40 protein-coding genes and 1 pseudogene (1 of these 41 running past the window's edge) are annotated in these 57671 nt (G+C 60.9%); 8 read left to right on the plus strand and 33 right to left on the minus strand.

Annotated elements, in window-relative coordinates; all coding sequences use genetic code 11:
- A partial coding sequence (locus tag AC1DFR_RS18185) for a hypothetical protein (protein ID WP_476874095.1) occupies positions 1-324 on the plus strand: 324 nt, incomplete at its 5' end.
- 270 nt (positions 325-594) lie between these two features.
- Here the strand turns inward: AC1DFR_RS18185 and AC1DFR_RS18190 are convergent.
- Positions 595-1032, minus strand: coding sequence for a hypothetical protein (locus AC1DFR_RS18190; RefSeq protein WP_476856236.1), 438 nt, complete (start codon positions 1030-1032; stop codon positions 595-597).
- Between the two features lie 861 nt (positions 1033-1893).
- Here AC1DFR_RS18190 and AC1DFR_RS18195 point away from each other — a divergent pair.
- The 3 genes from AC1DFR_RS18195 (at position 1894) to AC1DFR_RS18205 (ending at position 5856) form a co-directional block, all read left to right on the plus strand.
- Positions 1894-3054 (plus strand): TauD/TfdA family dioxygenase, encoded by a 1161-nt coding sequence (locus AC1DFR_RS18195; protein ID WP_476856237.1) that lies wholly within the window; start codon positions 1894-1896, stop codon positions 3052-3054.
- 43 nt (positions 3055-3097) lie between these two features.
- A complete protein-coding gene (locus tag AC1DFR_RS18200; RefSeq protein ID WP_476856391.1) occupies positions 3098-3841 on the plus strand; it encodes a TauD/TfdA family dioxygenase in 744 nt (247 codons plus the stop codon).
- Between the two features lie 782 nt (positions 3842-4623).
- On the plus strand, positions 4624-5856 hold the full coding sequence (locus AC1DFR_RS18205) for an SIR2 family protein (RefSeq protein ID WP_476874096.1): 1233 nt from the start codon (positions 4624-4626) through the stop codon (positions 5854-5856).
- A gap of 1567 nt (positions 5857-7423) precedes the next feature.
- On the opposite strand, the gene AC1DFR_RS18210 is transcribed toward AC1DFR_RS18205, so the two are convergent.
- The 14 genes from AC1DFR_RS18210 to AC1DFR_RS18275 all read right to left on the minus strand — a co-directional run bounded on the left by AC1DFR_RS18210 (position 7424) and on the right by AC1DFR_RS18275 (position 26628).
- Positions 7424-8635: a D-arabinono-1,4-lactone oxidase gene (locus AC1DFR_RS18210; RefSeq protein ID WP_476874097.1), complete on the minus strand. Its 1212-nt coding sequence runs from the start codon at positions 8633-8635 to the stop codon at positions 7424-7426.
- A 596-nt stretch (positions 8636-9231) separates the two neighbouring features.
- Positions 9232-9975 (minus strand): SDR family oxidoreductase, encoded by a 744-nt coding sequence (locus AC1DFR_RS18215; RefSeq protein WP_476874098.1) that lies wholly within the window; start codon positions 9973-9975, stop codon positions 9232-9234.
- Positions 9976-10003: 28 nt separating this feature from the next.
- On the minus strand, positions 10004-10774 hold the full coding sequence (locus AC1DFR_RS18220) for an SDR family NAD(P)-dependent oxidoreductase (protein ID WP_476874099.1): 771 nt from the start codon (positions 10772-10774) through the stop codon (positions 10004-10006).
- 20 nt (positions 10775-10794) lie between these two features.
- Positions 10795-12279: an APC family permease gene (locus AC1DFR_RS18225; protein WP_476874100.1), complete on the minus strand. Its 1485-nt coding sequence runs from the start codon at positions 12277-12279 to the stop codon at positions 10795-10797.
- Positions 12280-12490: 211 nt separating this feature from the next.
- Positions 12491-13156: a TetR/AcrR family transcriptional regulator gene (locus AC1DFR_RS18230; RefSeq protein WP_476874101.1), complete on the minus strand. Its 666-nt coding sequence runs from the start codon at positions 13154-13156 to the stop codon at positions 12491-12493.
- 545 nt (positions 13157-13701) lie between these two features.
- A complete protein-coding gene (locus tag AC1DFR_RS18235) occupies positions 13702-16641 on the minus strand; it encodes an FAD-binding and (Fe-S)-binding domain-containing protein (RefSeq protein WP_476874102.1) in 2940 nt (979 codons plus the stop codon).
- A 125-nt stretch (positions 16642-16766) separates the two neighbouring features.
- A complete protein-coding gene (locus AC1DFR_RS18240; RefSeq protein WP_476874103.1) occupies positions 16767-17735 on the minus strand; it encodes a sugar ABC transporter substrate-binding protein in 969 nt (322 codons plus the stop codon).
- Positions 17736-17808: 73 nt separating this feature from the next.
- Positions 17809-18807 (minus strand): ABC transporter permease, encoded by a 999-nt coding sequence (locus AC1DFR_RS18245; RefSeq protein WP_476874104.1) that lies wholly within the window; start codon positions 18805-18807, stop codon positions 17809-17811.
- Positions 18804-19688, minus strand: a complete 885-nt coding sequence (locus AC1DFR_RS18250; protein ID WP_441410120.1) for an ATP-binding cassette domain-containing protein — start codon at positions 19686-19688, stop codon at positions 18804-18806. The genes AC1DFR_RS18245 and AC1DFR_RS18250 overlap by 4 nt, the downstream gene beginning before the upstream one ends.
- A gap of 633 nt (positions 19689-20321) precedes the next feature.
- Complete coding sequence (iolG, locus tag AC1DFR_RS18255) at positions 20322-21329, minus strand: inositol 2-dehydrogenase (RefSeq protein ID WP_476874105.1); 1008 nt, start codon at positions 21327-21329, stop codon at positions 20322-20324.
- Between the two features lie 48 nt (positions 21330-21377).
- Positions 21378-22841, minus strand: a complete 1464-nt coding sequence (locus tag AC1DFR_RS18260) for an APC family permease (protein ID WP_476874106.1) — start codon at positions 22839-22841, stop codon at positions 21378-21380.
- 148 nt (positions 22842-22989) lie between these two features.
- On the minus strand, positions 22990-23973 hold the full coding sequence (locus AC1DFR_RS18265) for a D-2-hydroxyacid dehydrogenase (protein WP_476874107.1): 984 nt from the start codon (positions 23971-23973) through the stop codon (positions 22990-22992).
- Positions 23974-24044: 71 nt separating this feature from the next.
- Entirely contained in the window at positions 24045-25805 is a 1761-nt protein-coding gene (locus tag AC1DFR_RS18270) for an IlvD/Edd family dehydratase (protein ID WP_476874108.1), read from the minus strand.
- A gap of 52 nt (positions 25806-25857) precedes the next feature.
- Positions 25858-26628, minus strand: coding sequence for an SDR family NAD(P)-dependent oxidoreductase (locus AC1DFR_RS18275; protein WP_476874109.1), 771 nt, complete (start codon positions 26626-26628; stop codon positions 25858-25860).
- Between the two features lie 183 nt (positions 26629-26811).
- Between AC1DFR_RS18275 and AC1DFR_RS18280 the strand changes: the two genes are divergently transcribed.
- Positions 26812-27996, plus strand: a complete 1185-nt coding sequence (locus tag AC1DFR_RS18280) for a Gfo/Idh/MocA family protein (RefSeq protein WP_476874110.1) — start codon at positions 26812-26814, stop codon at positions 27994-27996.
- Positions 27997-28063: 67 nt separating this feature from the next.
- Here AC1DFR_RS18280 and AC1DFR_RS18285 read toward each other — a convergent pair whose 3' ends face one another.
- From AC1DFR_RS18285 to AC1DFR_RS18300, 4 genes are all read right to left on the minus strand, one after another.
- Entirely contained in the window at positions 28064-29536 is a 1473-nt protein-coding gene (locus AC1DFR_RS18285) for an APC family permease (protein WP_476874111.1), read from the minus strand.
- 198 nt (positions 29537-29734) lie between these two features.
- Complete coding sequence (locus AC1DFR_RS18290) at positions 29735-31567, minus strand: sigma-54-dependent Fis family transcriptional regulator (RefSeq protein ID WP_476874112.1); 1833 nt, start codon at positions 31565-31567, stop codon at positions 29735-29737.
- A 32-nt stretch (positions 31568-31599) separates the two neighbouring features.
- Positions 31600-33129, minus strand: a complete 1530-nt coding sequence (locus AC1DFR_RS18295; RefSeq protein ID WP_476874113.1) for an aldehyde dehydrogenase family protein — start codon at positions 33127-33129, stop codon at positions 31600-31602.
- A 104-nt stretch (positions 33130-33233) separates the two neighbouring features.
- Positions 33234-33974: an SDR family NAD(P)-dependent oxidoreductase gene (locus tag AC1DFR_RS18300; protein WP_476874114.1), complete on the minus strand. Its 741-nt coding sequence runs from the start codon at positions 33972-33974 to the stop codon at positions 33234-33236.
- Between the two features lie 173 nt (positions 33975-34147).
- Between AC1DFR_RS18300 and AC1DFR_RS18305 the strand changes: the two genes are divergently transcribed.
- A complete protein-coding gene (locus tag AC1DFR_RS18305; protein WP_476874115.1) occupies positions 34148-34897 on the plus strand; it encodes an SDR family NAD(P)-dependent oxidoreductase in 750 nt (249 codons plus the stop codon).
- 42 nt (positions 34898-34939) lie between these two features.
- The gene (locus AC1DFR_RS18310) at positions 34940-36766 is read left to right on the plus strand and encodes a flavin-containing monooxygenase (protein WP_476874116.1); all 1827 of its coding nucleotides are present in this window, start codon (positions 34940-34942) and stop codon (positions 36764-36766) included.
- 74 nt (positions 36767-36840) lie between these two features.
- Here the strand turns inward: AC1DFR_RS18310 and AC1DFR_RS18315 are convergent, their stop codons facing one another.
- The 10 genes from AC1DFR_RS18315 to AC1DFR_RS18360 all read right to left on the minus strand — a co-directional run bounded on the left by AC1DFR_RS18315 (position 36841) and on the right by AC1DFR_RS18360 (position 50963).
- Positions 36841-38196, minus strand: a complete 1356-nt coding sequence (locus AC1DFR_RS18315) for an aldehyde dehydrogenase family protein (protein ID WP_476874117.1) — start codon at positions 38194-38196, stop codon at positions 36841-36843.
- A gap of 89 nt (positions 38197-38285) precedes the next feature.
- On the minus strand, positions 38286-40235 hold the full coding sequence (gene iolD / locus AC1DFR_RS18320) for a 3D-(3,5/4)-trihydroxycyclohexane-1,2-dione acylhydrolase (decyclizing) (RefSeq protein WP_476874118.1): 1950 nt from the start codon (positions 40233-40235) through the stop codon (positions 38286-38288).
- Between the two features lie 184 nt (positions 40236-40419).
- Positions 40420-41553 (minus strand): Gfo/Idh/MocA family protein, encoded by a 1134-nt coding sequence (locus AC1DFR_RS18325; protein ID WP_476874119.1) that lies wholly within the window; start codon positions 41551-41553, stop codon positions 40420-40422.
- An 84-nt stretch (positions 41554-41637) separates the two neighbouring features.
- Complete coding sequence (locus tag AC1DFR_RS18330) at positions 41638-43398, minus strand: hydantoinase B/oxoprolinase family protein (RefSeq protein WP_476874120.1); 1761 nt, start codon at positions 43396-43398, stop codon at positions 41638-41640.
- A gap of 2 nt (positions 43399-43400) precedes the next feature.
- The gene (locus AC1DFR_RS18335) at positions 43401-45491 is read right to left on the minus strand and encodes a hydantoinase/oxoprolinase family protein (RefSeq protein WP_476874121.1); all 2091 of its coding nucleotides are present in this window, start codon (positions 45489-45491) and stop codon (positions 43401-43403) included.
- A gap of 34 nt (positions 45492-45525) precedes the next feature.
- The gene (locus AC1DFR_RS18340) at positions 45526-46425 is read right to left on the minus strand and encodes a fumarylacetoacetate hydrolase family protein (RefSeq protein WP_476874122.1); all 900 of its coding nucleotides are present in this window, start codon (positions 46423-46425) and stop codon (positions 45526-45528) included.
- A gap of 2 nt (positions 46426-46427) precedes the next feature.
- Complete coding sequence (locus AC1DFR_RS18345; protein WP_476874123.1) at positions 46428-47717, minus strand: aspartate aminotransferase family protein; 1290 nt, start codon at positions 47715-47717, stop codon at positions 46428-46430.
- Between the two features lie 18 nt (positions 47718-47735).
- Positions 47736-48683 carry a C-terminal binding protein gene (locus tag AC1DFR_RS18350; RefSeq protein ID WP_476874124.1) on the minus strand — a complete coding sequence of 316 codons (948 nt, stop codon included), beginning with the start codon at positions 48681-48683 and terminating at the stop codon, positions 47736-47738.
- Between the two features lie 224 nt (positions 48684-48907).
- Entirely contained in the window at positions 48908-50707 is a 1800-nt protein-coding gene (locus AC1DFR_RS18355; protein WP_476874125.1) for a sigma-54-dependent Fis family transcriptional regulator, read from the minus strand.
- A 34-nt stretch (positions 50708-50741) separates the two neighbouring features.
- Entirely contained in the window at positions 50742-50963 is a 222-nt protein-coding gene (locus AC1DFR_RS18360; protein WP_476874126.1) for a hypothetical protein, read from the minus strand.
- A 137-nt stretch (positions 50964-51100) separates the two neighbouring features.
- Here AC1DFR_RS18360 and AC1DFR_RS18365 point away from each other — a divergent pair, with 137 nt between their 5' ends.
- Entirely contained in the window at positions 51101-51790 is a 690-nt protein-coding gene (locus AC1DFR_RS18365) for a TetR/AcrR family transcriptional regulator (RefSeq protein WP_476874127.1), read from the plus strand.
- Between the two features lie 1012 nt (positions 51791-52802).
- Here AC1DFR_RS18365 and AC1DFR_RS18370 read toward each other — a convergent pair.
- The 4 genes and pseudogenes from AC1DFR_RS18370 to AC1DFR_RS18385 all read right to left on the minus strand — a co-directional run.
- Positions 52803-52961 (minus strand): annotated as a pseudogene (locus tag AC1DFR_RS18370) (tryptophan synthase subunit beta); the annotation flags it as partial.
- Between the two features lie 1091 nt (positions 52962-54052).
- Positions 54053-54469: a DUF4913 domain-containing protein gene (locus AC1DFR_RS18375; protein ID WP_476874128.1), complete on the minus strand. Its 417-nt coding sequence runs from the start codon at positions 54467-54469 to the stop codon at positions 54053-54055.
- Between the two features lie 11 nt (positions 54470-54480).
- Positions 54481-56250 carry a type IV secretory system conjugative DNA transfer family protein gene (locus AC1DFR_RS18380; RefSeq protein ID WP_476874129.1) on the minus strand — a complete coding sequence of 590 codons (1770 nt, stop codon included), beginning with the start codon at positions 56248-56250 and terminating at the stop codon, positions 54481-54483.
- A protein-coding gene (locus tag AC1DFR_RS18385; RefSeq protein ID WP_476874130.1) for a helicase HerA domain-containing protein crosses the window boundary here: on the minus strand, positions 56247-57671 show its 3' portion. 177 nt of this gene lie beyond the right edge of the window; the window shows 1425 of its 1602 coding nt (coding positions 178-1602); the start codon falls outside the window, past its right edge; the stop codon is at positions 56247-56249. Before AC1DFR_RS18385 ends, AC1DFR_RS18380 begins: the two co-directional genes overlap by 4 nt.

The following is a 57671-nucleotide window of genomic DNA, read 5'->3' on the forward strand; positions in this document are numbered from 1 at the left end:
CGTGATGGGCGCTTCGCCCTTGCGGGCAACCGCGACGACATCGCGGCGGAACTCTTCGGGAAAGGCTTTGGGCATGATGAACATCCTTCCACCCGCAAGGATCAAATCCTCACAGGCAAAGTGTCAATCAAACCTTCAGCAGTCCCGTCCGTTGCTGGATATAAGTTTTCAGACCCCAGGCTCAAGAACCAAAACATAACTCGGATCGAGCAATCGCTCAAGACTCAGAAGCTCCAACAGCTCAAGATCAATTCGGCGCGAGCAGGGAACGTGGATTCCGCGGACGCTTCACCTTCGGGAACGCCCTTGGAGTTAGAGAGCTGAGCAGATATATAGTCCTCGAACTGCGCAGCGGGCCGGCTCGGCGGATGCGTAGTCTGGAGCGGCCGGAGGAGAGCAGTTGCGTGATTCACCAAATGGGTACGCAGAGTACTACCGGCGCCTCTGCGTATTGAATCCGGGCGGATTCGCTCAAGGGCGACGCAAGTTCCGGGATTCCCGACCTAACTCGCGGCAGGACTACGTCGGGTCAAGGGCTATGGTCGTTCGCAGTGCGGGAGTATGCGCCTCGTCCTTGCACGGGTGAGTAATTTTTCACCCTAAGGGGTTTGGCTCTGCTGAAAAATTATGCTTTTCATTTACCGCACGCTCGGGATGCCGGTTGTCCCATCCTTGCCTTATGTCGAGGACATTTTCATCACCGAGGTCTTCCCCGGCGCCAAACAACGTGAATACGTGTCGATTCACTCGTACGTTACACGTGCGGCTGACCCCATCGATGTCACGGGCTTTCCCCGTGGCGAGCGTGACGCCGTCCTTTGGTAGACAGATAGAGATCGTCTTTCCCCAAGGACCCCACTCCAAGTCGACCTCGACGGTCGTGTCTACTTCGGTTGGTTTGGGTTTGATCTTGATCCAAACCATTCCGGCGTAGTCGGCCGGCCAGCGACCAAAGTGATTTTTTCCCGCCCATTCTTCCGAGTCTCCGCTCCACGGATCCCAACGACTGCGCCATAGTGACTTGATCGACATAGCTATCCATCCTCCCCCTTCATACAGCCTGTCTAAGTGATCGGCATGTTTCAAGGGCGGGAGGTTGGCGTGCTCGTACCTTGATAGCTGTGAGCGGGAGATGACAGGGGAGGCTGAGCCAGCCTGACGGGCCGCCCGCGCCCATTGTTCCTGAGTTTCCTCGTAAGTCCTTAGACCCACTCGTCCGCGGAATTTCCTCAGTGCGAATGCGAGCTCATGCGCGTCCACTGCGACAGGGCCAGGGCGTTTCCCATGCATGCTTTCCCTCTTCCGTCCCAGGTGTCTCAAAAACGTCCCTCAGCCTCTAACTTGCCGAGTCGCCGGTGACGATATTCCTATCACCGATTAGGCGGATCGGGATAAGAGAGAGGGCAGATTCGATGATTAGGACGAAGATACGTAACACTGCAGCCGCGCTGGCGCTGGCCGCAGCCGTTTCTACAGGAGGAGCAATTCTTGCTCCTCATCCCGCGGATGCGGCCGTAGGGTACTGCGGTGGCGGACGCTGCACGATTTACCTCAGCAAGGCAGAAACCCGCGAGTTTGGCAACGGTCGCATTCCGGCGCCTCCGGCATCGGCGCCGGTTCAGATCCGAACCGCCTACTACGCGCTGGCTTACGGACATCGCTGGTTCGCGCAGCAGTATGCGAACAGGGGTTGGTGCTCCGGGTTCCGGCTGTCCATTTATCCCTGGGAATCGCAGGGGTACTTCGGTTACGCCTGCTAAATGAAAAAGGTGCGGGCCGCATATTCGGCCCGCACCTTTCTCACAGCGGTGAGAACACCCCCGTATCTTGGCCGCACAACGGCTTCATATTTTCAGCTACTCATCCGGAACCGAAATTAAGGCGGCTACAAAGATGACTACCAACCTCAGTCAGGAATGGGAGACCATCATACTGAACGACGACGAGTCGGCAAGGCTCGCCGATGCAGCACAGCAGGTCACCAGCTGTCCACGTGTGGACCCTGCCAGCTTCCGGGAGGAGGCCAAAGACGGTTGGGCTGCACTTAGTTATTGCACCAGGACCAAGATCGAGCGGTTCGCCCGAGGAATGTCTCCTCGTCCTGAGGTTTATATCACCAATCTTCCTGTCGATCCTGATCTGCCTCCCACGCCGCTCGGCGGCCAAACGACGGATGTGGTGACTAACCCTTTGGGTGAGTTCCTCATGGTGACGTTCTCACTCGCTCTTGGGTTTCCCATCTCCTTTCGAGACCAGCGGTCCGGGAGCCTTATGCACGACGTGTATCCGACCAGGAAGAACGCGAAACAGGTATCAAGCCAAAGCTCCTCAGTGTCCCTCGGGTTCCACACCGAGATGTTTTTCCATCCCACACCGCCCGACTTTTTGATCCTGCATTGTCTACGTGCAGATCCTGCCGGCAAGGCGGCGACCAGTATTGCATCCTTGGATGACATCAAGAGTCGACTCACAACGTGGGAAATCGACGCTCTGACGGCTCCGATGTTTGCCATGGATCTAGCCCGACTGCATGGCACCTACAAACATGAAGGCCGGCCTATTCGGCACGATGATCCGCGACCGGTCATCCCAGTGATCGATGAACACGGTGTCGGCGTCCAGCTCCGATTTGAACCGGAACTCACCACCGCCCTAGGACAGGAGGCCCTGCAGGCTATGGAAGCTGCGGACAAGGCGGCGGAGGCTGTTGCGGTTTCAGGCAAGCTTGAAGCGGGTGGGATGCTGCTTATCGACAACCGAAAGGCGGTTCACTCTCGCTCGCCATTTATGGCGAACTTTGATGGTCGTGATCGTTGGTTACGCCGCATGATGGTCGGCGCTCATTCGCCTGGCTTTTCATTGGGCACGGTTTCTGCAAAGGGATTTCATGATCGCCCTGACCTTGAACTGGCCAGGGCATGGGGACGCGCGGGGGCGTCAATGCAAATCGTCCCCTATCAGTCAGTGGATCGTATAGCTCAGCCCGCTGTCCATATGGATACAGAACTCAACCAGACGGGGGAGGGGACCGATGAGCCCGGCATGGCTGACTAATGTTGAATTCGACTCAACCTCCCTAGAGCTTCTAACAAGGGACATGGATGTCGTGCTAGGAAAGTGCGGCATCGTCAGGGTCACCAACTTTCCGGCTTCGGCCGTCCAACTCATCCACCTTTTGAAGAACTTGGGTACGCCGCTGAGCTACTACGGAGGGGACACTGGCACGCACCCGGATCATGACGCGATCTGGCGGGTCAGTTACGATCGCGCGGGAGCGGGGCGTGGAGAAGCGCACGCTATCGATGGGCCGCTGGCCTTGCATTCCTCGCAGTCACTTCTGGAGCCTAGACCGCGGTACTTTTGCATGCTGATGGCTAATCCAGGTTGGCAGGACCAGCAAGGAGGAATGAACGGAAGGTCACTGCTCGTGCCTTGGGCGGATGCCTTACGGAGCCTATCTGAGGCTCATCCCACAGACTTCGCAGGGATGCTTAAAGCGCTCCTATCGGGTATCTCATACCCTGACGGCATCACGCGCTCAGTTGTATACCCGATAGAACGCAAACAACACGAGTACGACTACGGCGTCCGGCTCAAAAGCGACTTGCTGAAGCACCTGGAGGAAAATTCGCCAGATGAGCAGATAACGAAAGTGGTTGCGGCCTTGGCCGAGGCTGCTCAGCGGACTGCCCGCGGCGTCCAACTCGGGGCGGGGGACCTTGTCGTCGTCGACAACAACCGCTGGGGTCACGGCCGTGAAAGTGTTATCGGTCAACTGCCCATTGAAGGTGGTGGCTGGAATATTAACCCTCGCGAACTCTGGAGCCTCACGCTCGCCTAGATCGAAAAGCCTTCCCTGAGTCGTCTTCGGACGTCGGCACATCGAGTCGAAACTTCGGTCGAAGGCATTGTTGACCGAAGCTTCGCCCTGCGAAAGTGAGGGCGGCGCCAGCAGTAGGACGACGGGGAATCTTGATCACGCGACTCAGCCATGGCCCCATGCGTTTACCCTTGCGAGGGCAAGTGCCGTGGAATGACCGCGAAGGTCACAGCAGCAAAAGAACGGTGCCCCCCCGTTGGCTACTGCGGACTTCATATTCGGCCAGCCGGGAAAGGCGGCTCAGTGGCGCGAGGGCAGCCACAGTGGCTATCATTGAGTAGGTGAGTATTTGTCCTTACATACTGACAACCTTACATAACGTCGATTATCGGCTCTTGAAAATGGGCGGGGGAGTGCCGTCAAAAGAGGCTGCTCCTTCGGGATCGCGAATTGCACGCAGCGTTCTACGGGTGCGCTCTTCAACAGCATCAACTCTGTGTTGTCGGAGGACATCGCAAAAACTCCATCAGCGACGAAGGCTTGCGATTTGGCTAGGCGAGTCCGATGCTCGACTTCTAACAATGGAAACGGTGCGCCGTGGTCAAATGTCCATGATGGCAATCACCGCGTGAGATGATCGGCTAGTGAGCGCCGCCGATCTAACTGCAGAAACAATGAAGTCGTTTCGTCGATCGGGCTTAGAGACTCATACAACCTTCTTGCTCGGTGCCGGCGCATCAGTGACATCAGGACTACCTGGCTGGGATGAGTTCGCCACGAGGCTACTTGTCCAAAGTGGATCCGTGGACTCTGCCGAAACAGCAGAAATACTTCTGGAGCGGCAGGATCCACTAATCGTGGTTGAAGCTGCACGTGTGGCCTTTGGAAACAAGTGGCAGCAAAAGCTGCGAAGCGCCCTGTATCAAGGAGTGGCCTCTTACGATCCATCCCCGCTCCACCTCGCGGCGGTGGGTCATCTCCTTGATGGTGAAACCGGGGACACGAGTCTTTCGACCCTCAATTTCGACACGCTGATAGAAAAAGCTTTAGAAATTGAGACAGGGGAAGAAGCGGATTCGCTTGTTGGACAAGCCTCGGACGAAACACGACTGGGTGTGTACCACCTTCATGGCGTCATCCCTCCGCAACGGGCCGACTCAGTCATCCTGACGCTGACTGATTTCAACGACCTCATCGCGGATGCTCAATCTTGGCAGCTCGAATACTTGAAGACAGCCCTGGATAAGGGTGTTCTCATCATCGCGGGCACCTCTTACCGCGACCCGGATGTTCGCCAGTGGCTACATGCGGCATTGAGAGAGAAGCCTCTCAAACATGCTGCTTTGGTACTTCTAACGCGGCAAAGCTTTGCGGTCTCAAAGGATCAATTCACCGCGATTAAATCTGTTTTGAGTGATCAATGGCGGGCTGTTGGACTTGAGCCCGTGTTGCTTGAGGATCACTCAGATGCTGCACAGATCATTCGTGAACTCCGCCATGTCGCCGTTGCTACCTACTTGGCTCCGCAGCAACGATCACAGATGCTTTGGGAAAGACATGCAGCAAATTTCCAGGAGCTGCAGGGCGAGTATGTGGACCAGTTGCGTCGGGATGCGTCCACGATGAAGGAAACGCTCGATGTTGAACGGCTGAACATGACGCTTTGGCTGGCCAATGGTGAGGGTGAGCTTGTGAAATGGGCCGTACAAGACAGAGTGTACCGAGACTTGGATTCCCTGCGGACGGTGAGCACCGGCCATGACAGCGACTGGATCGCAGGAAAGGCGCTGGGCGTGGATGAGGTCCTATTTCAGGACCTTCCTGAGGCTCCGACCCGCCGTTGGCGATCCGTACTGGCCGCTCCGATTCCTGTCCCTCACCCTGATCTTCCAGCTCATTCGGCAGCTGTTCTCACCCTGGGATTGCCCGAGGATGCCTCTCGGTACGAACCATCTGCCATCATGTGGGCCGAAAGTCTGGCCGACATTGCAAACGAATGGGGACTTCGGCTCGCGGAAGTAGCATTCAACAACTAAGTCCGTAGACTAAGAGCACAAGGAAGTCGGAGGGACGACTGTGGCCAAGCCAGCCAACACAAGCTCATTTCAAAGTCTGGGAAAAGGCGTCTACCGCGTCGGGGCCGTGCAACGCAGCGCTGTCACTGGGCGTTACGTAACGAAGGCTTCTGCTGCCGCGGCACCCCGCACGACGGTCAAGGACAGCAAGAGCTCGGGCGGCTCCAAGAAGGTTAGGTAGATCCAGGGCTTAACCGCCGTCACTTGGCCGCTCACAGGCACGTTCTCGAGTCGTTCCGCTACCGCCGGCAGCTGCCGTGGCCTCGGGGGGCGATGCGATTTCGTGAATTGCTGATCGGCGATAGTGGGAACAAGTCACCCTCAGTTGCCAGACCTTCACGATGCGGCAGCCGCGCGTGCGCTCCTGAAGCAGTCAAGGAAGACTAGCCGGGGTCCTGTGCCTAGGTTGCCTGCAGATGGAGAGGGACTAATCGGGCCACTCCCCCTGGTTGACGAAAGGTCCATTATCGGCGTCCGGGAATCCGCCCGTATGAGCCCTTGAAAGCGCCAAAAAAACCGCGCTCAAGCCACGGTGACGGCCTCGACGCAAGGGCCTCCGGGACGCGTCCGGGCCGGACTTCGGCAGCAAATGACGGCCCTCCTGTGCGCCAGTTTGCTGTTGTGCAGCTCTGTGACTTCCAGACTCTGTCACTCTGTAGGAGCGGCGCCGCCGATAGCGGAGATTATGTCGTGTTGTCAGTATGACAGAACAAAGTATGCCTACATTAAGAGTGTCCGGTCTCAGTCTTGTTGGCAAGAATCTCAATGGACATGGCAATCTACGGATCGACGGGCCCCGTCTCACCGCATATGGCAACGCGCCTGGCGGACTCGCCTCGCGCTACCTGACCAGGCGCACCTAGCGGCCGCCGAGATGAATACGGAATTGCCAACTCAGATGAGACGCAGTCGGCATGACCTGGCGTTGACGCACCCGCGTCAGGGGCAGGAACCTGCGTCAAGTTAGATGGAAACGGACATCTCATTCCAGATGTCAGTTTCCGCATTGAACGTGTCAGTGTACGGATTTAGAGACTGCTGGGTGTCCGGGGCGAGCAGACGAAGAACTGCGGCTGCTCCACCTGCGCGTATGGCACAACGAGCCAGCAACCCCCGTAGAACTCTACGTACGAGTCCGGGCTGCAAACTGCGAATGCTTCTTCCCGTGTCATTTCTCTGCCCTTCCCTGCCGAGGGTTGCCTTACTAACGTTAGTTAGGCTAACACCTGTTAGTATAGGCGCGGCTGTAGATGAGGTCAAGAGTGCGCGGGCTGTATTCGAGTCAGTCCTCGGAGGCAGTAGGCCAGCAGGTTAGAACGCCGGCCACGACCAGTGTCCGTTTCCATCTAACTTGACGCAGGTTCCTGCCCCTGACGCGGGTGCGTCAACTTTACTGAGACCGGACATTTCAGCCCGCCAGTCATCCTCCGTGCCCGAGTTCCCGTGAAGGAAACCGGCCATTCCGGCTCTGTTCATGGGTCGCCGGACATCACGTCCAGCAACAGCCCAGCGTTTCCTGCCCCTGCGCCTAACCGAACAAGGCCCGCAAGGGAGCGTTCAGGAAGGTGCCGGTGGGATCGAGAGCCCTCCGCACATCATTGAAGTCGTCCCATTTGAGATAGCGGGACCGCAGGAGGTCGGGGGCAAGAAAATACGGTTGTTTGCCCCAATGGGGCCTGGCATCGAATTCGGACATTGCACGGTCAATCGCATGGAAAAAGGGCAGATTATCGGCACCGAACGTCCTGCAGAAGCCCAGGGCCACAGAATCCCTGCCAAACATCGGGGATAGCCATGATTCATCTCCCGCGACCGTCCGCACCTCCAACGGAAAATTATCCGGGAAACGATCCAAGATGGGCAGGCAGGCAATTATCGCATCCTGCGCCTTGTCGTAAGGGAGGAAATACTCCACTTCATCCCATGGCGTCGAATACACGTCGGGGTAAATGCGGTACGGGCGGTTGACGCGCGCGCCTGGTGTGGAATCGTCTTCAGCATCTACTGGGACTGTGTCGTAGGTACGTACCAGCGTTGGATCATCCAGATCACGGGGCATCGGGGGCAGCTCAGCGGACATGTCGTACATGGGGCCGCGCACGAAACTGAAGTGTCGGTGCGTCCGGTTCCTCTCATCCCAATTCCTGAGGACCTCCGCAAAGGGCCGGAAAGCCAATGATTCCTTCAACTTGAATGCGGGCTCAAGCTGCAGATCTACGCTCACAAGAATGCCAAGCATGCCCATGGACGCCCGGAGAGCAGGCAGACGTGGATCGTCCTGTCCGATTCGTTCAAGGTTGCCGGCAGCAGTTATCAACTCTGCTCCGATAACCGATCCAGACAGGGCCGTAAGCTCCAGTCCTGACCCGTGGGTGGATGTGCTAATGGCACCGGCGATCGTTTGGAGGTCAATTGCCCCTTGGTTCTTCAAGGACAGGCCGGCGTCCCATAAGGGTTCCCCCATCGCCCAGATGGGGGTGCCTGCCTTGACCCGCACCTGTGCCGCTTCCCTGTCGATGTCTACGATTCCGGAGATGGCCGAGATGTCGAGCACGATTCCGTCGGTTGGTACCAAGGGAGCAAAGGAATGGCCGGTCCCCACCGGGCGAACTGAAATCCCCCGTTTTGTGGCGTCTTTGACTATCTCGCTCACGTGCTCAACAGATGCTGCCTTCACGACCGACTCGGGATGGCATGTTTGTGTTCCCGCCCAATTGCTCCATGTGGTCTGAATGCTCACTTTTCCACGTCTCCGTTTCTTATGTCACCTAATGCGTCTCCGCCGACTGTCCGACTATCTCTGGTCCCAATGTGTCTGCCGATTTCAAGTGATCGATTGCCGACAGCAAAAATTCACGCTATCGGCGAAGCCCAGCGGGGCGGTGTGCCACGTTGGGACACCGCCCCGCTGTACCGTCGATGCCAGCAGGACTGCTGCGCCAAGGGTGGCGGTGCAAAACTCTCACTGCCTGGTCGGGTCGCGGAGGACACCGGAGCTGTAAAGGCTTACAAATCCGGCGATGTTGCTCACAGGCTGATATCGCGATCCCACTGGCTGCCGCCGCGCGAGTGAGGTAATGCGTTGGTAGGAACGATCGCGGCGACCAGCTTCGGATGCACCTCCAAGTTGCCGGGCTTCCTGTTAACGGATTCGGTCGCGGCAGGGCATCCTTACCCCGGATACACAACCACTGTGATCGAGCCTGTGCCAGGAAGGCTTCCTCGCTGGGACCAACGGCCTACTGGCTCGTCCACCGCGATGACTGATGAATAAATCCGGAAAATCGGTGAAACGGTCATTGCCTGTGCAGCACTCCCCCGCCCAGAGCGCACGTTCTAGCCCGCGGTATAGGCTCCATCTACGACAACTTCGCTGCCGCTCATGTACGACGACTCGTCTGAGGCGAGGAACAGCACGGCAGAGGCAATCTCGTCAGGCCGGGCCCACCGGCCGAAGGGAAAGCACTCCGGCGGCAAGGAGGTGCCGGGTTCCGTGCTGTTCAGCAGCATGGGTGTTTCCGTCTCTCCGGGACAGACGGCATTCACGCGAATGCCGTCTGCGGCCAGCTCAAGTGCCGCGGCTTTTGTCATCCCCCGGACTGCCCACTTGGAAGCCACGTAGGCAAAGTTGTCTTCGAAGGCCACCAGGCCGGCGGTGGAACAAAGGTTCACGATTGACCCACCACCGGCGTATCGCATCGCCGAGATAACACTTTGCATGCCCAGGAACGAGCCGACTTGGTTCACATCGATAACGGACCGGTATGTTTGCTCCGTGACGCTTTCAGCACGCGTCGATCGGAAAATTCCGGCGTTGTTGACCAAGACTGTCGGCGCTCCGAAATTGACCTCGCAGTGCCGGACAACCTCTGCCCAATCGGACGCAGAGGTGACGCTGCGGTTTGGCAGGAAGCGGAAATTGTCAGAGCCCAGCTCGTCGACGAGCACAGGCCCCTCCCCCTCAACCAAGTCAAAGCCCACCACCTTTGCTCCCTCCCGCACTAGGGCGCGGACGTGCTCCACGCCCATGCCGCTGGCAGCTCCGCTGACGATCGCGATCTTGCCCTTGACTCTATGCAATGTTCATCTCCTTTCTGTTTGCTGGGCGCTATTGTGCGGTGAAGGCGCCGTCGACGACGAGTTCGCTTCCGCTCATGTACGACGATTCGTCCGAGGCGAGGAAGGCGACGGCGGCGCTGATCTCCTCAGGTTGTGCCCACCTTTTGAACGGCAGGTCAGCAGCTGGCGGAAGCGCCCCCGAGGGCGTGTCGGCTATGGCGCGAATCATCGGGGTATCGGTGTCTCCCGGACAGACAGCGTTAACCCTGATGCCGTCCCTCGCCAGTTCCAGCGCGGCCGCTTTTGTCATTCCGCGCACCGCCCACTTTGATGCGACGTAGGGGAAAAGATCGGCGAATGCGACGAGCGCTGCAGTGGATGCGATGTTGATGATGGATCCGCCGCCTTCCCGCAACGATGGAATCAAGGCCTGCATTCCCAGGAAGGTTCCAACCTGGTTGATATCGATCACGCGGCGGTAGTCTTCCTCGGACACTTTTTCCAGTGTTTGAAGTGGAGAGATACCTGCATTGTTGACCAGTACATTCGGAGTGCCAAAATGCTGCCGCCCTGCCGATACCACCCTGGCCCAGTCCTCGGCGTTCCTCACGTCTCCATGGAGGAAGAGCAGGTTGTCCTCGCCAAATTCATCAACGAGTCGGGGTCCGGCGCCCTCATTCAGGTCGAAGGAGATGACCCTCGCCCCCTCCTGGATCATCCTGCGGGTATGGCTGAGGCCCATGCCGCTGCCTCCTCCGCTGATGACGGCGATCTTGCCGGTGAGACGTTGTGTCATGGTGGTGTCCTTGCTGGTAGTCATGTCAGTGAACTTGGGACCGCCTACTGGCGGCCAATTTTTTGGTAAACAGCAGGCTTGGCCTTCTTCAACCAGCGGGAGTACACAATGCCGCTCACCCACACCAAAGGGATGAAGAGGGTAAAGGCCAAGGAGGCTAGGGGCCCCGCCCCAATCAGCGCGTCAACGTTGAGGAAGCTGAGCACCAGCACGATTGCAAGGCTGCTCAAGGCTAAGACCGGGGCAACCGTCGTCTTCCATACCCCGCGACCCGGCACCTTGTGGTGCTGGAAGTAGATAAGGACTGCAACCGAGACCAGGACTAGAAGCGCCACGACGACGATCGCACCCAGGCCGTTCATGCGGATGTAGACCGTAAAGGCCTCGGTGCCCGCGGGGTCGAAGGCGGTGCCTGCGGCGATGGCTACAATTGCCGCGATTTCGAGGGCGGTGACAATAAGGGAGGCTGCAAAAGGGGAATGATGCCGGGGGTGTGCCACGCCCAGAGTCCGCGGCAGAACGCCGTCTTTGCCCAGCGAGTAGGCGTACCGGGCTACAGCGTTGTGCTGGGCAAGAAGGCAGGCAAACGTCGAGGAAATCACGAGGACGTTGATGATGCCAGGAACCACACTGCCAACGTAAGAAGCGGCGAGATCGCCAAACATGGAGGCAACTGCGCCGCCGGCCCGGGCATCAGCCACTCCTTGCGGCCCCAGGGCAGTCAGCATTGCCCAAGCCGCGACGAGGTAGAACAGCCCGATTAGGACCACGGCAAGATAGGTCGCCTTGGGAATTGTCTTGTTGGGGTCTCTGGCTTCCTCACGGTAGATTGCTGAGGACTCGAATCCACCAAAGCACAGCATCGCGAACAAAAGCACAAGTCCAAAGTTGCCACTGCTGGCGCCATCCCATGTCAGGGCAGCCTGCGGCGGACCAGCAGGGCCTCCGTCGAAAAATACCCTGAGATTGAAAACCAGGACGATGACGACTTCCAGGATCAGGGCCACGCCAAGGGTCTTGGCTGAGAACTCGATTTTGCGGTATGCGGCTGCTCCAGCGAGGAGGGCGCCGAGCAACCCGTAGAGATACCACGGCAAATCGGGACCATGGAATGTATCCACGACGAGCGCGCGTCCATAAACCCCAAACGCGGCCCACGTGGAGAGAAGGAGGACCAAGTAGCCCGACATGGCGAGGAAGGCGCCACCAAGCCCGATCTCTTTGCCCAACCCGGCAGTGATGTAGGCGTAGAAAGCTCCTGGGCGTTCCACATATCTGGTGACAGCTGTATATCCCACAGAGAACAAGAGCAGGATGACTGTGGAGACGGCGAGTGCGGCGATAATCCCGTTGCCGCCGAAGGCAATCATGGAGGGCATCAGTCCCACAACCACAAGTAGCGGCGCAGCCCACGCGACGACGGAGAACAGAATGCTTCCAACGCCAAGTTGGCCGCGAAGCTCGCTTGAAGGTTCAGTAATTAGGCGGACGGCCGACTCATCGCGTTCGGCACTGGTGGAATGGCTCATTGTGGATCCCTTTGTCGAATTACGTCAGGTAATCGTGAGGTCGAGACTCCTGCAGGTACATCTCTTCGGACCTTGCGACGACTGTAGGCTAACTAGTGTTAGTTAGGCAACAGTTTCCGACAATATTTAGGGCAGCTATTGCAGTACCTCGGGATTCCGGCACGCCTAAAGCGGCGCGCCTGTTCGAAGCAACGGACTTGCGGGCTTGAAGTTAAGCCAGTGCTTTGGTCCCGCTGCCGACTTCCAGCATGGCGCGGCTCAGTGTCACCGCGTGGCGCAGGAGAATTTCGAGTTCTGCGTCGCTGCCGTTCCAGGCAGCCCAGCGTCCGGCACCGTCGAGGAGTGTAAGAATGACCCGGATGGTCTGGCTGGAGAGCGGGAAACCCATGTCTTCGGCGGCTGCCGCATACATGTCCTCGTGCAGCTTCATCCATGACGCCACTTCCTCGCACACCTCGTCGCTGAGGAACCGGGCCACCCGGTCGGTTGCGACCAGCAGGTCCCAGAGATCCGCCTCGGGCCATTGCAACTGCTGGGCAAGGTGGAAGCGGACGAGCGCCGCCCAATACTCCTCCGGCGTGGTGGTCGCTTCGACTGCCTTAAGGAGATCGCGGGCGAATCGATGGGTAAACCAGCTCAGCGACTCGGCAACAATTTCGTCCTTGCCGCGCGGAAAGCTCGAGTACAGGCTGGGTGCCTTCATATCGAGTTCCCGGCCCAGGGTCCTCATGGTCACTGAATTGAAGCCACTGGCAGTAGCAAGGCGCAGGAACGCCACAAGGATCCGTTGCCGGGCGGGCGTCTGCGCAGACCAATCGCGGCTGGACAGGAAATCTCTGACAGCCGCATTGGCCTGCTCGCGCGGCGAATGGTTCACTTTATCCTCACAGGGGCTGGGCGGGTATAACTATCATAACGAACGATAGTTAGGTACGTCGCCACTTCCCGACCGCACCTATATCGGATCCGCAATTGCACCGCAGCAGGTTGTTAAGAAGGAGCACCGGCCCGCGGCCCAAGGAACCTCGATCAGGGCGGATCCCCTGTCGGGATCGACTCTCATATATCGGCGCTATTGGGTCTTCGAGCATCCGCCTGTGACACTGAGCAAACCGTTTCAACTTCGGCACGGCCACGGCCACCACCACGGCCATGCGCCACGAGGACGACGGGCGCACCCCAATAGAGTCGGGCCGCTTGCCCGCGCCGCCGATAGGCGGGGGCTCACCGTGAGCTAATGCTCGAGACAAAGATAAAGAACCCGGCTGCGGCGACTAAAAAGGCCGCTGGGCCTGATGGTACAAAAAGGATGCCCCGCACGTTGGCCATGTTTCGCAGTTGACGGGCAGGCTTGCCCAGATGCGGGCCGACCAAGCCCAACCCCGCCGCCACCAAAATGAGGAAAATTCCCAAGTATTCCACCTACCGTCCCCCGCTGGCATTGTCAGGGTCCATCGCCACGGCTAGATGCTTGCTCGAACGCCCGGGGTCTATCTGCGAGACCTGCATGGCACAACTGAAACCGTCGGTGAGAACAAGGGTGTCCTTTCCGGCCTTGGCAAGGGCGGGAATGACGGAATGCTCGGCAACTTTCATAGACATATCGAAGTGCTCGGCCTCAAAACCGAAGTTGCCGGCGACACCGCAGCAAGAGGATGATTCCACAAGGTTCGGAACACCCCAAGCTTCCAGGACGCGTTTCTGGGCACCTGAACCGAATACGGCGTGCTCGTGGCAGTGGGTTTGCAGCACGGCTGTTTCGGGCGCCAGCGCCGTGGGCTTCCACCCGCGTCTGATGGCGTCATCGACCGCCACGGAGAACGACCGGATCCTTGCCGCGACTCTGGCAGCGGCCGCGCCGCCTACCAGCTTTGGGCCTTCGTCTCGAATGGTCGCGGCGCAGCTGGGTTCGAGGACGACGATATCCCGGTTCGTGCCGTCGTCGAGTTTGCTTACCAACCGGGCCAGCCGCCGTCGGGCTCCATCGCGTTGCCCGGTGGAGATCCAGGTCAGGCCGCAGCAAGCGTCCGGAGTGCACCCTACCGAGCTGCCGGTGTCGCGGAGCACCCGGGCCGCAGCCGGGACGATCTCGGGCCGGAACGCGCGCGTAAAGCTGTCGATGAACAGAAGGACGTCGGCGTTGCCCGTGAACGCGGCTTCCCGCACCTGTCGCCGGATCCGGCCGTTCGTTGCGAAAGCTGGAAGCCGCCGCCGGGCGCTGATGCCCAACCATTCCCCCACAAGCCGGAAGGGGCGTAAAGCTGTCCCCACATTAGCCAGGGGTGCTACGCGGGTCAGCAGCGGGAGCCACCGGGGCAGCCAGCCAATGGAGTAGTGAGTAAAGGGCCGGATGCGCCCGCGGTAATGCTCATCGACGAGTTCCGACTTGGCTTCAGCGATGTCCACTCCGGTGGGACAGTCAGCGGAACAGGCCTTGCAGGACAGGCAGAGGTCCAGTGCCTCCCGGACTTCGGGGCTCGACCAGCCGTCCTTGCTACTGCCTTGGGTCCGGGTCAGTTCCTGCAATACCCGGGCTCGGCCGCGGGTCGAATCTTTTTCATCCTTTGTGGCCCGGTAACTGGGGCACATGAAGCCGCCAGTGGTGGACCGGCACCGTCCTACACCGATGCATGCGTGGGTGTTCCCGACGAACGGACTTGCCACCGGCAGCAGAGCACGGTCTTCGGAGGAAGGTCCGACGGCGGCAGTCTGGGCTGTGGTCAGCTCACCATGGGCGGGGCCGGGTGCAACTACTCCTTCCAAAGCCAGCGAGGCTGAGAAAGGTTCCGGGTCGACGATGATCCCGGGGTTGAGGACCCCTGCCGGATCCCAGAGGCGCTTGAAGGCCTTGAAGATGCCCACCATCTCCTGGGAGTACATCACGTCAAGTAATTCGCTGCGCGCCCGACCGTCACCGTGTTCCCCGGACAGGGAACCTCCATGGGCCACCACCAGCTTGGCCGCCTCACGAGTGAAGTCGCTGAACACCCTGCGGCCGGAGCCGCTGCGCAGATCGTAGTCCAACCGCATATGGACGCACCCTGCACCAAAGTGGCCGTACATTAAGGCCGTATAGCCGTACTTTTTCACCAGTGGGAGCAAGTCCGCCAAGTAGTCGGCAAGACGCTCCGGTGCAACCGCGGAATCTTCCCAGCCGGGCCACGTTTGCACTCCATCGATCCGTCTTGATGAAAGGCCCGCGCCGTCTTCTCGCACCCTCCAAAGTGCGGCCCTGTCCAAGGGCTCCGTGACGATCGAATGGTCAACGACGCGGCCATCGACGCCGAGCTTGTCAACCAGGTCTTCACAAGATGCGGCCGCCTGCTGGAGGGTGTCATCCGAAAACTCGACCATGAGAAAGGCTTTGCCCTCCGGCAATGACTCCACGCTTGCCGCTCCCCGTCGGTGCCGCATGATGTCCACGATCGATACGTCCAGGCCCTCGATGGCGCTCGGCTTTGCACCCAGGATTGTCGTCACATCACGCGCGGAATCGATAGTATTCGCGTAGCCAAGGCACAGCAGCGCGGTAGCCGAGGGCTTCTGCACAAGGCCCACCTTGGCCCGCACGACAACGGCGCATGTGCCTTCGCTGCCTGCCATTGCACTGGCAACATTAAAGCCGTGTTCCGGCAGCAGATGGCCCAAGTGATATCCAGAGACCTGCCGGGGAATGGTCTGCAGCTCCACCCGGAGGGCCGCCAGATGTGCTCCCGCCAGCGCTTTGAGGCCCTCCAGCAGGTCCTCAGCCCGGGCAACGGAATGGGCGTCGTTATCGTCGACAGCGCGGAGGAAATCCCGCCCCGCCCTGAGGTACGCGCCGTCGGCCGTGACCAGCTCCAACTCCTGCACGTGGTGGGTCATGCGGCCGTAAGCTACTGAGTGGTTTCCGCAGGCGTCGTTACCGATGGAGCCACCCACTGTGGCGCGCGTCAGGGAAGAAGGGTCCGGGGCAAATGTCAGCTTGCCTGTGGTGGCCTTCTCAACCTGCGCACGCAGCTCACCGAGGACGACCCCCGCGTCGGCCCACACCGTCGCCTGGCCTGCATCGAGGGATCCCACAGAGGTCATGTGGCGGGAAAGGTCGATCACCACACCGTCGCCTACGGCGTTCCCTGCCATCGAGGTTCCCCCGCCGCGTGCGGTGGTCGGTACTCCCGTGGCCGAGCATGCCCGCAAAACTGTCCGAACGTCGTCGACGTTTTTCGGGAAGGCGACGGCGGCAGGCCGTACCCGGTAGTTCGATGCATCGTAGGAATACTCAGAGCGTCTTCGCGGAGAGTCGTCCACCTGGATGCCGTGATCCCTCAACCTGGCGAGCAGCTGCCTGAGTTTCGTGTCACCGTCGTCGTCGTCGGGCATGGTTGCATTCTCCATTCGTAGTGGTCCGCAGGAAGTGTAGGCAGATGCGGTAGACGCGGGGGTGTGCCAAAACAGAACGGGCACAGCAGATGAATCCGCTGTGCCCGTTGGATTGATGGAACTGCCTACTTCAAGAACTCGGAAAGGTTGTCCTTGGTGATGAGCGTGAATGGCAGCGTGTAGCGGTTCTCCACGTTTCCGCCTTTAAGGAAGTCGGTGACAACCTCGACTGCTTTGACGCCCTGTCCGGCTGAGTCCTGGCGTACAGTTGCCGAAATTGTCCCTGCCTTGATGTCCTGGAGGGCGGGGTCGGTGCCGTCGACGCCAACCACTGCCTTGAACTCGGCCGTGCGGCCCGCGTCAGCAATGGCCGAGGCTGCACCGATGGCCATTTCGTCGTTGTTCGCCACCACGGCGTCAATCTTTCCGGACGGGAAGCGCTGAAGGGTGTCCTCCATGTTGCGCTTGGCGTCGTCACGGCTGCCCTTTGCCTGGAATTCGGCGACAATCTTGAAGTTCTTGTTGATTGTCTTGTCGAAGCCCGACTTGCGGCGGTCGGTCCATGACGCACCGTAGACGCCGGCCGCGAAGACGAGGTTGCCGCCGTTGGGAAGGAGCTTGTTGAGGTACTCGGCCTGCATTTCGCCGGCCACCGTGTCATCGACACCGATGTAGCTCTTGTAGCCGACGTTGGCACCTTCTGCGAACTCGGTTGACAGGATGAACAGCGGAACGTTGGCGGCGATGACCCGTTTCGCAGCGTTCTGGCTGGCATCGCCATCGAGAGGCTGCATGATGATGGCGTCAACCTGGCGGGTGAGGAGGTCCTCAACCTGGTTGAGTTCGCTTCCGACGTCTTTCTTGGAGTCGGTGATGCTGAGCTTGACGCCCTTTTCGTCGGCCGTCTTCTTCATGGCGTCAGTCATGTGGGCCAGGTCCGGGTCCTGCAGGTCGAGGACCACAACTCCGATGTTGTAGGTCTTGCCTGCGGCTGAACCGTTGCTGGCATTGCTGCCGCCGGCACACCCGGTCAGCGTGAGGGCACTCGCGGCCAGCATTGCGACAGCCGCGGCGAGCTTACGTCGCATTCCCATGGTTGTTCCTTTCAATGATTTTGTCTGTGGTGAAGGAAATTGGTGGTTTGTTTGTCGTTGGTGACGCCGAGGGTCAGTCCGACTTCCAGCGGTTCAGCAGTACGGCGAGCACCAGGATGATGCCCTGGACTCCTTGCTGGAAGTATGAGGAGACGCCCAGCAGGTTCATGCCGTTCATTACGACGCCCAGCAGGAGCACGCCGACGACGGTTCCCCGGATGGTGCCCACACCGCCGAACAGGCTTGTCCCGCCGATGACGACGGCGGCAATCACCTGCAGCTCGTAGCCGGTGCCGGCCACGGGGGCCGCACCATCGAGACGGGCAGTCAGGACGAGGCCGCCCAGCGCGGCGGTGATGCCGCCGATGAGGTAGACGGTGAAAAGCACCCGGCTTGTGGAGATGCCCACTTTCTTGGCGGATTCTTCGTTTCCACCCACGGCGTAGACGTGCGAACCAAACTTGGTGCGGCTCAGCACGAACTCACACAGCAGTGCAGCCAGGAGGAAGATAATCACCGGCACCGGGACAGGACCAATGAACCCGGAGCCGAGCCACTCAGCCGGGCCACTCAGCCCGGAGACAACCTGCCCGTCCGTGATAACCAGAGCCGCTGTGCGGGCAATGGCCATCGTCGCCAAGGTTGCCAGAAATGGCAGGATAGCTCCCCACACCACCAACGCTGCGCTGAGGAAGCCGACCAGCAGGCCCACTCCGAGCCCGGCTATCAGCGGCAACCAGAAGGCACCTCCGCTGGCCGGGGCCAGTAGCGCGAAGGTCATGCCGGCCAAACCCACTACGGATCCCACAGAGAGGTCGATTCCTGCGGTGATCATGATGAAGGTCATCCCCAGCGCAATCAATCCGATGATGGATGATTGCCGCACGACGTTGACCAGGTTGTTCAGCGTGAGGAAGTTCGGGGCGGCAGCAGCCAAGAAGACGATGATGAGGACGAAGAAAATGAGGATTCCGTAATCCCCGATGAGGCGCTTGGTTTTGGTGGCAACGGATTCCTCATTGAGCTCAGCCGGTCCCAGCTTTGTCTTCAGATTTTCCATTGTGAGGCTCACGAGTCGCTCCCGTTCGTCGTACCGCGTCCGGCCAGCGCATCAACGACACTCATCGACGAGGTGCTTCCGATTTTGCGGCGCTCGTCCGGAATGCCGCTCCCATTGTCGACATAGTCGTCCAGAGTGCCGTGTGAGATGAGGTGCGCCACTTCGGCTTCAGTGACGTCTCCTACGTGGAAGCGCCCCACCACCTGGCCTTGGCGCATGACCGCGAAGCGGTCGGCCACTGCAAATGCTTCATCCAGACGGTGAGTGATGATGATGACAGCGATGCCCAAATCCTTGAGCCGCTGCGTCACCTCGATGAGCTTGTCCACCTTGGCCACTGACAGGTTCGCGGTGGGCTCGTCCATGATGATCAGGCGTGCATCAAAGGCCAGTGCCCGCCCAATGGCAACGGCTTGCCGTTGTCCACCCGACAAGCGCTTGACCTTGAGCCGGGGGTTGATAGGGATGTCCAGCCGCTCCAGCACCCGCCTGGTTTCGGCTTCCATTTTTTTCCGGTCGATGATCTTCAGCAGCGGACCCAGAATGTTCTTCTGCGGCTCCCGCCCCAAGAAAATGTTGGTACGGACATCCAGGTTGTCAGCCAGGGCAAAGTCCTGGTACACCATCTCGACCCCTTGGTCGCGGGAGGCCGACGGAGTGGGAAACTCCGTCCTCTTTCCGTCCAACTCGATGGAACCCCGATCGGGTTGGTACACGCCCGTGAGTACCTTCATGAGCGTTGACTTGCCGGCGGCATTGTCGCCAAGCAACGCGAAGGTTTCGCCGGGCTGGACATCGATGCTGACGCCGCGCAAAGCGGACACCGCCCCGAATGTCTTATGTATGTCCTTTAGGGCGACCAGTGGAGGGGTCGCCGGTGGTGCGTCGGTCATCTCATCCTCGTTCGATAGGGCTATGCAATGAACCGGTGAAACCTTAGGCGGCGGTCGATCAAATTTTTTGTTTGATCCTGCAGTTTCAGGGGTAATTCCGGGGAAGCCCTATAACTACGTGACCCCCACCACACTGTTTCACTTACTTGAACTTTGACGGATTCGAGAATGCGGGATGTGTGCCAATTTGAAACAGGGGAAGGAACGCCGAACAGACCATGTGGATCGTTTCAATTAATAGCGGATTTATGGGCACGTGCTGGCCCGAGATTGGCCGGACGCCGGCTTATCTCCCTATAAGAAGGCTGCAGCCGTCCTGTGAAAAAGGCGACGCTCGCCCCTCGAGACAACCCACATGATGTCCCCTCGGGAGCTTTGTCCTCTACGTATCCGTCGAGCAGTACCCGCCCGGCTTTTGCAAACGGACCAGGTCCCCTGTCTCTGTTTGCAAATGGCAACCGACGCCGTCCAGCCAGTCAGCCGTCATGCCCTGGGCCTATGAGCTGCGACGACACCGGCTTTCCGCCCAGCTCATCTGGGTTGGTTCTGGGTGATCAGCGAAAGAGCCTGACCTGGGTCGCAGATGCTGTTGCGAAACATCGGGGCCCAGTTCAGGCGGCATCTTTGGCCCCTCTAGGTATGGTCCACTTCTATCGCAACCCCGGCCCGGGCCGATTTCTCTGCGGCGTCGGCCAGGATCAGCGCTGCGCGGCCGTCCTCAAAGCCCGGGTTCCGCGAAGGAAGTCCCCGCACTGCGCGCAGGAATTCGGCCACTTCAAGACGGTAGGCCTCCGCATAGCGCTCCAGGAAGAAGTTCTGGTAGGGACCGATCGCTTCGACTGCCCTGGCACTCCAGTGCCGGACGAGCGTGTCATTCTTGTTGCCCACTTGCAGCAGTCCCGTTGAGCCAAATGCCTCAATTCGCTGGTCGTAGCCATAGGCTGCATGACGAGAATTCACAATCGTCACTAGCTCGTCCTTGGACCCGCGCAGAGTAACGACTGCCGAGTCGAAGTCTCCGGCGTGGCGGGCGTTCTCGCTGAAAACGTTCGCGCCCTGCGCTGATACCTCCACGATGTCCGGTATGAAGTACCGCGCCATATCCAGATCGTGGATGGTCATGTCCCGGAAGATCCCACCCGAGTCTGCAAGATACGATGCCGGCGGCTCCCCAGGGTCGCGACTGGTGATCACCATCTGCTCCAACGTGCCAATCTCGTCAGCTGCTACACGACGCTTTAGCTCCACAAAATGCCTGTCGAAGCGCTTGTTGAAGCCCAACGCGATGGGAACGTCCGACGCCGCCGCTTTCGCACGGAGCGCATCCACACGCGCGATATCCAGAGCAATTGGCTTCTCGCACAACACGGGAACACCTGCATCAATGGCTCTCTCCACCAGGTCCACGTGGGTTGCAGTTGGTGAGGCGACAATGACGGCATCGACTTCTCCTGAGGCGAACACTTCCTCGGGGTCGTCGCTCACACGGCCGCCAAACTCGGCGGCTGTCCGTTTGGCACTTTCGATAATGGGGTCACATACCCAGGCAAGCGTGGCTTCGTCCAAGGTAGCCAAACTCATGGCATGCACCTGACCGATCCGTCCGGTACCGAACAGGCCAATCCTGATCTGTTGCGTCATTGCAATCTCCCAGATGTAGATATGTCGTTGAGGGGAAATGGGGAGCTGTCAGTCGACCTTCTGCCGCCCCAGCCGTGCATACACCTCAGGGCGCTTGGCACGCAGGACGAGGGCGTAAGCAATGCCGCCTAAAAACAATGCGAAAGTGAACGTCATGAAGATGACCGTCAAGACAGTGGATCCGCCGATGAGCTCAGGGTAGTTGGTGATTGCCAGATAAGTGATGAGTCCGAGGAATCCGGCGCTAATGAGCGGTGCGACTATTGTCTTCCAGACCGACTCCGGCGCAAAGCTACGACGGCGCAGGAAGTAAACGAGAACCGCGCAGCTCGTGATGAACATCAGGAGCAAGACTGCGAAACTGCCGCTGCCGCTGGCGATTGGATAAAGGTTGTCCGGGGATACTGCCAGGATCGTGAAGATCACGGTCGCCACGCCCCAGATCAGACCCACAGCCAGCCCCGACACGTACGGGGACTTATGGCGGGGGTGTACCCGCCCAAGGATTGACGGCAGCACCCCATCGGCCGCGAGGGAGAAGCTGTACCGGGCCGCGATGTTTTGCACAGAGAGCATCGACGCCAGAATCGAGGTGATCAAAAGGATCGTGCCCACATCTGCGAAGATTTTTCCGAGCAGCGCTGTGGCGGCGTCATTGAACAAGTTGACGGTGTTGTCTTGGGCGGCAGTCTGGGCGTTGTCAGCTCCCAGGAACGCGATATAGGCCCAAGCCGCGATGGCATAGAACAGGCCGATACCGGCCACGGCAAGGTAGGTTGCCCTCGGGATCGTCCGCTCGGGATTCCTGACCTCGTCGCGGTAGATCACTGTGGCCTCAAATCCGAAGAAGTTTCCAACAGCGAAGAGCAAAGCCAGTCCCAGTCCGGCGTCCGCCAGCCCCGGCATGGCAAAGCCGATGCTGTGCTCCATGTTGCCGCCGCTCGAGGCGAAGGAGGCGATGTCGAAGATGACAACTACCGTGGACTCAAGGAGCATCACGATCGTCAAGACCCTCGCCGAAAGGTCGATCCGATGGTAGGCGAGAAACGTCGTCACCGCGATAATTCCGAGTGCGTACCAATACCACGGGATGTCCGGGCCGATTAGGGTGTTGACGACGAAAGCCTGCAGCGTTACCGCGAACAGCGGCGGCGCGAAGAAGCCGATGAACATGTAGCCAAAGAGCGCAAGGAAGGCCCCTCCTAGACCGGCGGGCTTACCGAAGCCCGCCGTGACGAAGGAGTAGAAACCACCGGGGTTCTTGACGCTCTGGCTCATCTTCACGAATCCAACGGAGAAGATGAGCAGCATTACAGTCAGCAAAATGTAAATGCCGGGCGCGGTGTGGCCGCTGAACATCAGCAGCACCGGGATGAAACCTGCGACCGTTGTCAAGGGCGAGGAGAACGCGAGCACGCTCATCACGAGCTCGCCCACGCCCATATTTCCGCTGAGCTTATGTTCCTGCGTATGGGCCGGCGTCTTCGTCGTACCTCTTGGTGTGCTTGACATGTAAAATCCTCGTCACGAAATAATTTTGAGTGCTAAATCACACTATCGACGGGGATCGTGAGAGCACTGTACCAGCTTGGGACACGGGATCCCATGGGGGTATTCCGGCCCGTTTCTAGAACCCGGAATACCCCATGGAATGGCTTCATCAGGGCGCTTCAGACGCCAAGGCAGGAGTAGCCGGACCAAGCTTCTTCAGGTCCACCACGTCCTGGAGCGGCTCATGGGCCTTCCACAGCCTGAGATTCCGGGCAAAGCAATCCACTACTCTTCCCCGCCAGCCGATCAAGTCGCCGGAGGCATGCGGCGAGACCAGGATGTCCCGACGACTCCATAGCGGATTCCCGATATCTAAGGGCTCATGTTCAAACACATCCAGTGCCGCCCCGCCCAGATGTCCGGCGTCAAGGGAGTCAAGAAGGTCCTGCTCCACCACCACCGCCCCGCGGCCTACGTTGACCAGACGCGCCCCGGGCCGCATTGTGCGGAGCCGCGACGAGTTGAACAGCCCGCGGGTTTCTGATGTAAGCGGCAGGGTCAGCACCACGTCATCGGCTTGGCCAAGAAGCTGGTCAAGCTCATCAAAGCCGGAGATTGAACCCAGCTGGGGATCGTTCCTGGCAGACCGGCCCACAACGTTGACGTCCATTCCCGCAGCGCGCAGGAGGAGGACGGTTTCGCGGCCAACCGGACCCGGCCCCACTACCAGGACTTTCCGTCCCAGCAGCGGCTCGGTTTCTCGGTGCTGCCAGATGCGAGCCTGTTGCAGCTCTATGGTGCGGCGCAGGTCTTTGGTGAACATCAGCAGGACGCCCAGTACCCACTCTGCGATCGGCCGCTCGCACACGCCGCGGGAGTTGCTCACAACGATGTCGCTGTTGACGATTTCGTCGGTCATGAGGCTGTCAACGCCGATGCTTGAGGTGTGGATCCAGCGCAGCTCCCCCGGCCCCACCTCACGCAGGAGCTTGGTCCTGAAGTCGTTCAGGAACAGGATCTCCGCACCGGGCTGGGCAGCCCGGAACTCGTCCGCGGTGCGCACCACGACGACATCTGCCTCGGCTTCCAACCGTTCAACAGGAGGGCGCGGGCGGCCCTCCTGGACAATCACTATCACTTTTGGTCTTGACACGCCCTCCCCTTCCCGGGGCTGCACCTCAGGAGCAGCCCCCGCTTGTTCTTATGTCTGGAGCTTGCTTCCGTTTACCAGCCGCCCTGCCAACCGCTCATCAGGCCGTACGGCAAGCGTTGTGGCTCCTCGTCCCGCAGGCCCTTGAGGAAGTCGAAGTCGCAGCCTTCGTCGGCCTGGTTCACGTGATCGATGAAGAGCCGTCCGTAGCCGCGCCGGTATTTCGGTTCCGGAAGCTTGAGTTCTGCCAGTCGGCTCTCGATCTCTTCGGCAGGGATGTCCAAATCTAGGCGCTGGTTCTCAACATCGAGCACAATGGGGTCCCCGTCCCGGACGATCGCCAGCGGTCCACCTACGGCGGCCTCCGGAGAAACGTGCAGCACGGTGGTGCCAAAGGCGGTGCCGCTCATCCGGGCGTCGGATACGCGGACGATGTCGCGGATCCCGCGGCGTAGGAGCCTCTCGGGAATGGGGAGCATGCCCCATTCGGGCATGCCGGGAGCCCCTACAGGCCCGCTGTTGCGCAGGACCAAAACGGATTCTTCGGTAATGTCCAAGTCGGGATCGTCAATCCTGCGTCCCAGGTCGTAAATGTCCTCGAAGACCACTGCTGAGCCCTTGTGCTGCAGCAGATCCTTGGACGCAGCACTCCGTTTGATGACTGCGCCGTTGGGTGCCAGTGAGCCACGGACGACGGCAATGCCTCCGGAAGCATCGAAAGGGGCCTCGAGAGTACTGACCACGACGCCGTCAGGTTCGGGGGCCGAACTGTAGCCATTCTCAAGGGACTCCCCAGTGACCGTGAGTGCGTCCTTGTTCAGCAGCGGCGCCAGTTCCTTTAGTACGGTGGAAATGCCGCCGACCTGGAACAGTTGCTGCACCAAGTACTCGCCGGAGGGACGGACGTTAACAATGCGAGGGGTCCGTTGGGAGATTTCGTGGAAGCGGTCCAACGGCAGTTCATAACCAACCCGCCGGGCCAGTGCCAGAAGGTGCACCACGGCGTTGGTGGAACCACCCACAGCCATCAGGAGGGTGATTGCGTTATCGAAGGCCTCTTTTGTCAGTATTTCGCTGGGCTTTGGCCCCTGTGACAGAGCCATCTCCACTGCCCGGCGGCCGGTGGCTTCCGCCGCTTGGGCGCGACGCGCATCTACCGCAGGGATCGACGCAGTGCCCGGCAGACACATGCCGAGTGCTTCGACGAGGGACGTCATGGTGGAGGCTGTGCCCATCTCGCTGCAGTGTCCTGCAGAAGGTTTCGCAGCCGATTCAAGCTCGTCGAAGTCCGCCTCGGTGATCTTCCCTGCGCGGAGCTCATCTGCGTACTTCCAGGTGTCTGTGCCGACCCCGAGCTGCTTCCCCCGGAAGTGTGCGGGCTCTTGGGGGCCGCCGGTCAGCATGATGGTTGGAACATCTGCACTGGCGGCACCCATGAGCTGGGCTGGGACTGTCTTGTCGCAGCCGCCCAGCAGCACGATGGCGTCTAGCGGGTAGGCGCGGATGGACTCTTCAACGTCCATGGCCATGAGGTTTCGGAATTGCATGGCCGACGGCTTCATGAGACTTTCACCCAGGGAGATGGTGGGGAACTCGAGCGGCAGCCCGCCAGCCATGAGAACGCCGCGCTTAACGGCGTCGGCGAGCAGCTTGAAATGGATGTTGCAGTTGACCAGTTCCGACCAGGAGTTGGCGATGCCGATGACCGGCTTGTCCTTGAGGGCAAAGCGCGAGAAGCCCTCTGCCTGGATCGCTGTGCGGTGAACGAATCCGGTGAGGTCGTGCGGTGCGAACCATCGCGCGCTGCGGAGGTCCTTGTAATCCGACTCTTGCATATCCTTCAAAGCTCCTTGGGCTTGTAGTTCTTGACAGGTGATGGGGACGTTTCTAGGCGGCGGTTGTGCCGCCGTCGAACGCCATGCTGGTTCCGGTAGCAAAAGTCCCTTCGACGGCCAGGAAATAGATAGCCGCGGCCACCTCGTCCGGATCGGCGAGCCGGTTCAGGGGCACGGTGCTTTCTTTCAATCTCCGGGCTTCCGTTGGATTCGGCGCCGCTGCCAGGCCTGCCCGCACCATGGGCGTATCAATCGGCCCGGGGCAGACTGCGTTCACCCGGACAAGGGGTGCCAGTTCCAAGGCCAAAGCCTTGGTGAGTCCTACAACGCCGGCTTTGGCCGCGCAGTAATGGACAAGCCCGGGTGCACCCATGGCGGCGAGGTCGGAAGCGACGTTGACGATCGAGCCTCCCCCGGACCGCCGCATATGGAGCCCGGCCTCACGGGAAACGAAGAAAGTCCCGGACAGGTTTGTCTCCAGCACGTCGTGCCAGCGGTCCTCGGTGAGGTCTTCCAAGGCCACATGCCCGGCCACACCAGCAGCGTTGACCGCTACGTCCAGGCCCCCCAGCGTATGGATCGCACCTCGGACGGCATTCTTGACTGCGGCGGCATCGGAGACGTCGGCAACCACTGTGTGCGCGCCGGCGCCGATCTCGTCTGCGACGCGCTGCAGACCGGCCGACCGCCGGCCCAGCAGTGCCACCCGGGCGCCTCGTTTGGCGAAAAGTTTTGCGGTCGCTTCCCCGACGCCGGATGCCGCACCCGTGATGAGCACGCGCAGGGGTTCCGTTCGAAGCTGTTGATTTCGGTCCATCATCATCGACGGAACTCCTCCTGTAGGCACGGGTGGCTGGCATGTTCCACTAAAGCAGTGCATCCCCGCCGCCAGCTGTCTCACATTGAGACACATCGCACACTGCCTGCGTTCTTAGGCTGGTCAGCAGATGCCGCCTTCATTCCGTGGCACAGCACCGCTGAGAGCGGGACAGACTAAGGAGTCCTTTTGGAACAGCAGAACCGCATTGGGGTTGGCTTGATTTCGGTCGGATGGATGGGCAGGTTGCATTCGCGCGCGTACCTGGCCACCAAGCAGTTCTTCCCGGAACTGCCCCGGCACCCTGAGTTGGTGATCGCCGCGGACCCGGACGACGCCGGTCGCCACCATGCCGAGGACGCACTCGGTTATAAGGAAACGGCCACGGATTACCGCAAGGTGCTGGAGAACCCGGACGTGGACGTTGTGTCCATTTGCTCCCCCAACTTCCTTCATCACGAAATAGCACTTGCCACCATCGAAGCCGGCAAGCACTTCTGGATTGAGAAGCCCATGGGCCGCAGCGCGCAGGAATCCCGCGAAATAGCCCAGGGCGCAGAGGCCGCAGGACTCATCACATCTGTGGGATTCAACTACCGGCACGCACCCGCTGTGGCGGAAGCCAGGCGGCTCATCCGGTCCGGAGCCCTGGGCCGAATCACCAACGTGCAGATCCGCCTCCTCACCGGATACGCCTCGGATCCTAGCCAGGTATTCACCTGGCGCTATGAGCAGGCCCGTGCAGGCTCCGGAGTCCTGGGCGACGTCCTCAGCCACGGCTTCGACCTCGCACAGTTCCTGGTGGGCCGCATCACCTCGCTGAATGCCGTGACGGAGACCTTCATCAAGGACCGTCCCCTGCCTGCCGGCAACTCCTCGAACTCTTTCGACATGGGCCAAGCCTCGGATGTCACGAGAGAGGTGGAAAACGAGGATTACACCGCCATGCTCGCCCGCTTCGAAGGCGGTGCCATCGGCATGTTCGAATCCACGCGCGTGGCCATCGGACCCCATGCCGAATACATCATCGAGGTCTACGGCACTGAAGGCTCCCTGCGATGGAATTTTGAGCGCATGAACCAGCTTGAACTCGCCACAGACCGCAGCGGCTACCGCACCATCATGACACCGCCGTCCTTCGGCGAGTTCGGTCGTTTCCAGCCCGGCCCCGGCCCTGGAATCGGGTTCAACGACCTCAAGACCATTGAAGCCGCGCTGTTCCTGCGTTCCGTGGCCGAAGGCAAGCAGCTCGGTCCATCCGCCGCTGACGGATGGTCAGCATCTGAACTTGTGGATGCATCGCTGCGCAGTGCCGGTTCCGGCGAATGGGTTGAGATCCCGGAAGTTTCCGGTCAAACGACCTACCAGGCCTAAGTCCACGCCGCACTGCAAGTGCAGAAAGAGGAGGCCGGATCGCGATGATCCGGCCTCCTCTTCGTTCTCAGTCGACAGCTCGACCTATACGCATGTATGTATCGGGATTCCGGCGCCTCAACAGCAGTGCAAGGGCAATCCCTATGGCTATCGACAAGTAGGGTATTGCAAGCAGAACTGTGAGCAGGAATTGGTCGCCCACCACGAGCAACTCCATATTGAAGGAAGCAGTCAACAGCGCAAACCCGATCCCCGCGAGAGCGACGACTGGGGCAACCAGAGTGCGCCAGAAAGACATACTGGACTTGTTCCTGCGGAAGTAGACGATGATGGCGACGGCAGTCAGGGAGAGCAGAAGCAGCATGCCATAGAACGCCACTCCCGCTGCGGCTGCATAGAGAGCATTCGCGTCACCGCCAGAAATTACCAAGATGAGGAGCACCAGAAGCAAGACAGCACCGACGGCCACTGCGGCGCGATGTGGAGACCCATGCTTCGCATGGACTGTCGAGATCGCCCTCGGAAAAATTCCGTCAACCGCCAAGGAGTGAGTGTATCGGGCCAGGATGTTCTGAAGGGATAGTCCCGAGGCGAAAAAGCTGGTGACCAGGAGAATCGCGATAGCTTGGTTCGCGAAGGCTCCAAAATACCGTAGGAGAGCGTCCGGCATCATGGCCGTCGGATCCGCTTGAGCCGCCGACACAGCGTTCGACGTTCCCGTCGAAAGGATCAGGGCAAACGCGGAAATGGCGTAAAAGACACCGAGAAATGCAACTGCAAGGAACGTGGCCCGGGGGATGGTGATGCTCGGCCTTTTGACCTCGTCCCGGTAGATGGCTGTCGCTTCGAATCCGTTGAACACCCCAATGCTGAACAGGAGGAGGACGCCTATGGTGGGAGTGAAGAGGGTGGCAGGGTTCCATGGCTCGAAGGAGGGCCCCTCAGGTCCTCCGTTAATGATGATCACTGCATCAAAAATGGCTACTGAAAGTACCTCGACGGCCAGGATGACCGAGAGAACTTTGGCAGATAATTCCACGTTGAAGTAGCTGAGCACCCATGCGATGACGAACATCACGAAACTCCAAAGCCACCATGGTGTTGATACGTCCTCCAAGAAGGCACCAAGCAGGTTGTTCACGGCAATTCCGGAAACAACAATGCACGAGGTGACGTTGAATCCGTAAGTGACCAAAGCGAGGAATGATCCGCCAAGGCCGAGGGGACGGCCCAGGCCTTCCCGGATGTACGTGTAGAAGGCGCCGGGGCGCGGTATTGCCTTCGTCATTCCTGTGAAGCCCATGGCAAAGAGCGCCATCAATACAGCGACCGCGACGAACGCGATCGGCACTCCAATTCCAAACGAAATGTTAACGGAGACGAAGCCGAAGACGACGCCCAACGGAGCGGTAAAAGCCAGCACCGTGAAGAGCAGTCCAGTGGTCCCCATTCGGCCTCTGAGCTGATAGATGGACGATCGAGCTTCAATGTCTTCTGCATCGTCAGCGACTGCGTGCTGAACGGGAAGTTCCTGTTTCACTTTTGTTCTCCTCAGGAGAGTGATGTCATCTTTGACGCTCACTATGACGGGTGAATGCAAGCCGGTTGGCCATACTGCTGGTGAGCTGGTGAGGCTGTTTCGGCCGAGTCCCAGTTAGTTTCTTGATTTTGATTCCGGAACGGCGCAGGAACTGTCCCAGGATGATGCACTGCCGGGCGGCAACAGAGTCCTGGCGCCTCAACCCAGCGCCAGGTCGAACCCCTTGGCTTCGTAGGCTTCAACCTTGCGGTAGAGGGTTGATCTCCCGATTCCCAGGAGGGTCGCGGCCCGGACGCGGTTGCCGGACGCCTCGGCAAGCGCACCCCTTATCTGTTGCAATTCCGCCTCTTCCAGTCGGGTGAGGCGGGTTGTGCCAAGTCTGCGAAGTTGCACCGCGTTAAGGTCGGAAAGGTGCAACTCCCCGCTCAGGGACTGCGACGCCGCCGATTCAACAAGGTCGCGAAGCTGACGGACGTTGCCTGGCCAGTCAGCCACGACCAAGGCATCGCGGAGCTTTGGCGACATCCGCACCTCCCGTCCAAGTGCGCTCCTGAGAAGGTGCGATGCCAAACCGACAACATCCCCCCGCCTGTCTCTGAGGGGCGGCATGACGATCTCTATTCCCCTCAGCGCTGATAGAACTGGCAACAGGTCATCACTAACGATCCCGGCAGTCAGGATAAGTCGGGGCTGTTCCAGGACCTGTAACAAGGCGGAGAGGTCCTCCTTTAAGTGTGGCCCGCACTTGTCGACCCGGTGGAGGACAACTGCCGCTCCTTTCTCGAGGGCTGCGTCGACGTCTTCAACGCCGAACTGCCTTGCAGACCGCTGGCTGAAGTCGAAGAGGTAGGTCTCGGTGGATAATCGCTTGGCCATCGCTTCCGCCAGGGTTCGTTTACCACTGCCCTGCTCACCAATAATGTAGGCCGGCACGCGACGGCTCACGGCCGCGCCTGCAGCGTCCAGGGACCTGCGGAGCGCCCGGCTGGTTCCGACAATGCCTTCAAACTGCGCAACAGATTCTTCCGCCGCCGAACCCACACGCAATCCCACAGGGGCCGACGGAACCTGGACACGCATTACGGATGCACCACCAGCACCCAGCTCGCGGAGACCCATCGGGCGGATGTGAAGCTGGACTTCCCTGCCGGTGCTCACATTCAAACGATGCTGCGATATGCCGTCCCGTTGCTCAGCTTCCCGAGCCAGGGCCGCCAGTACGGCAAAGTCGCTTGGGTCCAGCATACGAAGGGCGCTTCGGCTGGCAATCGTGGTGCGTTCATCCATCGCTACCACGGCATCGGCACCGCGTTTCCGGATCTCGATCAGATACTCGGACATAAGGGCCTGTTCCCGGGCTGCCAACCGTTCGGCTAGTCTCCGGGTGATGTCTGCGGCTGCGCCGTGAACAGTCAGCAGGACCGAACCCGGATGAGTGGTCCGGGCCAATTTCTCGGGCAACATCAACCCTAGGACGCCGCGCACGGATCTTCGGAGGGGGTCACGGATCGGAACTGACGTGCAGTAGCTGTTCTGGAGTGCCTCATTGAAATGCTCGGCACCCCAGACCTGCACTGCTTCACCCTCTTCCAGCACCGTCCCGTCGGAATTGGTTCCAATGAGGTCCTCAGCCATTCGCGCGCCCAAGCTGGGGAACAATAGCTCAGCCTTACGCCGCTCGGCAGCATCGCCGCGGAAGACTGCAAGCGTTCCTTCCGCGTCGGTGAGTACAACCAATCCCCCGGCATCGGTGCACAGTCGTTCGAGTTCGGTCAGCACGGGCTCAGCAGCAGCCAGCAACTGCTCATCCGCCTGGGGAACCGTCGTGTGCAGAAACGGCGATGCAGCCGTGACATTGCACGCAAGACTACGCTGCCACGACCGGGCGATGACTGGTCGCAGGCTGCTCAGGTCCGTCACGTCAGGCTCGGCGAGGAATCGTTCCCTGAGCGACTGGATCTCCGAGTTCGGCCTTACGCCCACGTGCAAGGAAAAAGCCTCGGGAATCCGCGAAACATCGTAGAAAGTCATGTCGGTGGCTGCTTTCTGCATAAGGGCTGGAGTCAGTGCTGCAGCAGGTGTTCCAGATGGGCAGGCAGTTTCCGCGCCTGCTGTCGCCCAAACAGCTGGAAGTACCACTTTCCAAGCGTTTGTTTTCCGGTCGTACCGCTCGCCTTCCACCCGCCAAATGTCTGCGGTCCTGGCCACCAGCCGGTGGTCGCGTGGCCTGGGACGTTCACATCGACACAGCCCGCCTCAATGCGGTCAAGGAATTCCCTGGCCTCGTCCACGTCTCCTGTATAGATACCCGCGGTCAAACCCATGTCCGTGTCATTGGCTGCTGTAAGTGCCGCTTCAAATGTCGGTACCTTGCTGATGGTCAGAAACGGCAGGAAATGTTCCACGGTTGCCAACTCATGTGTCGCCGGCACACCGGAGACCACGGTCGCCGGAACGAAATAGCCGCCTTCATTGGCCTTTCCGGTTTCAATGTGGAAACCCTCAAGTCGGGCCGAGGAGACAAGTGAGGCGTAGCGTTCCAGCGCCTCCGCAGAAACAACAGGACCTGCGAAAACGTCCCCATCGATGGGATCGCCGGCTTTCAATGTCTTAACCCGTTCTTCTACAAGTTCGACCAGCTGGTCATGGGCCGCCGGTGTTACCAACACCCGGGAAAGCGCACTGCATTTCTGCCCGCTGAGGTCGAAAGCTGAGAAAACAATGCCCTCGGCAGCCTGCTCGAGGTCGGCAGTGTCGGTGACAATAACCGGGTTTTTTCCGCCCATCTCGGCTATGACTGGCCGAGGGTACGGTCCGGAAGCGAAGTCGCGCACGATCGACCTGCCGACGGCGACTGATCCGGTGAAGCACACGCCATCAATGTTGGATGCCACCAGGGCGCGGCCCGGAACGTCGCCCCCGTGGACCACGTTCACGAGACCTCTCGGGAGTTCCATGGCCTCACAGAGTTCATAAACGGCGTGCCCGGACCAAGGCCCCTCGTGCGAAGTTTTGACTACCACGCCATTGCCCGCGATCAGGGCAGCGATGGCAGGTCCTGCGGCTTGGACGATCGGGTAGTTAAACGGTGTAATGACGCCAAAAACCCCATAGGGGCGGAGCACCGAATCATTCGACAGGCCAGTTGGGTCGTTTGTCCGTTCGTCCTCGAAAGCGCCGGGAGCCGACGCGTATTCGGTGTATTGACGGACAATTTCAAGAACCTCTGCTCCCTCGGCGTGAGCACCGACGTAAGGTTTGCCGATTTCGAGTGCAACGCGGACTGCCCAATCCTCGAGACGTTCCTCAATGAACGGGATAGCACGGCGTACTCGTTGGATGCGTTCGGCATGTGGTACGCGTGACCATTCACGTTGTGCATGACGGCTTGCCCGGACGGCACGCTCCACCAGGTCCGCGGGAGCGTCGTGACAGGCGCTGACCACCAGACTGGGGTTGCTGGGATCTTCCCGTTTCATGAGCTGGCCTTCGAAATACTCCTGGCCTGCGATGACGTGGGGAACAGTTATGTAGGGTGCACGTCGTCGTTCAGTCATCCGGGCCCCGAAGGCCTGCTGCGCGTCAATTGTCATCGCCAAGAAACTCCTTAATGGATTGGTTACCCCACATCGACGGTGGGTTCTGTCGAGACTACGCAGCAGCGCCAACGGCTACTGTCCCAACGTGGGACATCTGGTCACATGGCCGTGTAGCCCGCATCTACCACAACGGCGGAACCGGTCATCTTGCGTGATTCATCCGAAACCAGGAAGACGGCGACGTCGGCAACTTCCTCCGGGTCGATCAACCCGAGCGGCTGGTAAGCACGCTGGGCTTGCTCGTCATTGAGGAATTCATCATCAAAGAAGTCCGCCACCATGGGGGTGCGCACTCCGCCAGGGCAGAGACAATTGGCCCTGATGTTGTCCTTGGCGTATTCCACAGCGACTGACTTGGTAATCATCAGGACACCACCTTTGGACGCAGCGTAGGCCGCAATATCCGGTTCAGCCACCATGGAGTTCACCGACCCCCAGTTGACGATCGACCCGCCACCGGCCCGTTGCAGAGCAGGGATAACGTATTTGCAGCCGTAGAACACGCCCTTCAGGTTGATGTCAATGATCCGGTCGAGCATTTCGTCTGTGGTCTCAAGCACCGACGCGGCCTTAAGGTAGCCGGCGCAGTTAAGCAGCGCATGAACTGCCCCGAATGTCGCCTCTGCCGCCGTTACAAGCCTCTCCACCTCGGCCGGCTTGCTCATGTCGCAGCGTTGCGTCGCAATACGCTCGTGCTCCTTAGCGAGCCGCTCCAGTCCTGCTTCATCAATATCGGCTGCCATGACGCTGGCCCCGTGCTCTATCAGTGCCCGCACAGTTGCCAGACCCTGTCCCGATGCTGCACCTGTAACAATTGCCGTCTTGCCTTCGAGCCGCATGGCCACAGTCGATCCCCTTTGATTCAGCGCGGCCGAGTGCCGCACTGAAGGCAATGTTGGCTTGGATCGATTGACCAAAAATGTATCTTTCTGACACAAATCCGGCTCCAACACGCCAGTAGCGTCTTCCAGAGCGTGACACACACTTCACGCAGATCACGAAGGAGACAATCATGGGCCGCGTACAAGGCAAGGTAACCATCATCACCGGTGGGGCCAGAGGGCAGGGTGAGTCGCATGCCCGCCTCTTCGCCCAGGAGGGCGCGTCCGTGCTTGTCACCGACACTCTGGATGAGAGCGGCGAGGCTGTCGCCCTGGAATTGCGGGAGTCTGGACACGATGTTCAGTACATGCACTTGAACGTTACTTCCGAAGATGATTGGAAATCCGTCATCGCGACAGCTGAACAACGCTGGGGACGCGTCGACATCCTGATCAACAATGCCGGGATCGTTGGCACCATGAAGTCCGTCGAAGACGAAGGGCTTGAGGGTTGGTCCAAGACCACCGCGATCAATCAACAAGGTGTCTTCCTGGGCCTCAAGCACGGCGTTCCGGCAATCGAGCGCAGCGGCGGCGGCGCAGTCGTCAATACGTGTTCCATCAACGGCACCGTCGGTAATCCAGGCAGCTTCTCCTATCAGGCTTCCAAGGGAGCCGTGAAGATGATGACGCGTGCCGCCGCGATGGAGTATGCAAACCGTGGTGTCCGGATCAATTCTGTTTCGCCGGGGTTGGTGATGACAGCAATGGCTGTCGAAGAGGGCGAAGAATCCAACCGCGAATTCAGTGAAGCGACGCCGATGAAACGAGCGGCCCAGCCCCTCGAAGTGAGCTACGGGGTGCTCTATCTGGCCAGTGATGAAGCCAGTTACGTCACTGGTGCCGACCTCCGTATTGACGGTGGCTACACCGCCCAGTAGGGCGGCGTAGCCGGCCAACTTAAGCCCGAAGGATAACCGCAAATGACATACACAAAGGAAGCACTGCAGATGACTGATGTAGCTTTACCACCTGCAGCCAAGGGTTCCCGTTCGATCAACACGCCAGAAAGAACCGTGCGTGAGTGGGTCGAACGGCTGGACACAACGATGACGTCGCTGGACCCCCTTGCCGCTGCTGATCTGTTCATGCCGGATGGCACCTTCCGCGATCTCTTGGCTTTGTCTTGGGACTTCCGAAATGCCATTGGCCGTGAGGAAATCGCACGTCTTCTGGCAGCGCCGGACTCAAAGCCAACAACGTCCATCGGAATGCGCCCGGATGGCGCGCCCATCGTCGTAGAGGATGGGACGTCAGCTTCCATATCTTCCTTCCTCCAATTCCGGAACAGTGCGGGGGGAGGTTTCGGGCACGTGCGCCTTGTCCAAGAGGAAAACGGATCCTGGATGGCGGCGAGCTTGGTCCTCGCGCTCGATACCGTGGACAGTCACCCCGAGCGCCACCAGAGCGCCCGGCCCAGCGGAAAGACCCACGGACCCGTTCGTGACCGCCTCGGCTGGAAGGAAGGACTCGACCCCGAGTTCAAACAGCGGGAGCCGGAGGTTCTCATTCTCGGCGCTGGACACAACGGGCTTATGCTGGCGGCCCGCCTCAGAGCCCTTGGCATTCCCGCCCTGGTGCTGGAGCGCAACCAGAGGGTCGGCGACAACTGGCGCAAGCGCTACAGTTCGCTGGCACTCCACACCCCGCTTGCCTCCGATCATTTGCCGTACCTTCCATTCCCTTCCACGTGGCCAAGTTTCACCCCAAAGGACAAGCTTGGAGACTTCCTCGAAAGTTATGCAACCCTCCTGGATCTGGCGGTTTGGACCGGGGCCAGCGCAGACACCGTGGAGTTCGATGACGCTTCACGGCGGTGGGTCGTCAACGTCGGACGGCTGGACGGAAGCAGCCGAAAGGTGAGCCCCAGGCATCTCGTCTTTGCCACGGGAATGAACGCTGCTCCAAATATCCCCGAGCTTCCAGGTCGGCAGGACTATCGCGGAACTGTGATGCATGCGGTCGACTATCAGGGACACGCCCGTTGGCGGGGAAAGCGGGCGGTGGTTGTCGGGTCAGGCGTCAGTGGCCACGACATCGCGCAGGACCTGGCGGAGCATGGCGTCGACGTCACCATGATTCAACGGTCCGGAACTTTCGTCATGAACACCTCGACATTCCACAAAGTGATGCACGCCAACCACATCAGCGGTAATTACAGTACGGAAGAAGCTGACCTCCTAAACGCTGCTACTCCTTTCGGAGCACTTCCAGCGCACGGCCCAATGCATGTAGAGCTAGTCAAGTCCATGGATCGGGAGCTTTTGGACGGCCTTGTCGAAGCAGGGTTCGAGCTGAGCGACGGTCCGAATGGGCAGGGCGTTCTTGGATTGATCTTTGGCCAAAACGGAACCGGCTATTACTACAACGCGGGCGCATCTGAATTGATCATCGACGGAACCATCAAACTTCGCCACGGCAGCGTAGAGGGTCTCACTGCCGGCGGGGTGAACTTGGACGGCGGACGGTTCTTGGAAGCTGACCTCGTAGTGTTCGCTACCGGCTACCTGGGTGCCCCGGCAGTAGTACGCGAAGTGCTCGGTGACGACATCGCTGATCGGGCAGGTGAATTCTCCAGGGTAGGTCCTGATCGTGAATACGGTCGCCTCTGGCGTCGCACCGGAGTCGACCAGCTATGGTTCATGGTCTCGCTTGGCATCGGCGACGGCAGGTTCTACTCGAAACTGCTTGCGCTGCAACTAGCGGCCATGGAAGCCGGCGCCATGCCGCTTGAACAGCCGAACGGCTAACGCAATCTGAGTCCAGCACGGAGAGAGGAGGCCGGATCGCGATGATCCGGCCTCCTCTTGCGTGCAACAGTTGCTTATTTGGCGAAGCGGAACAACTTCTTGTTCGCGAACTCCAGCATGCCTACTTTGCCCAGTTCGCGGCCGTAGCCGGACTTCTTGACGCCGCCAAAGGGAACATCGGCTCCGCTGAGGTCGTATGCGCCGATGAAGACCATTCCGACGTCGAGCTGGTTGCCGACGCGCTCAGCGCGCTCAAGGTCGTCGCAGATCACCACGGAACCGAGGCCGTACGGCGAGGAGTTGGCGAGCTTGATCGCTTCCTCGTCGCTGCCGACCTTGTACAGCTGGGCCACCGGGCCGAAGAGCTCTTGGCTGTAGACGTCCATGGACGGCGTGATGTTGGTGATCACCGTTGGGGTGAAGACGTTGCCCTGGGGCTGGTTGTTGCCCACCAGGATTTCGGCGCCCTGATCGACGGCTCCCTGCACCTGTTCTGTGAGGAACTTTGTCGCCGAGTCGGAAGAGAGCGGGCCGAAGTCGCCCTTCTCGTAGGACTGCCCGGCAATGGCTGCTTTGAACTTCTCTGAGAATTCATCGAAGTACTTGTCCAGCACCACGATCCTCTTGGAGCCATTGCAGGACTGGCCGGTGTTGCCCATACGGCCCATGACGGCCTTATTAACGGCCTGGTCAACGTCATCGGTGTCCAGCACAATGAACACGTCAGCCCCGCCCAGCTCCAGCACGCACTTCTTCAGGGCGCGCCCGGCCTGCTCAGCCACGATCGCACCTACCTGCTCCGAACCAGTGAGTGATACCCCCTGCACGCGGTCGTCGGCGATGATGTCCGAGATCTGCTGGTGCGTGGCAAAAAGGTTGACGTAGGCGCCCTCGGGGAAACCGGCATCGCGGAAGAGTTCCTCAAGGGCCAGGGCCGACTCCGGGCACTGGCTTGCATGGCGGACAATCACGGTGTTGCCCAGGATGATGTTGGGAATCGCGAAGCGTGCCACCTGGTAGTAGGGGTAGTTCCACGGCATGATGCCGAGGACCACGCCCAGGCCTTGGTACCGGAAGAAGGTCCGCAAGCCGTCGGCTACCTCGAGCTCTTCATCGGCGAGCCACTCCTCCGCGTGCTCGGCAAATGCTGCGGCGATGGCACCGGAGAACTTTGCTTCCCCCACTGCCTGCGGAAGGGGCTTGCCCATCTCCCGGTTGATGATGGCCGCGAGCTTGTCCTTGCGTTCCACAAACAAGCTGGCCAGCCGCTTGGCCAAGGATGCCCGCTCAGCCACGGATGTGGTGCGTGACCACTCCTGGTAGGTTTTTTGCGCTGCGCTGAGGCCTGCTTCGACCTCTGCATCGGTGGCCGCCGGGTACTGCGCGTGGGTGGTTCCTGTGGCCGGATCAATAACGGCAAATGCGCTCATGGTGGGATACTCCTTTGTCAGATAATTCGAAACGGGATTGCCCTAAATGGCCGGGCGGGACCGCCGTGTGGCGGTCCCGCCCGGTGTGCTTAGCGCGCGCCAGGTGCAGTGGTGGCTGCGTAGAAGCGCTGGCGGGCACGGCCTTCCAGGTGCTTCGCAGTCCCTTCCTGGCTGCCCGGGCGCTGCGAGGTCAGGGGAACTCCCACATCCCAGAAAGCACCGCTGCCGGACAGGTAGCGCCAAGGCTCCACACGGGCGACGATCACTGCGGGGCCATCCACTTCCCTGGCTTCGGTGAGCGCCGCCTCGAATTCTTCAATGGTGGTGGTGGACCAGGCTGCGCAGCCCATGCTGGCAGCGTTGGCCGCAATGTCGAATTCCAGAATTGCTCCGTCGAGGCGACCGGACTCCTTGCTGCGTTCGCGGTACTGGGTACCAAACTCGCGTCCAGGGCCTCCCTTTGACACCTGAAGCGGCCAGATGCACTGGTGCCCGCGGTTGTCGATCACGATAGTGATGATCTTCTTGTGTTCCTGTACTGCAGTGACCAGTTCAGTGGGCTGCATGAAGTAGGTGCCGTCACCGATCAGCACGTACACCTCGCCCGGTGCGTCTCCGCGGGCCAGCCGGTAGCCCAGTCCGGCCGGGATTTCGTGACCCATGCAGGAGTTGGCGTACTCGAAGTGGATCTCGGTGCCGTTGGAAGGATCCCAGGCCTTGTGGATCCCTTCAACCACCCCTCCGGAGCCCAGGACCAAGGCGTCCTCGCTGGTGGCCGTCCGGTTGAGCACGTCGATCACCTGGGCCTGGCTCATGTTCTCACCGGGGAACGCCTGGAGGTCGTGGTTACGCACCTCATGGGTGGCCTTCCGGGCGTCCGCGATGTCGCTGCGGAAGCCCTCGGACGTGCCGTAGTGAACAGCTGCCAGGCGTTCACGCAACGCGGCAAGGGACAGCTTGGCGTCACCAATCACGGGGAACGAGCCCATCTTGTGGGCGTCGAACGAGCCAACGTTAAGGTTCACGAACTTCACGTGGGGGTTCTGGAACAGCGAGTGTGATGCCGTGATGAAGTCCTGAAGGCGTGAGCCGACAGTGATGACGACGTCTGCGCCGTCGGCGATTTCGTTTGCCCCCACGGTGCCGGTCACGCCGAGGGCACCCACGTTGAGCTCGCTGATCGGTCCGCTTCCCTTACCGGCGTACGTCTCGGCTACCGGGACGCCGAACTCGGCGCTGAAGCGCGCCAGTTCCTCCTGCGCCTTCGAGTAGCGGACGCCGCCGCCGGAGATCAGCAGGGGCCGCTTAGCGTTGCGGATAATCGCGGCCGCATCGTTGATTTCGTCCTCCACAGCCGGACGACGACGGATGTGCCATACGCGGGGGGTGAAGAAGGACTCCGGGAAGTCGAATTCCGCGCCCTGGATGTCCTGCGGCAGGCAGACCACCACAGCCCCGGTTTCCACGGGATCGGTGAGGACCCGCATGGCCTCAGGAAGTGTGGACAGCAGCTGGGCCGGGTGAGTGATCCGGTCAAAGTAGCGGCTGACGGGTCGGAAGCAGTCATTGGCTGATACATCCCGTTCTACCGGGTGCTCGATCTGCTGCAGCACGGGATCACCAAAACGGTTGTTGATGATGTCCGCGGGGAACAAAAGCACCGGAAGGCGGTTGGTCGTAGCCGTGGCGGCGCCGGAAACCATATTCGTCGATCCCGGGCCGGCGGAGGCAGTGCAGGCGAGGGTTGCGGCGCGGTTGGAGGCCTTCGCGAAGCCAATGGCAGCGTGGACCATCGATTGCTCGTTCTTGCCCTGGTAGTGGGGGAAGTCCACGCCATATTCATCGATTCCCTGCGCCAGGCCAACGGAGTTGCCGTGTCCGAAAATGCCGTACATTCCGGCAATCAGGCGCCTCCTTTCACCGTCCATTTCGCTGTACTGGACCTGAAGGTATTCAACGATTGCTTGTGCGACAGTGCGGCGACGGACGTTCTTGATGTCGACCTCGGTGCCGATATCAGCAGCGGCTGTGCTGGTCATGCGTACTCCTAAATTCGTAGGTGCGTCGGCATTTGCAAACCGATTCGCCAGAACATCAGGTTTTCATCGTGCGGAGGCAATGTTGTGTCCCAGTTTGATACGCAGCTTGCCCACGGGACACAAACAGCAGCCGACGACGGCACCTCAGTACCGCCGCCGACTGCTGTAGTTGTTTTACGTCCCTCTAGTCGAAACGGTAGGGCTCCTGTGGCCCCACCGAAGGCAGCGGCCGTGGCCGCTCGCAGGTGCTTTCAATCTCGATGTGACGGCCCTGCTCCGAGGATGCTTCAAAGGCCAGGAGGACTTCCAGCACGTGGTAGGCGAAGTCGCCACCGGTGCGCGGCTCCACGCCCTTGCGGATGGCGTAGCCGAACTCGGCCAGGCCGATGCCCCGGTAGGCATCGTCACGGTGAGTGATTGGCGTTTCCCGCCAGTCGCCACCGCCTGGAGGAGTCATGTCCAACGCCAGGTCGCCGGGTTCGCCACGGCGCAGAACAGGTGCCCCGGAGAAGTGGTCCGGGTTTGGTGCCGCCAGCGAGCCACCCGTTCCGTAGATCTCCAAATGCGGCAGGTTATGGTTCCAAATGTCCCAGCTGACGATCACCGTTGCGGCCGCACCGGACTCGAAATCAATGGTGCCTGTGACGTGCGTCGGGGTCTTGATCTGAATGACTTCGCCCTCTTTGCCGGGACGGGGCCGGGTCTCCGATGAACGCGGTGTTGTTGCAGAAACCCGCTTGACCGGGCCGAAGAAGTTTACAAGATTGGTGATCAAGTACGGCCCGATGTCCAGCATGGGGCCGGCTCCCGGGCTGTAGAAGGGGTCGACGTTCGGGTGCCAGTGCTCGTAGCCGCGGCACGCGAAGGACGCGAAGGCGGCCACGGGTTCACCGATCCAACCGTCATCGATGAGCTTGCGGCTGGTCTGCATGCCGGAACCTAGGAAGGTGGTGGGCGCGGAGCCCACTTTCACCCCAGCCTCGCGGGCGGCGTCTAGGATCTGGCGTGCTTCCTCCAGGGAGGTGGCAAACGGCTTTTCCGAAAGGACGTGCTTACCTGCGGCGATGGCTTGGAGGGTCACCGGCGCGTGGAGCTTCGGCGGGGTGAGGTTGAGGACCAGCTCTACCTCGTCGTCGGCCAGCAGTTCGTCCGGCGAGAGGGCCTTGGGAACCGAATAAGCTGCTGCCCGGGCTTTCACGGCCTCCGCGTTAACGTCTGCCAGTGCCACAACCTCGACATCCGGGTGGACGGCTATCTTGTCCAAATATTGGTTGAGAACGTTTCCGACGCCGATGATGCCGACTCGAATGGGTTCCATGTCTGTCTCCGTCATTGATTGTTGGAACATCCCGGGGCGAGGACTATACCTCGCCCCGGAATCAGTTTGGGATGGCCGGTGCTTCTAGCTGGCCAGACGCTCTTTGCGGGCCTTGGCGGTGGCTTCTTCATCCACTACACCGTCGCTGATGACAACGCCATAATCAGTCGCCGCTGCTTCGAGGGTCACTCTGGACTCGCGGTAGTCGTCGAGGACCGCCAGCACGTCTCGTTCCAGCGGCTCGCCGTAGCCGCCCCCGCCGGGGGTGATGGACACTACCTTCTCGCCGGACTGCAAGTCGTAGCGGCCCACCACGGGAATTTCACGGCGTTCACCGGTCTTGAGATCTTCCACCCAGGTCGACGGCACGGTCCCGTCGTGTCCGCCGCGGACGCCCTTCGGCGGGTTGAGCTTACCCTCGATGCCGTATGTGAGGGTGACGCTTTCCCCCCGGGGTTCCATGGTGACGCGGGTTGCGAGTCCGCCGCGCTGCCGACCTGCTCCGCCGGAGTCGGCTACCAAAGTGCGTTCGTGGATCAGGATCGGATAACGCTGCTCATCCACCTCCACGCTGTCGTGGTAGAGAAGAGCACCGCAGACTGGCCGCTGGTACGTCGGCCAACCGTCGACGTAGGGGGTGGCGGGGCCACCGACGCCGCCCACCAGAATCTGGTTGACGTAGGCATTGCCGTTGCGTTCGTCGATGCCGGAAATGACCGACTTGGCGGGTGCCTGCCCGGCTGCCCCCTCAGCGGTGCCGTAGCCGTCGTCGATTTGGGAGAACGCGGCCTGGACGATGTTGACCACGCGGTCGGCGAGGTTGGTGGTTCCCGACGAGCAGGAGTAGGGGTGCTTCGGGACGCCGACTGCGCAGCCGTCACGGAGCAGCACCTCCACCCTGCGGAAGGTTCCGGCGTTGCTCGGCAGGTTCTCCGGGATACCGGAGAGGATGCCTGCCAGTGCTGCACCCGTTGCCGTTGCCCTGGTGAGGTTCAGGCCGTTGGGGAGGTTGTCCGGGTTGTCTCGAAGGTCAATGGTGATCTTGCCCTGCTTGGGCTTGACCTCGATGGTGGCCTGCAGGTGCACACCGTCTGGGCCGGTGCCGGGGAAGGGATCGTGGACCGAGGTGCCGTGGAGGACGTACTCGGGCAGCGTTTCGATGGCACTGGCGGTGAGGCGTTCCGAGTAGTCGAACCAGGCATCAACGAAGTCCACCAGGTCATCGACGCCGAATTTTTCGGCGAGCTCGTGGATGCGGCGCTCGGCGATGCGCGATGCGCCCACCGATGCGAGGTAGTCGCCGTACCACTGGTCAGGAACGCGGATGCGGGAGCGGCACATGCGGATGATGTCGTCGATGTCCGTGTAATCGCGCTGGATCCTCACGCAGGGGAAGATCAGGGCGCCTTCCTCGTAGACGTCACGGGCGGTGGCGAAGAACGTGGTGGGCAGCGAGTTGCCGCAGTCGGCCTGGTGGGCCTTGGTCACGGCGGTGAAGAGGTGGCGTCCCTGGATGAAGATAGGCACCAGGATGACGTGGTCGGCGGCGTGGGAGTTGCCCATGTAGGGGTCGTTGTGGAGGAACGCGTCACCTTCACGTATGTCATCATGGAGTTCCACCATGTCCTCGCCGAGGGGGCCGGCGCCGAAGACGTGCACGGGGACGCCTTCCGCTGCTGCGAGGAGCTGGTTGTCTGCGGTCAGCACGGCGCAGGAGAAGTCGCGGGCCGTGTTGATGACGGACGAACGTGCCGAGCGGAGCAGGCCGCTGGTCATCTCGCGGACGATGCCGTCGAATGCATTGGCAAGTACCGAAAGCTTTACAGGATCAAATTCGCGCGTCACGGTTATGCCTCCTTACGGGTGAGGTAGATGTTGGATCGTTCGTCGAGCGTGGCGTTCCACTCCGGCGGAACGACGATTGTGGTGGTGGGCTGGTCAATGACTGCAGGCCCCACGATCTTGTCCCTCGGTGCCAAGGTGACGCCGCGGTACCGCTGGGTGCTGAAGGCCTCGCCCCCAAAGACGATGTCATCGGTACGGTGGACCTCGCTGGTGCCGGTGGTGCCGGCCTCGTCCTTCGTGTGCTCGGGCCGCGGGATCTCCACACGGACGCCCCAGGTGATGATCTCGACGCGGCTGTCCGGATCGTGTGTGCCGTTGCGGCGGTCGTGTTCTTCGTGGAAGGCCCGCTCAATGATTCCAGCGGCATCGCCGGAGGTGTCGGGGGCGGCATCCAGGTACACACGCAGATCCCAGGCCTGGCCCGGGTAGCGGGCGTCGACGAAGTAGGTGACGTTGGCTGCCTCGCCCACCCCATCGAAGCGCTTCACGAAGAACTCGGCCTTGGCCGTCAGGTCCTCCACAGCGCGGGAGGCCGAACCGGCGTCGAAACTGCGGGTGTCGTTGTGCAGCGGCGAGAGGAACTCCGTGGCGATGGGTGCACGGTGGGCGCCGTAGGCCGCCAGCACACCTGCGGTGGCCGGAATGAGGATAGTCTCAGCTTCGAGGAGGACACCAATCGCGGCGGCAACCATGGCCCCGGCGCCACCGCCGGCAACAATGAGCGCACCCCGGGGGTCTACACCCTGTTCCAAGGCAGCCTGCCGGATAGCCGTGGCCATGTGGTTGGCAGAGACGTCCAGAATGGCTTGTGCGGCCTGCAGGGTGTCCATCTTCAACGGTCCGGCGATGCGGGTATCGATGGCCCGCACGGCGGCCTCGCGGTCCAAGGTGAACCCGCCTTCGAAGCCCTCGGTATCGAGGTAACCGAGTGCCACACATGCATCCGTAACCGTTGGCTCTTCGCCGCCGCGGCCGTAGGCTGCCGGGCCGGGGGTGCTGCGCGCGCTCTGCGGACCCACGCGGAGCAAGCCGCCGCCGTCGATCCACGCGATGCTGCCGCCACCGGCACCGATGCTGGAGACGGCAACGGAGGACAGACCGGTGAGGTGTCCCACGAAGGGCTCACCCAGCCAGGCCTCCCTCGTGTGGCGGACCACGCCTTCTTCAACCAAGGACACGTCGAAGGTCGTGCCACCCATGTCGCAAACAACCACAGTGTCGCGGTCCGGAGCCGCTGCCGCGCCGACCAGCGGCGCCATGGACGGGCCGGAGTTCAGCAGCAGAACGGGACGGTCCAGGACATCGGCGACGTCGAGAACAGCACCTTCCGAGGTCACCACCAGAAGGTCACCGGCGAAGCCGTACTTCTGGAGGTCCGAGCGTAGCTTGCCCAGGTGGTCGGCCATCAGGGGCTTCAGGGAAGCGTCGATCGAGGCTGCAGAGGAACGGCGGTATTCGCGGATGGTGGGGTTGGCCTCGTTGGAGAGCGTGAAGGGAACACCAGGGAGGATTTCCTTGATCAGCTCGGCAACCCGCTTCTCGTGGGTGTCGTTGATGATCGACCAGAGGAAGGATACGGCAACAGCTTCAATCCCCTGTTCCTTGAAGGAACCCAGTACTTCCCGGACCTGCTCTTCGTCCAGCGGCACCAGGACATCGCCTTCGGCGGAGATGCGTTCGGTGATCTCGAAGGTCAGCTGGCGGGGAACGTAGGGCGGCGGGTAGGCGGCCTTGGAGTCGAAAGCATCCCGGCGGCCGCCTTCGCGGAGCAGCAGAGTATCCGCGAACCCGTCCGTGGTCAGCAGTGCGGTCTTGGCAACCTTGCCGGTCAGCACTGCGTTGGTGGCGTGGGTGGTGCCGTAGACGATGACGTCGGCGTTGCGGAGCACCTCGTCGCCGCTCCAGCCGACCGACTCCGCCGCACGGCGGACAGAAGCTTCGAAGCCGGTGAACACGCGGTCGTAGGTGGTCAGTGCCTTACCGACCGCCATGTCACCGCTGTTGGAATCGACCACGACGTCGGTGAACGTACCGCCGGTGTCGACGGCGATACGGTACCTGGCCTCGCCTGGTTGTGTTTGTACTTCACTCATGGGTCTTCATTACTTTCGTAGAGCTTGCAGGGAATTAGAGTTGGGGCTTGCCGACGGTGTTGCGAAGCAGTCCGACCTTTTCGATCTCGATCTCCACGGTGTCTCCGGGCTCAAGCCAGACAGGCGGGTTCCGCTTGGCACCGATACCTTGCGGGGTACCTGTGGCGATGACGTCACCCGGTTCCAGGGTGAGGAAGCTTGAGACGTAGGAGACGATGCGGGCGATGGGGAAGATCTGGTAGCTCGTGTTGGAGCGTTGGACCTCATTGCCGTTCACGCGGGTTGCCAGTTCCAGGCTTTGCGGATCGCCCACTTCATCCAGGGTCACCAGTGCAGGGCCCCAGGGGGTTGAGCCGTCGACGGCCTTGCCAGCAAGCCATTGGGTTCCGCGGTATTGGAGGTCGCGTGCCGTGATGTCGTTCAGCGGAGCGAGGCCGCCGACGTACGCCAGCGCGTCCTCTTCTGATACTTCGCTGGCACGTCGTCCGATGACCACTGCCAGTTCACCCTCGAAGTCAAGGTTCTCGCTGACTTGTGCACCACCGATCTCGTCTTCAGGACCAACCATGGTGGAGGCGAACTTGGCGAAAACGTCCGGGTACTCGGGGAAGGCTCGTCCGGTTTCCGCTACGTGATCTTTGTAGTTCAGTCCAACGCAAAGGACCTTGGAGGGATCAGTCACGGGTGTGGTGAGGCGGATCTCGGCCCGTGCACCAACGCGGGCCACGGGGTCCTGGCCTGCCAACGTGTTGACCTCGGCAGAAATGGCCTCAAGCCGGTCACCATACAGCTCGAGGAACTCACGGACGACGGTGGTGGCTCCATGAACGGCTTGCTTGGAACCCTGCAAGAGCAGCTCCAGGTCGTAGACGGTATCTTCGATCAGGACACCGCCACGAACGCCGGATTCGTGCTCGTAGGAAACGATCTTCATGGTTATTTGCCGCCTTCCGTTGCGGGAGTCTTTGCGGCAACTGCCAGCACGGCATCTGCCAGACGGTCAGCGATGTCGCTTACCACCTTCTCGTCCATGGGTGTGGACAGGGACAGCAGGTTGGCTGGGGAACCGAGCAGTCCCCGTTCGTAGGAGGCCCACCACAGCTGGTGCTGGGTCTGTTCGTCCACTTTCTCTGCGCCAGCCGGGACCGCGCGGAGCAGTGAGCCACGGCCGCGGATTTCCCAGCCTGCCTCGGCGACCCGGGAGTTCACTGTGTCCCGTGCGGAATCGCCCAGGTGGTTCAGCCGCTTAACTTCCTCTTGCGTGTAGAGACGCAAGGCCACGGCCCCTGCGGCCATGCTGACCGGGTTGCCGGAGAATGTGCCGCCATGCGGCAGGCTGCCCGGCCGGGTCGGGTCCACCTCGGCCATGAGTTCGGCCTTGCCGCAGAGGGCTCCAACGGGGAAGCCGCCGCCGATGAGCTTGCCGGTTGTCAGCAAGTCGGGGGAGACGCCGTATTCGCCGCTGAAACCGTTGAATCCGAGCCGCAGGCTGATGACCTCATCGATGATCAGGACGATGCCGTACTGGGTCGCAAGCTCCCTGGCCGTCTGGACGAACTCTTTAGAGATCGTGAGCAGGCCGGCGCGGTTGGGTAGCAGGTCGAGGATGATTGCCGCGTACTGGTCAGGGGCGGCCTCAATCGCCTGGCGCAGGAATTCGACGTCGTTGAGCGGCACTGCGGTGACGTCGTCGATCACGCCGCGGGTCACCCCACGCTGGTAGGAGGGTCCGCCGGGCACCAGGGCTACCTCGGACGTTCCGTGGTAACCGCCCTTGGTGACGACGACGCGTTCACGGCCGGTACTCGCCCGGGCGACGCGGATTGCGGACATGACGGCTTCTGTGCCGGAATTCGCGAAGCGAACCTGGTCGAGGTCGGGCAGGCGGGATAGCAGGAGGTCGGCAAGTTCCCATTCGTAGAGGTTTGGGATGCCCCAGCTGGCTCCAGCGGTGAGGGCTTTGGTTGCGGCCTCCGTGATTTCCGGGTGGGCGTTGCCGTGGATCAAGGACGTGAAGTTGTTGTTCGCGTCGATCAGTTCGCGGCCGCGGTCATCCCATACACGGTAGCCTTCGCCTTTGATGGCATATGGGCTCGGGGCTCCGGTGTAATAGGTTGATCGGCCGTAGCCGCCCGGCAGCAGCGGAAAACCGCGCGGCCCACGACGCAGGTGCGGATCTTCCGTGGGATTGAGCTTCGCGACGTTGTCCAAGTTTGTTGTTCCCAATTTCGAGTCTCCAGTCTTTCAGTTCACGAGGTCGATCAACGGCTGCCCGGTCAATGCAAGACGGACCCGCTCCACGGCACCTTCCTGCAGCGCACCTGTGGACCGGTTGGAGCGCCAGGCGATGTGGGGGGTGAGGATGGTGTTGGGGGCGGAACGAAGCGGGTGTCCGGCACCGAGCGGCTCCTGGGCGAAAGTGTCGATGCCGGCGCCGGCGATGTGTCCGGAGGTCAATGCCTCCGCGAGTGCAGCTTCATCGATAAGGCCGCCCCGGGACACGTTGACGACCACCGCGCCCTTGCGCATGCGTGCCAGGATATCGACTGAGATGAGGTTTGCTGTGTCCTCGTTCAGTGGCAGGTGCAGCGAGACGACGTCGGAGTTCTCCAGGATGTCTTCCAGGGCAGCCAATTCCACAAAGCTGTCTGTGACAAAGGGGTCATAAGCCCGGACGCGGGCTCCGACAGCCGAGTACATTCGGGCCACATGCTGGCCGATGCGTCCCATTCCGAGCACGCCGACCTCAAGCTCGGAGAGTACCGGTGTGTCGTAGCCGATGGTTCCGGCCCAGCCCAGGTCGCGGATCGAGGCATTACCGGCCGGCAGGCGACGGGCCAGGGCCAGGCCCATGGCAAATGCGTGAGAGGCGACTTCCTCGGAAGCTGTTCCTGGAACAATTGATACCGGGATGCCGGCTTCCGTGGCTGCGGCAACGTCGATGTTGTCGTAACCGATTCCGTACCTGATGACCGCACGGCATTTGGACATGATCGGAAAATCGTCGGCAGTGAGTTTGGCGTAGGGCGTGATCATCACAATGTCGGCCTCAGGAAGCCCGTCGCGGAAGGCATCGGTGTCTGCCGCAGGGTTGAGTGTGTAACCGAACTCTTCCGCGAGTGCGTGTTCGCGGTCCAGATTCGGGAAATGGTGGGGGGCCACAAGAATGGTTCCCTGGGCATCGCGGGTCATAGTCTGTCGTCCTGTTCGTGTCGTACCGTCGTTCGCTGCCGAACACTCCATGGGACGGGGTGCCGGTGTCGGGTGATTTCAAGTACAACGCGACATCGGAGCCTCTATCCGTGCCAGATCGAGACACAAGAGTGGGACACCTGTCCCACGGGACAGGGTTGCCGGGCAGCACGCAGGAGCCGGTCATCCTTTGATGGCCGGCTCCTGCGTGCTGCCCGGTGGAATCAGAGGTCGATGCCCCGACTGCGGAAGTAGTCCATGCGCCTATACAGGGTGGAGCGGCCGATCTGCAGAGTTTCCGCTGCGAGGCTGCGGTTGCCTTTCGCCTCCTGAAGTGCGGTGCGCAACTCGCTGAGCTCGGCGTCTTCCAACCGCGAAAGCCGGCCCTTGGTCAAGACCCGGTGGAAGCCCTGTGACAGGTCGTCCCCGGTGACTTCGGCACCTTCTGCCCGCTCCACGGCGTTGGAGACGACGGACCGGAGCTGGTCTATGTTTCGCGGCCAGTCGGCGTGTGTGAGCGTCGAGACGAGCCTGCGGGAAAGCCTGCGCTCCCCCAGTTCCTCCGCAATGGCAGTGGCGAGTTGCGGGATGTCTTCCCGTCTGTTCCGCAGCGGGGCCACTGGGATCTCAAGGACGTCAAAAGACTCGGAAAGCAGCAGGGTGGCTTCTGTGGGCCGTGCAATGGTGAAGATCAGTTTGGTGGCCGAATTGCCCCGCAGGTTGCGGGCGATCTCGCTGGCTTCGTTCTGGGAAAGCTCATCGGCGTGCTCAATAATCAGCGTCGCAGGCAGTTCTGTAGCCACCCGGTGGAGCACGTCTCTGAATTGGTGGTTCCTGAGGGTGCCACTGCGTGCATCAACTGTCATTTGGTCTCCGCGCAACGATGCGATGGCGCTGGCCAAGCGGCGTTTCCCGCTGCCAAGTTCACCGATCATCACGACGGACCTGCCTTCGTCCACGGCCTTGCGGGCCAGGTTCAGGGTGCGCTTGAATTCGGTGCTGGTACCGTCCAGGTGTTTCATCAGCCGCTCAACTGTTCCTTGCGGGGAAGACTTCAGCTGCAGAGGTGTGGCTGCAGCAGCGACGGCCCGATCCTTGGTCGGAGCATGGGGCCGGACCACAACAATCGCCCCGACATTCGCAGCCGACAGGGTTACGGGGGAAACTTCCAGAGTGGACAGTCCAGGCCCCCGCAGCATGACCTCACAGTTCATGCTGCGGCCGGAAGACATCACCGCCGTGGCGTAGCCGGATATGATCGAGAAGTCGCTGTCTTCCAAAGAAGCCGTTGCAGAGGTGTTCAGGAGGGAGTTCTTCCCATCAACTGCTATCACCGCGTGGTTGCCCCTTCGGCGCGAGATTCTCAGGTACTCATTCAGAAGCGCCCGCTCCTTGGAAGAGGTCCGCACCTCGATGTCGCGTTCGATCCGCGAGGCCACGCCCTCAAGCATCAGCAGCGTCGAGGAGGGTTCCAAGGTGGAGACGCGGTTGGCGGGGAGTGTCAGACCAATGACTGCCCGCACACGGTTGTGGAACGGGTCCCGAACCAGGGAAGCAAAGCACCAGTTCCCCCGCATATCTTCGCGGAAATGTTCCTCCGGGGCCAGCCAGACGCCGCGGCCTTCCTCCAGCGCCAAGCCCTCACCGTTGCTGCCGCAACTTTCTTCCAGTAGCGAATATCCGGCCGGGAAACCGTCGTCGCGAAGGAAATTGGCCTTGACGAGTACGCCGTTCGGTGCCGTCAGATTGACATATCCACCCAAGTCGGCCGCCACTTCGTCCAGCTTCTGCAGATGCGGCCCGGCCGCATGGATTGTATATTCGTCGACCCGGCCTTCGGCAAAAAAGCCTCGATCGGCTACGGCGTCGACCCCGGCGGCCCTGCTGCGGTACCACGAGCGCGCCACGATCGGCCGGATTCCATGGAGATCCGCATGAGGTTGCATGAGGAAGAGTTCACGAATTCGATCTGTTTCGCGCAATGACTTCTGCGGCCAAGGGGATAGCAGTTCAGCGGAGGCCATGGAATAACGGTCTTTCTGGAGAAAGTGAGAGGGTCTAGGAGGCAGCGGCAGTACCGCGGCCGTGTGAGGCAGCACGACGTGCGAGCCAACCCCGGGTCAGAGGGCGGAAGGCCTGCTGCGCCTGCCAAGCTTCGTCCTGGGAGGCGTTATTTTCCAGGGCCTTGGCGCTGATGTATGCGGCAATCATGCCCGAAAGGCCGCTTCCAAAGTTGTTGCTGTTCTGGCGTGCCCCCCGGCTTGTGTTTTCGGTGACCATGTTCCGCTCTTCCTGCTCAAAATCGCATCTATGGAAGCGCCAAAGGCGGGTGCTTTTTCGCGCCACTTCAAGTCTACCTAACTAATGATCGTTAGCCAAGAGTTCTTGTCCTGTTGTTTGCTTGTTAGGGTCGAGCTATGAGTGGTACATCCTATGTGACTGCGCGCGACGATTTTGCAGACCGCCTCGAGGAGTGGGGCTGGGCCGGGCAGTCAGTTTCGCGTCGGCATATCCTTGAGGCTTTCCTTGAGCTAGCCATAGCGAACGGGTTCAACTCAGTCTCGATGCGGACCATCGCGAATGCCGTCAACATCAAGGCTCCAAGCCTTTACTCACACTTTCCGAATGGCCGGGATGAGATCGTCGCAGAGTCGCTCAGGTGGCACTTCCACCGGTTCGGCGTCGCGCTGCTAAAAGCGGTTGGCCAAGCCGCTTCCGCAGAGGACTTCTGGGATGCCATGGTCAGGCTCCATTTCACCCGTCAGGTGCGACTTCCGGAGAGCAATCTGTGGGATCTGCTGGTTGCCACGGACAGAGCGGCACACATCCTTCCGACCGAACTCCGCACCCAGGTCGACGACTGGGTGCGGATGCACCAGAACATGTATGTAGCCGCAGCCATGGATATGGGTTATCCGGAGGCGGAAGAGCGAGTCAAAGTGGTCATGACATTGCTTGAAGGTGCGACCCGGTGGGCATCACCCGACTGCGACGACGAAGAGTTGGATAAGCTGACCGACCGGGCGGTCCTGCTTTCACACGCCATTCTCAAGCTGGATCTCCATGCTGCAGCGCAACCGCTATCAACGGGGCGGTTCGACTATTGACTGGCGTGGCTTCGAACGGACTCCAGCCCGAAAGAGTGGCCCTTTACTGCATCTCAAGGTGTAGCCAGGAGGCTCGCAGGTGCGGCAGGCAAGAAATGAAACGTACCGCGATGCTGCTCTCGACAGCTGTCAGAGAGATCCGCGACTCCAATATGTAACCAGGACTTGCAAGACGTCGCATTCGGTTTGCAAGTGAAAACCTCTACCGATCCACTTTCACGAGGTCGTAACCGTCGTGCTCATGAAAGAGTCGCCGCTCTCCGAGGCTGTCCAGAAGCCACACGAAATCACCGTCGGAAGTACACTCATCAACGGTTCCCACTTGCACGAACCTCCCCGCGAAACTTACTTCCACTACGTCACGTCGAGCTACGTTGTCCCAACGTGTCCCTAAAATTCTCGTCATAGAGGCTGCACCATTTCTTTGTCGAATCGCCTGATGGTAATAAGCTTTTAGTGTCCAAATAACTTGCGCATTAGTGGATCTCTGGACATGCTTAAAGCATCAGCTTTGGGTTTACCAAGAGACCGTGTCAGTTTGAGACACCCTGGCGCGGCCCAGAGTTCGAGCGGCCCATTAAAGCTCACGGGACTTGAAGAACGCTCAAACCGTAGTCTTCTCAGCGCTTCCTAAAACGAAGACGCCCATAGCCTGGAGCTCGAAGTCCCGGCCCCCGACCTGAGCTAGAACTCGCCAATGGCCTCCTGGGCAGCGAGGGTCTGGGTGCCTGGGCTCAGATCCCCAAAGTCACGGCCGAGGCCACCCTCGGACGACACCTGTCCTGCCGGCCATCCAGGCAGAGCAGTTTTCAGCGAGCTTGCCGAACCGTCCCGTAGGGTTGCACGGGCGGGCTGTTGGCTGGCGCGTCGATTAAATGATGCTGTCCTCGATTACAGGGCTTCGGCGTGCGTGATACGGAACGAACCCCACGGCAGCGGGATATGGAACCCGGACCAGTCGGGGCTCGGGATGGTTGCGGGACCCATAAGGAACGTCTGCATGATGCGGCTAAAGCGTGATGACGGTGGCGTGGCGGCCGGTTTCCATGCCGTCGCCGCCGGCCTCGAAGCCGTAGATCTTGACGGACGGATCATCCAGGAAACCGTGGAAAAGGCCGATGGCGTTGGACCCGCCACCAACACACGCGCAGACGGCGTCTGGCAGGCGGCCCGCACCGGCGTCTCCAACGATGCGGGCTGGCTCGACGTTGACAACGTTCAGGATGACATCGTCATCGAAAATCTCCGCCATGCCGCGGTTACCTTGGCTGCTGGCAGTGGTCGCGCGGTGGTGCACTTCATTTCGATCGCCATCAATTCCTGTGAACAAAAACCCCGTCCGACTTGAGAAATGCTTGGTTTTTGGATTGGTCATTCACAATCCACAGCACTCCCCCACTCTCCGAGACTTCTTCCACTCGACCTTGGGCAACGATCTTTGCATTCCTCAAAATGCTTACTCGTTCACCGTCTTGCAGTTCTCGCCAGTCGGAAAGCGCAGCAGGCTTTCTCTGTCTCCTGTGAGCTTCTCGAGCCTTCATTGCTTTCACCCTGATCTGTAAAATAGGAACTGTTTGTGCGCAGCAGCTTGGGCGCCGATTGAGGTCGCCAATGACCTAGACCCCGAGAGCGGCTAGTCGGACCTGCCCAGCCGGTAAGAACCTGTGGCGGAACGTACCGTCACTGCCACGCGGGCCTGTTCACAGACCCTGAGCGCCAAACTCAATAGTGGGTGGAGCCCGTGACCCCCGCGCAAGCATTACGTTGTATCCGCGTCCTCGCCGCACCGTGTCAGGCCACTGCCGCCATGGTGTCCGGCCAAATGCCATCGATGGTATGGCCGACAACTGAAACCATTGATTCGTTGGAAGCAGGCAGCCACCGCCCCATGGGCTCTCTCAACTCCGAGCGCTGCTTGCGCTGTACCGACTCGCCGTCGAAGGCCCCCTGCGGGTTGCATTGCTCATTCGCGCGTAGCCCCCACTCGAGGTGCCGATCGTGCGCAAGCTTCCGGTTCATCATTCTGATCAACTCACCAAACTTTGAGATCTAAAGGGTCTCCTCCAGCATGGGATCGGGGGCAAGGAACAAAACGTGTCACTTTGAGACAGCTGGCGACGCCCCGCCATGGCGAGGGGTATTTTAGGTAGCAACAAAATCCATCAGAGCGAATGCAGCCCTGCGGCCAATGGCCAGGTGGCCGGGGCGCTTAGGTTTTCAAACATTTCTCGCCCTGTTTCCGTAGCGGTCGACGCGGGGTACTCAATGTTCCGTCCGTACGTCGGGAAACCAACCCGTTGGGGCTTTCTTTGGCTCAAGGTGTTCGGGATCCCGGTGAGTCTTCATGTCGCACTTGTGGAATGGACCGCGTGGGTCAAGGACGACTTTCATGTGGTGGTCTGCGTGGTCGCGCCACCAGACGCTCATGCCGGTGGCGGGGTCGAGGCGGAGGTGTTCCCAGGCCCGCCACAGCGCTTCTATTCGGGAGACTGCTTCGGGGTGGAAGTACCATTCGATGCACCACTTTGCGGAGCGGCCGTCGACGTCCCTGACGTAGGTGGGCAGCAGCTGCTCGTGCAGGAACTCCTCGGCTGAGCCGTACACCAGTTCCGGCAGCTTCTGCGCCTCCTCAGCTTTGTCGCTGGCGTCTTCACCAAAGCCGCCAATGTCGATGGTCATTTAGGGCGCCTCTATTCCGTGACCCAGGGATTCGCGGTCGAGCCGGCGGCAACCGGGACAGGCTCAACTTCGGGCCGCGGGCTGTACTTCTTGATGGACGCCTCGACGGCATCCTTGTGCGGGCCGCTGTACCAGGGCATGGTCCGGACCAATGTGGCCGGTGCGCCGGAGGCGAGGACGACGGCGCGGCCGCGGTCGAGTTCGGCGAGGTTGGAGACGTCGAAGATGCGTTCTTTGCCCTCTTGCCGGGAGCGGCTGGAGCCTGATCTGCCGGAGGAGATGGAGACGTTGGTATAGCTGTAGTCGCCGATCAGGTCCGAGAGGGCGCGGAGGAAGCCTTCTTCGGCGACGCCGCCGCCGTAGACCTTGACGTTCGCGGCTGACCAGATTTTCCGCATGTTTGCTTCACCCCAGAGTTCGACGCCCTGTGACCAGGACTGCAGGATGGCCATGACGATCAGGCCCTTGGAGCCGTAGTGGCTGAACTGGTCCGGCAGGGCGGCCCAGCGGACGACGTTGGCCAGCTCATCGAGGGCGAACAGCGCAGGCTTGGGCAGGCGGCCGCCGCTGCGCTCGGCCCGTTCCTCCATGGCCTCGGCGATGGCCACCGTCAGGGCCGTGGTGAGCGGGGCAGCAGAGCCGGCCCCTTCCTTGGAGAGGATGTAGATCGTCTCCTGTGAGGCAGCGAACGCGTGCTGGTTGAACTGCCGGCGCGTATCCGTGGCTACCGTCGCGCCGCCTGTCGGGGCGACCCAGCGCAGCGTGTTCCGGCTCTTGAGGCACTGAATCATCTTCTCGGCGGTGCCGAAGATGCCGTCGCGCTGCTTGTCGGCAAGCTTCAGCGTGGACTCCAGGCCCTTGTACTGCAGCTCGTAGTCATGCTCCTTCAGAATTTCGATGGGACTGCGGCTGACCTGCTCTGTCACCCACAGGTAAACCTGCGTGATGGGCAGCCCGCCGAGTGCGGCCGCGAGGAAGTACGAGGAGAGAATGTCTTCGGCTTTGGGGTCGAAGTAGGCATCCGGTTTGGATCCCGGGACGCGGGACCCGACCGAGAAGTGCTGTGTGAGTTTGTACGCCTTCTCTTCGTCGGTGACGTAGGAGAGCGGGTTCCACCACCACTGCGCTTCCTCCTGCGCGATCTTCTGCGGATCGAACACCCATACCGGGGCCGTGAGCTCGCGGACGCCGCGGGTGCCGTCCACGACGTCGCGCTTGTTCGACGTCGAGACAACGGCACCGGGTGCGTCCAGGATCGCGGGCATAACCCGGGAGGTGGACTTACCCGTTCGTGGTCCCCAGATGTCGAGGCTGAGGTCTTCCCAGGACTGAATGAACTTCTGGCCGGTGGAGACGACCTTGCCCACGACGATTCCGGGGGTGTCTGTCACGCCGAGGCGCACGGCCGTGGCTTTCGCGCCCTTCTCGGAGAACGCGGCCAGGGATTTACCGCGCCCCAGGTACCGGGCGGCTTTGTCGACGCGGGCACGCTTGGATGCACCTTTCTTCCAGGCCACGAGTACGACGATGGTCAGGACCAGGACCACGCCAGCCATGAGGGCGGCGGCGACGGTGGACTGGACGGGCCACGGCACGCGGCCCTTGATGAGCCCGGCGATCAGATCAATCGGATGCCTGGGGGGTGCGTCGATGCCGGCCATCCAGGACCCGAGGTGCGCGGCCGCGTAGGTCCCGCCGCCAAAGAGGACGATGAAGCCGATGGCGAACCAGACCAGCAGGGCATCGCCGGGGCCCATTCCTTTACGGTTCGGTGCGCTCACAGCGTGCCTCCCTCAGCCGGTACGTCAGGGGTCATTGGCTCGAGGAGGGGTTCCGGGGCTATCTCATGCCACTTCCCCTCGGTGTCGTTGACTCCGTCCGGGCCCTGTTCAAGGGACGTTAAGCCCACCAGGACCGGGATCCCGGGCCGGCCGCCGACCTTGATGAGGAACTTTCCGCGTCCTGGGGGTTCGACGTCGAGCCCGCGGGAGTCCCATGCGGGCGGGTCCTGCCAGGAGATGAGTTTCTGCTGTTCCTGGCGGGAGAGGGGAATGGCCGAGGTCAGCAACGGCATCTCGGAGGCCGGGAGGCCGCCGCAGATCACCATGCCGGAGCGTTCGACGAAGCCGCGGGCTTTCATCCGGTCCTCTTCCGCCGGCAGGGCCAGCAGGTCGGACATGGTGTGGGAAATCATGATCTGCCCGACGCCGACGGAGCGGTTGAGCCGGGTCAGGGCGTCCACCCGGTCCACCATGCCTTTACCGGCGCGCAGTGCCCGCCACAGCTCGTCCAGGACCACGAAGTAGTTCCGGCGCGGTTCCAGGCCGGCGTCCGCGAGGGCGTTGGCGACGTTGACGGTGCCGAAACCGTAGGACCAGCACGCGAGCAGCACTGCGGCCTGCAGGTCGGTTTCGGTCTCGTCAATGCTGGAGACGTCGAAGACCACGGCGCGGTCGCGCCTCATGGGGTTGGTGGTGTGCCGGGAGAAGATTTCCCCCAGCTTCCCGCCGCCGGTCAGGCCCAGCAGGGTTGCTTCCAGCGCCCGGGTTTCCTGCAGGTATACCGCCATGTCGCCGCGGTCCAAGGCGACCTGCCGCAGCTCGTCGGGTGCGGAGATGATTACGTCCAACAGGTCTTTCAGGACAGGAACACCGTCGAACCGGTCATCGAGGACCCGCAGGGCCCGGTCCAGGATTGTCTGTTCCTGATCGGTGGGCGGGTTGTTCCGGCTGATCGTGATGAGGGAGACAACCGTGGTCAGGCGCCGGCCGTGCGCGTCAGCCCGGACCCGGGCGGCGTCCTCATGGTGGCCGCTGTCTTCGAGCAGCTGCGCCGCTTCGACGGCCTGGCCGGGATCGAGGATGTTCAGGTAGCCCACTCCGCGGCCGAGCTTGATGACCTGGCCGCCGAGCGCCTGGACCGCTTTGACGTGCTCGCCTTTCAAGTCCCCCAGGATCAGAGGGTGGACGCCCTGGGCGGAGAGTCCGATGAACATCCGGCGCACCACCGTGGACTTTCCCAGCCCCGGCTTGCCCAGGATGAACGCAGACGGATTGGAAATCAGGCGTGCCCGCTGGAACCAGCTGATCGGGTCACAGCAGACCGTGGCCTGAGTCTCCTCATGGCGTCCGAGCGGGACGCCGATCATCGGCGAGGACGCCCCGGAGGAAAACGGCCACAACCCGCAGACCTGAACCGTGGT

Source organism: Arthrobacter sp. 05T410 (assembly GCF_056396505.1).

Coding starts and splice junctions, on each gene's coding strand:
- AC1DFR_RS18355 (WP_476874125.1), bottom strand. CDS start 50,707: ATGGCCTCCGCTGAACTGCTATCCCCTTGGCCGCAGAAGTCATTGCGC.
- AC1DFR_RS18250 (WP_441410120.1), bottom strand. CDS start 19,688: ATGACCGACGCACCACCGGCGACCCCTCCACTGGTCGCCCTAAAGGAC.
- AC1DFR_RS18240 (WP_476874103.1), bottom strand. CDS start 17,735: ATGGGAATGCGACGTAAGCTCGCCGCGGCTGTCGCAATGCTGGCCGCG.
- AC1DFR_RS18275 (WP_476874109.1), bottom strand. CDS start 26,628: ATGATGATGGACCGAAATCAACAGCTTCGAACGGAACCCCTGCGCGTG.
- iolD (WP_476874118.1), bottom strand. CDS start 40,235: ATGACCAGCACAGCCGCTGCTGATATCGGCACCGAGGTCGACATCAAG.
- AC1DFR_RS18290 (WP_476874112.1), bottom strand. CDS start 31,567: ATGACTTTCTACGATGTTTCGCGGATTCCCGAGGCTTTTTCCTTGCAC.
- AC1DFR_RS18260 (WP_476874106.1), bottom strand. CDS start 22,841: ATGTCAAGCACACCAAGAGGTACGACGAAGACGCCGGCCCATACGCAG.
- AC1DFR_RS18335 (WP_476874121.1), bottom strand. CDS start 45,491: ATGAGTGAAGTACAAACACAACCAGGCGAGGCCAGGTACCGTATCGCC.
- AC1DFR_RS18195 (WP_476856237.1), top strand. CDS start 1,894: ATGACTACCAACCTCAGTCAGGAATGGGAGACCATCATACTGAACGAC.
- AC1DFR_RS18310 (WP_476874116.1), top strand. CDS start 34,940: ATGACATACACAAAGGAAGCACTGCAGATGACTGATGTAGCTTTACCA.
- AC1DFR_RS18365 (WP_476874127.1), top strand. CDS start 51,101: ATGAGTGGTACATCCTATGTGACTGCGCGCGACGATTTTGCAGACCGC.
- AC1DFR_RS18305 (WP_476874115.1), top strand. CDS start 34,148: ATGGGCCGCGTACAAGGCAAGGTAACCATCATCACCGGTGGGGCCAGA.
- AC1DFR_RS18190 (WP_476856236.1), bottom strand. CDS start 1,032: ATGTCGATCAAGTCACTATGGCGCAGTCGTTGGGATCCGTGGAGCGGA.
- AC1DFR_RS18315 (WP_476874117.1), bottom strand. CDS start 38,196: ATGAGCGCATTTGCCGTTATTGATCCGGCCACAGGAACCACCCACGCG.
- AC1DFR_RS18350 (WP_476874124.1), bottom strand. CDS start 48,683: ATGACCCGCGATGCCCAGGGAACCATTCTTGTGGCCCCCCACCATTTC.
- iolG (WP_476874105.1), bottom strand. CDS start 21,329: ATGACGCAACAGATCAGGATTGGCCTGTTCGGTACCGGACGGATCGGT.
- AC1DFR_RS18200 (WP_476856391.1), top strand. CDS start 3,098: ATGGATGTCGTGCTAGGAAAGTGCGGCATCGTCAGGGTCACCAACTTT.
- AC1DFR_RS18325 (WP_476874119.1), bottom strand. CDS start 41,553: ATGGAACCCATTCGAGTCGGCATCATCGGCGTCGGAAACGTTCTCAAC.
- AC1DFR_RS18225 (WP_476874100.1), bottom strand. CDS start 12,279: ATGAGCCATTCCACCAGTGCCGAACGCGATGAGTCGGCCGTCCGCCTA.
- AC1DFR_RS18270 (WP_476874108.1), bottom strand. CDS start 25,805: ATGCAAGAGTCGGATTACAAGGACCTCCGCAGCGCGCGATGGTTCGCA.
- AC1DFR_RS18300 (WP_476874114.1), bottom strand. CDS start 33,974: ATGCGGCTCGAAGGCAAGACGGCAATTGTTACAGGTGCAGCATCGGGA.
- AC1DFR_RS18360 (WP_476874126.1), bottom strand. CDS start 50,963: ATGGTCACCGAAAACACAAGCCGGGGGGCACGCCAGAACAGCAACAAC.
- AC1DFR_RS18235 (WP_476874102.1), bottom strand. CDS start 16,641: ATGCCCGACGACGACGACGGTGACACGAAACTCAGGCAGCTGCTCGCC.
- AC1DFR_RS18295 (WP_476874113.1), bottom strand. CDS start 33,129: ATGACAATTGACGCGCAGCAGGCCTTCGGGGCCCGGATGACTGAACGA.
- AC1DFR_RS18220 (WP_476874099.1), bottom strand. CDS start 10,774: ATGACTACCAGCAAGGACACCACCATGACACAACGTCTCACCGGCAAG.
- AC1DFR_RS18375 (WP_476874128.1), bottom strand. CDS start 54,469: ATGACCATCGACATTGGCGGCTTTGGTGAAGACGCCAGCGACAAAGCT.
- AC1DFR_RS18340 (WP_476874122.1), bottom strand. CDS start 46,425: ATGAAGATCGTTTCCTACGAGCACGAATCCGGCGTTCGTGGCGGTGTC.